At 64.6% G+C, this 55,353-nt stretch carries 54 protein-coding genes and 2 pseudogenes (2 of these 56 cut by a window edge); 24 read left to right on the top strand and 32 right to left on the bottom strand.

Features of this window, described 5'->3' with window-relative positions:
* Positions 1 to 344: the 3' portion of a gamma-glutamylcyclotransferase gene (locus AC0L2O_RS14675; protein ID WP_473370215.1), read on the top strand. The gene continues 268 nt to the left of window position 1, outside the view; 344 of the gene's 612 nt are visible here — the last part of the coding sequence; its start codon lies beyond the left edge, outside the window; it ends in the stop codon at positions 342 to 344.
* Here the strand turns inward: AC0L2O_RS14675 and AC0L2O_RS14670 are convergent.
* The 4 genes from AC0L2O_RS14670 to ftsE form a co-directional block, all read right to left on the bottom strand.
* Entirely contained in the window at positions 341 to 1,114 is a 774-nt protein-coding gene (locus tag AC0L2O_RS14670) for a lysophospholipid acyltransferase family protein (protein WP_473370214.1), read from the bottom strand. The two genes, AC0L2O_RS14675 and AC0L2O_RS14670, sit on opposite strands and share 4 nt — an antisense overlap.
* An 11-nt stretch (positions 1,115 to 1,125) precedes the next feature.
* The gene (locus tag AC0L2O_RS14665) at positions 1,126 to 1,830 is read right to left on the bottom strand and encodes a YdcF family protein (RefSeq protein WP_369720780.1); all 705 of its coding nucleotides are present in this window, start codon (positions 1,828 to 1,830) and stop codon (positions 1,126 to 1,128) included.
* Between the two features lie 72 nt (positions 1,831 to 1,902).
* Complete coding sequence (locus AC0L2O_RS14660; protein WP_473370213.1) at positions 1,903 to 2,871, bottom strand: cell division protein FtsX; 969 nt, start codon at positions 2,869 to 2,871, stop codon at positions 1,903 to 1,905.
* Positions 2,864 to 3,523 carry a cell division ATP-binding protein FtsE gene (gene ftsE / locus AC0L2O_RS14655; RefSeq protein ID WP_200513240.1) on the bottom strand — a complete coding sequence of 220 codons (660 nt, stop codon included), beginning with the start codon at positions 3,521 to 3,523 and terminating at the stop codon, positions 2,864 to 2,866. The genes AC0L2O_RS14660 and ftsE overlap by 8 nt, the downstream gene beginning before the upstream one ends.
* Positions 3,524 to 3,701: 178 nt before the next feature.
* Between ftsE and AC0L2O_RS14650 the strand changes: the two genes are divergently transcribed.
* Together AC0L2O_RS14650 and AC0L2O_RS14645 are read left to right on the top strand one after the other, a co-directional pair.
* A complete protein-coding gene (locus tag AC0L2O_RS14650; RefSeq protein ID WP_473370212.1) occupies positions 3,702 to 4,580 on the top strand; it encodes an MJ0042-type zinc finger domain-containing protein in 879 nt (292 codons plus the stop codon).
* Between the two features lie 46 nt (positions 4,581 to 4,626).
* On the top strand, positions 4,627 to 5,001 hold the full coding sequence (locus tag AC0L2O_RS14645) for a response regulator (RefSeq protein ID WP_473370211.1): 375 nt from the start codon (positions 4,627 to 4,629) through the stop codon (positions 4,999 to 5,001).
* 189 nt (positions 5,002 to 5,190) lie between these two features.
* Here AC0L2O_RS14645 and AC0L2O_RS14640 read toward each other — a convergent pair whose 3' ends face one another.
* A complete protein-coding gene (locus AC0L2O_RS14640; protein WP_473370210.1) occupies positions 5,191 to 7,818 on the bottom strand; it encodes a TIGR02302 family protein in 2,628 nt (875 codons plus the stop codon).
* Positions 7,819 to 7,996: 178 nt separating this feature from the next.
* Between AC0L2O_RS14640 and AC0L2O_RS14635 the strand changes: the two genes are divergently transcribed.
* Both AC0L2O_RS14635 and AC0L2O_RS14630 read left to right on the top strand, forming a co-directional pair.
* Positions 7,997 to 8,377 carry a carboxymuconolactone decarboxylase family protein gene (locus AC0L2O_RS14635; protein WP_473370209.1) on the top strand — a complete coding sequence of 127 codons (381 nt, stop codon included), beginning with the start codon at positions 7,997 to 7,999 and terminating at the stop codon, positions 8,375 to 8,377.
* A gap of 132 nt (positions 8,378 to 8,509) precedes the next feature.
* A complete protein-coding gene (locus tag AC0L2O_RS14630) occupies positions 8,510 to 9,418 on the top strand; it encodes an NAD(P)-dependent oxidoreductase (RefSeq protein WP_473370208.1) in 909 nt (302 codons plus the stop codon).
* Between the two features lie 168 nt (positions 9,419 to 9,586).
* On the opposite strand, the gene lysA is transcribed toward AC0L2O_RS14630, so the two are convergent.
* The 3 genes from lysA to argH all read right to left on the bottom strand — a co-directional run bounded on the left by lysA (position 9,587) and on the right by argH (position 12,655).
* Positions 9,587 to 10,852, bottom strand: a complete 1,266-nt coding sequence (lysA, locus tag AC0L2O_RS14625) for a diaminopimelate decarboxylase (RefSeq protein WP_473370207.1) — start codon at positions 10,850 to 10,852, stop codon at positions 9,587 to 9,589.
* 23 nt (positions 10,853 to 10,875) lie between these two features.
* Positions 10,876 to 11,166, bottom strand: a complete 291-nt coding sequence (gene lptM, locus AC0L2O_RS14620) for an LPS translocon maturation chaperone LptM (RefSeq protein WP_473370206.1) — start codon at positions 11,164 to 11,166, stop codon at positions 10,876 to 10,878.
* Positions 11,167 to 11,257: 91 nt separating this feature from the next.
* Positions 11,258 to 12,655: an argininosuccinate lyase gene (gene argH, locus AC0L2O_RS14615; protein WP_473370205.1), complete on the bottom strand. Its 1,398-nt coding sequence runs from the start codon at positions 12,653 to 12,655 to the stop codon at positions 11,258 to 11,260.
* 103 nt (positions 12,656 to 12,758) lie between these two features.
* On the opposite strand from argH, the gene tlpA reads away from it, so the two are divergent.
* Positions 12,759 to 13,448: a thiol:disulfide interchange protein TlpA gene (tlpA, locus tag AC0L2O_RS14610; RefSeq protein WP_473370204.1), complete on the top strand. Its 690-nt coding sequence runs from the start codon at positions 12,759 to 12,761 to the stop codon at positions 13,446 to 13,448.
* Here tlpA and AC0L2O_RS14605 read toward each other — a convergent pair.
* The 6 genes from AC0L2O_RS14605 to AC0L2O_RS14580 all read right to left on the bottom strand — a co-directional run bounded on the left by AC0L2O_RS14605 (position 13,445) and on the right by AC0L2O_RS14580 (position 17,489).
* Positions 13,445 to 13,639: a hypothetical protein gene (locus AC0L2O_RS14605; protein WP_409191699.1), complete on the bottom strand. Its 195-nt coding sequence runs from the start codon at positions 13,637 to 13,639 to the stop codon at positions 13,445 to 13,447. The two genes, tlpA and AC0L2O_RS14605, sit on opposite strands and share 4 nt — an antisense overlap.
* 172 nt (positions 13,640 to 13,811) lie before the next feature.
* On the bottom strand, positions 13,812 to 14,693 hold the full coding sequence (locus AC0L2O_RS14600; protein WP_409191698.1) for a 3-hydroxybutyryl-CoA dehydrogenase: 882 nt from the start codon (positions 14,691 to 14,693) through the stop codon (positions 13,812 to 13,814).
* Between the two features lie 209 nt (positions 14,694 to 14,902).
* The gene (locus AC0L2O_RS14595) at positions 14,903 to 15,847 is read right to left on the bottom strand and encodes an electron transfer flavoprotein subunit alpha/FixB family protein (protein WP_369720772.1); all 945 of its coding nucleotides are present in this window, start codon (positions 15,845 to 15,847) and stop codon (positions 14,903 to 14,905) included.
* Positions 15,847 to 16,596: an electron transfer flavoprotein subunit beta/FixA family protein gene (locus AC0L2O_RS14590; RefSeq protein ID WP_409191696.1), complete on the bottom strand. Its 750-nt coding sequence runs from the start codon at positions 16,594 to 16,596 to the stop codon at positions 15,847 to 15,849. Before AC0L2O_RS14590 ends, AC0L2O_RS14595 begins: the two co-directional genes overlap by 1 nt.
* A gap of 125 nt (positions 16,597 to 16,721) precedes the next feature.
* Positions 16,722 to 17,294 (bottom strand): cob(I)yrinic acid a,c-diamide adenosyltransferase, encoded by a 573-nt coding sequence (locus AC0L2O_RS14585; protein WP_473370203.1) that lies wholly within the window; start codon positions 17,292 to 17,294, stop codon positions 16,722 to 16,724.
* On the bottom strand, positions 17,295 to 17,489 hold the full coding sequence (locus AC0L2O_RS14580) for a twin transmembrane helix small protein (RefSeq protein WP_369720769.1): 195 nt from the start codon (positions 17,487 to 17,489) through the stop codon (positions 17,295 to 17,297). It abuts the gene before it with no gap.
* A gap of 291 nt (positions 17,490 to 17,780) precedes the next feature.
* Here AC0L2O_RS14580 and AC0L2O_RS14575 point away from each other — a divergent pair, with 291 nt between their 5' ends.
* A complete protein-coding gene (locus tag AC0L2O_RS14575) occupies positions 17,781 to 18,674 on the top strand; it encodes a YihY/virulence factor BrkB family protein (protein ID WP_369720768.1) in 894 nt (297 codons plus the stop codon).
* Here the strand turns inward: AC0L2O_RS14575 and AC0L2O_RS14570 are convergent.
* Together AC0L2O_RS14570 and gluQRS are read right to left on the bottom strand one after the other, a co-directional pair.
* The gene (locus AC0L2O_RS14570) at positions 18,601 to 19,905 is read right to left on the bottom strand and encodes an ATP-binding protein (protein ID WP_473370202.1); all 1,305 of its coding nucleotides are present in this window, start codon (positions 19,903 to 19,905) and stop codon (positions 18,601 to 18,603) included. The genes AC0L2O_RS14575 and AC0L2O_RS14570 overlap by 74 nt on opposite strands.
* Before the next feature lie 104 nt (positions 19,906 to 20,009).
* Positions 20,010 to 20,879, bottom strand: coding sequence for a tRNA glutamyl-Q(34) synthetase GluQRS (gene gluQRS, locus AC0L2O_RS14565; RefSeq protein ID WP_473370225.1), 870 nt, complete (start codon positions 20,877 to 20,879; stop codon positions 20,010 to 20,012).
* Between the two features lie 177 nt (positions 20,880 to 21,056).
* Here gluQRS and AC0L2O_RS14560 point away from each other — a divergent pair, with 177 nt between their 5' ends.
* Entirely contained in the window at positions 21,057 to 21,710 is a 654-nt protein-coding gene (locus AC0L2O_RS14560) for a DNA-3-methyladenine glycosylase family protein (RefSeq protein ID WP_409191694.1), read from the top strand.
* Here AC0L2O_RS14560 and AC0L2O_RS14555 read toward each other — a convergent pair.
* Positions 21,707 to 22,593: pseudogene (locus AC0L2O_RS14555) on the bottom strand (LysR family transcriptional regulator). The gene AC0L2O_RS14560 and the pseudogene AC0L2O_RS14555 sit on opposite strands and share 4 nt — an antisense overlap.
* A gap of 179 nt (positions 22,594 to 22,772) precedes the next feature.
* On the opposite strand from AC0L2O_RS14555, the gene AC0L2O_RS14550 reads away from it, so the two are divergent.
* From AC0L2O_RS14550 to AC0L2O_RS14525, 6 genes are all read left to right on the top strand, one after another.
* Positions 22,773 to 23,747 (top strand): NAD(P)H-dependent flavin oxidoreductase, encoded by a 975-nt coding sequence (locus tag AC0L2O_RS14550; protein WP_473370201.1) that lies wholly within the window; start codon positions 22,773 to 22,775, stop codon positions 23,745 to 23,747.
* Between the two features lie 33 nt (positions 23,748 to 23,780).
* Entirely contained in the window at positions 23,781 to 24,965 is a 1,185-nt protein-coding gene (locus AC0L2O_RS14545) for an ABC transporter substrate-binding protein (RefSeq protein WP_473370200.1), read from the top strand.
* A 22-nt stretch (positions 24,966 to 24,987) separates the two neighbouring features.
* Positions 24,988 to 26,511, top strand: coding sequence for an acyl-CoA synthetase (locus tag AC0L2O_RS14540; protein ID WP_473370199.1), 1,524 nt, complete (start codon positions 24,988 to 24,990; stop codon positions 26,509 to 26,511).
* 168 nt (positions 26,512 to 26,679) lie between these two features.
* Positions 26,680 to 28,443: a flavin-containing monooxygenase gene (locus AC0L2O_RS14535; protein WP_473370198.1), complete on the top strand. Its 1,764-nt coding sequence runs from the start codon at positions 26,680 to 26,682 to the stop codon at positions 28,441 to 28,443.
* A gap of 126 nt (positions 28,444 to 28,569) precedes the next feature.
* Complete coding sequence (locus AC0L2O_RS14530) at positions 28,570 to 29,544, top strand: peptidyl-alpha-hydroxyglycine alpha-amidating lyase family protein (protein WP_473370197.1); 975 nt, start codon at positions 28,570 to 28,572, stop codon at positions 29,542 to 29,544.
* 215 nt (positions 29,545 to 29,759) lie between these two features.
* Complete coding sequence (locus AC0L2O_RS14525; protein WP_369720761.1) at positions 29,760 to 30,317, top strand: HNH endonuclease; 558 nt, start codon at positions 29,760 to 29,762, stop codon at positions 30,315 to 30,317.
* Between the two features lie 45 nt (positions 30,318 to 30,362).
* Here the strand turns inward: AC0L2O_RS14525 and AC0L2O_RS14520 are convergent, their stop codons facing one another.
* Complete coding sequence (locus tag AC0L2O_RS14520) at positions 30,363 to 31,988, bottom strand: hypothetical protein (RefSeq protein WP_473370196.1); 1,626 nt, start codon at positions 31,986 to 31,988, stop codon at positions 30,363 to 30,365.
* A 315-nt stretch (positions 31,989 to 32,303) separates the two neighbouring features.
* On the opposite strand from AC0L2O_RS14520, the gene AC0L2O_RS14515 reads away from it, so the two are divergent.
* From AC0L2O_RS14515 to AC0L2O_RS14500, 4 genes are all read left to right on the top strand, one after another.
* Entirely contained in the window at positions 32,304 to 33,554 is a 1,251-nt protein-coding gene (locus tag AC0L2O_RS14515) for a glycosyltransferase family 87 protein (RefSeq protein WP_473370195.1), read from the top strand.
* Between the two features lie 144 nt (positions 33,555 to 33,698).
* On the top strand, positions 33,699 to 33,920 hold the full coding sequence (locus AC0L2O_RS14510; protein ID WP_473370194.1) for a dodecin: 222 nt from the start codon (positions 33,699 to 33,701) through the stop codon (positions 33,918 to 33,920).
* Positions 33,921 to 34,097: 177 nt separating this feature from the next.
* On the top strand, positions 34,098 to 36,002 hold the full coding sequence (locus tag AC0L2O_RS14505) for a sensor domain-containing diguanylate cyclase (RefSeq protein ID WP_473370193.1): 1,905 nt from the start codon (positions 34,098 to 34,100) through the stop codon (positions 36,000 to 36,002).
* Positions 36,003 to 36,095: 93 nt separating this feature from the next.
* Positions 36,096 to 36,767, top strand: a complete 672-nt coding sequence (locus AC0L2O_RS14500) for an HAD family hydrolase (protein WP_473370192.1) — start codon at positions 36,096 to 36,098, stop codon at positions 36,765 to 36,767.
* Positions 36,768 to 36,791: 24 nt separating this feature from the next.
* On the opposite strand, the gene AC0L2O_RS14495 is transcribed toward AC0L2O_RS14500, so the two are convergent.
* From AC0L2O_RS14495 to AC0L2O_RS14460, 8 genes are all read right to left on the bottom strand, one after another.
* Positions 36,792 to 37,760, bottom strand: coding sequence for an ABC transporter ATP-binding protein (locus tag AC0L2O_RS14495; RefSeq protein ID WP_409191684.1), 969 nt, complete (start codon positions 37,758 to 37,760; stop codon positions 36,792 to 36,794).
* Positions 37,757 to 38,737 (bottom strand): ABC transporter ATP-binding protein, encoded by a 981-nt coding sequence (locus tag AC0L2O_RS14490; RefSeq protein WP_369720754.1) that lies wholly within the window; start codon positions 38,735 to 38,737, stop codon positions 37,757 to 37,759. The genes AC0L2O_RS14495 and AC0L2O_RS14490 overlap by 4 nt, the downstream gene beginning before the upstream one ends.
* Positions 38,737 to 39,654 carry an ABC transporter permease gene (locus tag AC0L2O_RS14485; protein ID WP_409191683.1) on the bottom strand — a complete coding sequence of 306 codons (918 nt, stop codon included), beginning with the start codon at positions 39,652 to 39,654 and terminating at the stop codon, positions 38,737 to 38,739. Before AC0L2O_RS14485 ends, AC0L2O_RS14490 begins: the two co-directional genes overlap by 1 nt.
* Positions 39,620 to 40,579: an ABC transporter permease gene (locus AC0L2O_RS14480; RefSeq protein WP_409191682.1), complete on the bottom strand. Its 960-nt coding sequence runs from the start codon at positions 40,577 to 40,579 to the stop codon at positions 39,620 to 39,622. The genes AC0L2O_RS14485 and AC0L2O_RS14480 overlap by 35 nt, the downstream gene beginning before the upstream one ends.
* 28 nt (positions 40,580 to 40,607) lie before the next feature.
* Entirely contained in the window at positions 40,608 to 42,398 is a 1,791-nt protein-coding gene (locus AC0L2O_RS14475) for a peptide ABC transporter substrate-binding protein (RefSeq protein WP_473370191.1), read from the bottom strand.
* A 262-nt stretch (positions 42,399 to 42,660) separates the two neighbouring features.
* Positions 42,661 to 44,079 (bottom strand): M20 family metallopeptidase, encoded by a 1,419-nt coding sequence (locus AC0L2O_RS14470; protein WP_473370190.1) that lies wholly within the window; start codon positions 44,077 to 44,079, stop codon positions 42,661 to 42,663.
* Positions 44,080 to 44,197: 118 nt separating this feature from the next.
* A complete protein-coding gene (locus AC0L2O_RS14465; RefSeq protein ID WP_473370189.1) occupies positions 44,198 to 45,961 on the bottom strand; it encodes an ABC transporter ATP-binding protein/permease in 1,764 nt (587 codons plus the stop codon).
* 116 nt (positions 45,962 to 46,077) lie between these two features.
* A complete protein-coding gene (locus AC0L2O_RS14460) occupies positions 46,078 to 47,940 on the bottom strand; it encodes an ABC transporter ATP-binding protein (RefSeq protein ID WP_473370188.1) in 1,863 nt (620 codons plus the stop codon).
* A gap of 233 nt (positions 47,941 to 48,173) precedes the next feature.
* On the opposite strand from AC0L2O_RS14460, the gene AC0L2O_RS14455 reads away from it, so the two are divergent.
* Positions 48,174 to 49,145, top strand: a complete 972-nt coding sequence (locus tag AC0L2O_RS14455; RefSeq protein ID WP_369720748.1) for a S1C family serine protease — start codon at positions 48,174 to 48,176, stop codon at positions 49,143 to 49,145.
* 21 nt (positions 49,146 to 49,166) lie between these two features.
* Positions 49,167 to 50,240, top strand: a complete 1,074-nt coding sequence (locus AC0L2O_RS14450) for a carboxylesterase family protein (RefSeq protein WP_473370187.1) — start codon at positions 49,167 to 49,169, stop codon at positions 50,238 to 50,240.
* Here AC0L2O_RS14450 and AC0L2O_RS14445 read toward each other — a convergent pair.
* Together AC0L2O_RS14445 and AC0L2O_RS14440 are read right to left on the bottom strand one after the other, a co-directional pair.
* On the bottom strand, positions 50,235 to 50,891 hold the full coding sequence (locus AC0L2O_RS14445; protein ID WP_369720746.1) for a nucleotidyl transferase AbiEii/AbiGii toxin family protein: 657 nt from the start codon (positions 50,889 to 50,891) through the stop codon (positions 50,235 to 50,237). The genes AC0L2O_RS14450 and AC0L2O_RS14445 overlap by 6 nt on opposite strands.
* Positions 50,875 to 51,189, bottom strand: coding sequence for a hypothetical protein (locus tag AC0L2O_RS14440; protein ID WP_369720745.1), 315 nt, complete (start codon positions 51,187 to 51,189; stop codon positions 50,875 to 50,877). Before AC0L2O_RS14440 ends, AC0L2O_RS14445 begins: the two co-directional genes overlap by 17 nt.
* 162 nt (positions 51,190 to 51,351) lie before the next feature.
* Between AC0L2O_RS14440 and AC0L2O_RS14435 the strand changes: the two genes are divergently transcribed.
* Positions 51,352 to 51,558, top strand: a complete 207-nt coding sequence (locus AC0L2O_RS14435; protein WP_148751656.1) for a hypothetical protein — start codon at positions 51,352 to 51,354, stop codon at positions 51,556 to 51,558.
* Positions 51,559 to 51,642: 84 nt separating this feature from the next.
* Here the strand turns inward: AC0L2O_RS14435 and AC0L2O_RS14430 are convergent, their stop codons facing one another.
* From AC0L2O_RS14430 to AC0L2O_RS14420, 3 genes are all read right to left on the bottom strand, one after another.
* Positions 51,643 to 52,299: a DsbA family protein gene (locus tag AC0L2O_RS14430; protein ID WP_473370186.1), complete on the bottom strand. Its 657-nt coding sequence runs from the start codon at positions 52,297 to 52,299 to the stop codon at positions 51,643 to 51,645.
* 86 nt (positions 52,300 to 52,385) lie between these two features.
* The gene (locus AC0L2O_RS14425; protein ID WP_473370185.1) at positions 52,386 to 53,108 is read right to left on the bottom strand and encodes an LrgB family protein; all 723 of its coding nucleotides are present in this window, start codon (positions 53,106 to 53,108) and stop codon (positions 52,386 to 52,388) included.
* A complete protein-coding gene (locus tag AC0L2O_RS14420) occupies positions 53,105 to 53,488 on the bottom strand; it encodes a CidA/LrgA family protein (RefSeq protein WP_473370184.1) in 384 nt (127 codons plus the stop codon). Before AC0L2O_RS14420 ends, AC0L2O_RS14425 begins: the two co-directional genes overlap by 4 nt.
* 46 nt (positions 53,489 to 53,534) lie before the next feature.
* Here AC0L2O_RS14420 and AC0L2O_RS14415 point away from each other — a divergent pair.
* A pseudogene (locus AC0L2O_RS14415) lies at positions 53,535 to 53,739 on the top strand (TetR/AcrR family transcriptional regulator); the annotation flags it as partial.
* 47 nt (positions 53,740 to 53,786) lie between these two features.
* Here AC0L2O_RS14415 and AC0L2O_RS14410 read toward each other — a convergent pair.
* Positions 53,787 to 54,287 carry a hypothetical protein gene (locus AC0L2O_RS14410; protein ID WP_473370183.1) on the bottom strand — a complete coding sequence of 167 codons (501 nt, stop codon included), beginning with the start codon at positions 54,285 to 54,287 and terminating at the stop codon, positions 53,787 to 53,789.
* Positions 54,288 to 54,474: 187 nt separating this feature from the next.
* On the opposite strand from AC0L2O_RS14410, the gene AC0L2O_RS14405 reads away from it, so the two are divergent.
* The gene (locus tag AC0L2O_RS14405) at positions 54,475 to 54,762 is read left to right on the top strand and encodes a PsiF family protein (protein WP_369720741.1); all 288 of its coding nucleotides are present in this window, start codon (positions 54,475 to 54,477) and stop codon (positions 54,760 to 54,762) included.
* Positions 54,763 to 54,861: 99 nt separating this feature from the next.
* Positions 54,862 to 55,353, top strand: the 5' portion of a protein-coding gene (locus AC0L2O_RS14400; RefSeq protein ID WP_473370182.1) for an AbrB family transcriptional regulator. It continues 594 nt past the right edge of the window; 492 of the gene's 1,086 nt are visible here — the first part of the coding sequence; the start codon lies at positions 54,862 to 54,864; the stop codon falls past the right edge of the window.

Here is a 55,353-nt window from a genome sequence, read left to right as displayed (position 1 = left end):
CCTATTTGCGGGCGCGCGAGCAGGTGACGTCGGTCTATCGCGAGGTGATGCGCTCGGTGTGGCTGGAGAACGACGCGCGTGAACGCATCTCCGCCCTCGCCTATGTCGTCGACCGCGGCCATGTCCAATATGCCGGCCGGCTGTCGCTCACCGAACAGCACCGCCACGTGCTCCAGGGCCACGGCCAGTCCGGCGCCAACCGCGACTATGTCACAGCGACGGTAAAGGCGATCGAGGCCGAAGGCTTTCGCGACACGCAATTGCATCGGCTCGCGGCGATGCTGCATGGCGACGCGCATTCGCTCCACGCAGCGGCGCCGACTGACAATCGGGAAAATCGCTAGCCCCCAGAGCCCGCATAGCTCGGGGCGGAGCCGATCAATCGCTCCTGCTCCTTCCGCCCTGCTTCGACGATGCGCTCACTCGCGCCCTCGATCTCGTCGCGCACGCGCGTGATGTACTCGTCCTTCGCAAGGCCCGGCGGCAGTGGATCGAGAAATTCCACGACCAACGTTCCGGGATAGCGCATGAAGGTGCGGCGCGGCCAGAACAGGCCGGAGTTGAGTGCGACCGGAAGGCATTGCACGCCGCAAGCCGAATAGATCTGGGCAAAGCCGGTCTTGTAGTCCGGCGCCGCACCAGCCGGACGGCGTGTGCCCTCCGGGAAGATCACGAGTTGGCGGCCGCCGCGCACCGCGGCGCGCGCCCGCCGCGTCATGTCCAGCAGCGCCTTGACGCCGGCGCCGCGATCGATCGAGATCATGCCGATTTTTGCCAGGAACTGACCGAACACCGGGATGTGCATGAGCTGGCGCTTGAGGATGAAGATCGGGTGATCGAAAAACGGCATCAGCGCGAACGTTTCCCAGAACGACTGGTGCTTGGCGACCACCACCAGCGGACCCGACGGAATCTTCTCGACGCCGCGGAATTCCACCTTGATGTCGCAGATCACGCGCATCAGAAACTGCGTCGCCTTCGCCCACCATCCCGCGACCGTCAGCAGGGCGCGCGGCGGCATCGCGAAGGTCGGCAGCGCCACGATCGCGAGGCAAACCAGCACGGCGTAGAACAGCACGTTGAACACGAGCGAGCGCAGGAAAATCAGCAACATCCACAATCCGATCAATTGGCCTGTGCGGTGGCGGGCCGCTTTGGTTGCAGGCCCGCTGGCTGCTCCGACATCTCGGGCGAAAGGTCAATCCCGAAATCCTCCAGCCGGATCCTGAGCTCGGCGGCGATGTACTTGACATATTCCGACAGCAACAGCCGCAGCGTGGAGGACGAGGTCCACCACGGCTCATCGCGCCATTTGTCGCCGACCACCGCGAACGGGACCAGAACCGTCCCCGGCATCGCATGCGAGAACTCCACCAGCGCGCGCGGCATGTGATAGTTCGAGGTGACCACGATCAGCGATTTGAAGCCGCGCCCCTCGGCCCAGCGCCGCGCCTCAGCCGCGTTGCCGCGGGTCGTGAGCGCGGTGCGATCGAGATCGACGCAGCAGGTCATGAAGGACTGGTTCTCCGGCAGGGTCCGGGAGATGTCGCCTGCGGTCGAGGCCGGATGCACGCCCGAGATCAGGAGCCTCTTGCCATAGCCGGCCGCCAAGAGCTCCATCGCATCCGATACGCGCGAGGAGCCGCCGGTCAGCACCACGATGCCATCCGCCTTGCGGCCCGGCGCGATCTCGGCACCGCGCAATTGCGACAGGAACGCGAAGAAGCCCGCCGCCGCGCCGACGAAAACCAACGCGACCACCGACACGACGGCCGCGCGCAGCCAGCCGCGCGGCAGGTTCGGCGATTGATCGTCGGTCGGCGAGGTCATGCGATGTCGGTGATCCCTTCCCCGGGTGATTTTAAGATGTTTTAAGGCGAAGTGGAGTCTGGTTTTTTTGGCTCAATCGACGTCATTCAGTGTCGCGAACAGCGTCTGGCGCGAGGCGACCGCGGTGATCGCGCCGATCAGCACCGCCTGCACCGCGAGCACGACATAGCCCGACGGCCGTAGCGAAAAGGTGCCGAGCAGGGCCGCGAACTGGTCGCCGACAGGGGTACCGGAAAACCAGCCGGCGATCGACTCGGAGAAGCCGAACACCAGCATGGCGACGCCGCCGCCGATCACGCCGCCTTCGAGACCCAGCCTGAGGAAATGCCGCAGGAAACGGTTTGCGATGTAGCGGTCGCCAGCGCCGACGAAATGCAAGACCTCGACGATCGGACGGTTCGCCGCCATGGCGCCACGGGTTGCGAACGAGACCGAGATGATGGTCGCGACGATGACGAGGGCGAGGATGCCGATGCCCGCGAGCACGGTGGCGTTGGTCATCGAGCGCATCCGTTCGATCCAGGCGCGGTGATCGTCGACGCTGGCGCTTGGCGCCACCTGCGTCACATGCGCGCGCAAGGCGCCGAGATCGAGCGCCGTGCCCGGCTGCACGCGGGCAATGATCATCCGCGGGATCGGCAGGTCGTCCATCGACAGCCCGGTGCCGAGCCAGGGCTCGAGCAGCTTGCCGCTCTCCTCCTTGGTGAACGGCTTGACCTCGACGATGCCCGTTTGCGCCCGCATCGCTTCGGTGACGGCGGCGGTGTCGCGCTCGATGTCGCGTCCCGGTTGCGGGCGGATCTGGATAGTGATCTCGCTCGCGACATCCGACTGCCATTCCGCGGCAGAGGCGCTGACCAGCAGCACCGTGCCGGTCGTCATCGAGGCGAGGAAGGTCATGATGGCGACGACGGCGACCAGCGCGCGGCCGTGGATCGAGGCGCGCGGCACGATCGGCGACATGTTGCGCGCCCGCGGCGGAAGCTGCGGACGTTCCTGTCCGAGATCGACCAGCACGCCGCGCTCGTCGGTCCTATTCATAAACGTGCAACCGTCCCTGGTGCAGCACGAAGCGGCGCGCCTCGTACTGGTCCATCAGCGCGATGTCGTGGGTCGCGATGATGACGGCGGTGCCGGACTTGTTGAGTTCGATGAACAGCCGCAGCAAGCGTCGCCCGAGCGTCGGATCGACGCTGCCGGTCGGCTCGTCCGCGAGCAGCAGCTGCGGCCGCGAGATTACCGCGCGCGCGATCGCGGCGCGCTGCTTTTCGCCGCCGGACAGGATCGGCGGCAGCGCGTCCATGCGCTCGCCCAGCCCGACCCACCGCAGCAAGTCGATCACCTCCTTGCGATAGCTGGATTCGCTGCGGCCCATGACGCGGAACGGCAGCGCCACGTTCTCGTAGGTCGTCATGTGGTCGAGCAGGCGGAAATCCTGGAGCACGATGCCGATGCGCTTGCGCAAATCGGCGATCTCGTCCTTGCCAAGCTGGGAGATGTCGTGGCCGAACAGATTGACGAGGCCGCGCGTCGGCCGATGCGACAGGAACAGCAGGCGCAGCAACGAGGTCTTGCCGGCGCCGGACGGGCCAGTGAGGAACTGGAAGGAATGCGCCGGGATCTGGAAATTGAGGTCGCGCAGGATCTCCGGCCCCAGGCCGTAACGCAATCCGACATTTTCGAACCGAACCAAGCTCAGCTCCGTTCGAGGGTGGAGACGGCGCCCGCCGCGAAGTTTCGCCGCATGCGATCAACGGGTTGTGCGACCGTTATGGTTTCCGGTTCGTTAACGGTCGCCTTGTAGCATCCAGGACGCCCGGTCTTGCGCGATTGGGTCATTGCCAAGATTCTCCATGCATCAAGGCTCGTCCATGCATATCGTCTGCCCTCATTGTACGACATCCTACGCCATCAAGCTTGCGAGCCTTGGGGCCAACGGGAGGACGGTCCGTTGCTCCCGCTGCAAAGAGACCTGGATGGCGCATCCCGAGGATGCGATCGAGGAGGCGGCGGTGCCGGCCCTGGCGGCCGCGAGCCAGGCCGACGACCAGTCCGACCTCGCCGATCAGTGGAACTCCTACGCCCAGGACGACGGCGCGGCCGAGACCCCGATGGTCGAGAGCCCCTCGATCGCCAGCGACTGGCCTGCCGAGGACGCTCAGGAGACCGACGACGATTGGTCGGCAGCGCCCTCCTCCGATGAGGACGACAACATCGGCGAGCAGCACCAGTCCTGGTTCCGCAGCCTGTTCCCCCGCCGCGGCGCACGGATCAGCCGCCCGGCCGCGACCCCGGCGAGGCGCAAATCCCATGTCGGCCTGCCGACCGCCTGCGCCGCCATGGGTGCGCTGGTGCTGGCACTGGTCATATGGCGTGTCGACATGGTGCGGCTGCTGCCGCAGACGGCGGCGTTCTACAAGATGGTCGGGTTTGATGTGAACCTGCGCGGGCTGGCCTTCAAGGACGTCAAGCTTTCGAGCGAGACGGTGGATGGCAAGCAGGTGCTGGTGATCGAGGGTGTGATCGTCGGCCAGGGCAAGAAGGCGCTCGATATCCCGCGCCTGCGTTTCGCCGTACGCGATGCGCAGGGCGCCGAAATCTACGCATGGAATACGGTGCTGGAACAGACCGTGTTGCAGCCCGGCGAGCGCGCCTTCTTCAGGTCGCGCCTGGCTTCGCCGCCGCCGGAAGGCCGCAATATCGACGTTCGTTTCTTCAACCGCCGCGACATTGCCGGCGGTAGCGTATGATCCGTGCCGAGGGTGTCGCACGAGAGTTGGTTCCAAGGTTGATCTCATGCCGAAAATCTTGATCGCCGACGACGAGGATTCGATGCGCCAGCTCGTGGCGCGCGCCATCGCCATGGACGGCCACGAGATCGTCACCGCGCAGGACGGCGCCGAGGCGCTGGAGATCCTGACCCGCGAGGACGGTGCGTTCGATCTGTTGCTCACCGACATCCAGATGCCGGTGATGGACGGCATCGCGTTGGCGCTCTCGGCCGCGCGCGATTTTCCCGAGCTGACGATTTTGCTCATGACCGGATATGCCGACCAGCGCGAACGCGCTTCGAACCTCAATGCGCTGGTGCATGACGTCGTGACAAAGCCATTCTCGGTCGCCGACATCCGCACGGCGGTCGCGGACGCGCTGGCGGTGAAAAAGGGGTAGCGGGCGGCACACCCTCGGTGTCGTCCCGGCGAAGGCCGGGACCCATACCGCGTGGTCTATCTATTAGCGATCGGTCGCAGTACCGGACGACGAGTCGTCGCCAAACTGCTCCCTGGGGTTATGGGTCCCGGCCTTCGCCGGGACGACATCGGGGAGGCAGTGTGCGCAATCTCTGCGAAAATGCGCGGCTCAAAAATCCTTCAGCAGCCGCTCGATATAGTCGAGCTCGATCTGCGGGCGCGAGGGATCGCCGAGGCGGCGACGGAGTTCCTCGAGGATGCGGCGGACGCGCTGGACGTCGATCTCGCCGGGGATCTTGACCGTGTAATCATCGCCGAATTCGCGGCCGTGCAGCGGACGGCCGAGCGGGTCGGTCTGGTTGCCGCCGCTCTGCTGCCGGCCGGCGCGATTGCCGGGGCCATCGCCCTGGCCGTCGCCGTCGCCCTGCTGCATCCCCTCGGCCATCTTCTGCGCGCCTTTGCGCATCGCCTCGAGCGCCTTGCCCTGAGAGTCCACGGCGCCGTCGGCATTGCCCTCGCCGAGCTTGCTGCCGGCGTCTCCCATGGCGCCATCGGCGGCGTCGAGCCCGCCGTCGTCATCGCCCTGGTCGGCGTCCTGATCGCCGTTCTGGCCGGGCTGGCCCTGGTCGCCTTGTTGACCCTGTTGCCCCTTCTGTCCCTGCTGACCTTTCTGGCCCTTCTGGGCGAGGCCGCGCTTGGCCATTTCGTCCTGGAGCTTCTTCAGGCGGTCGCGCAGGCCCTGCTGGTCTTGCTGCAGATCCGACATCGACTGGTCGCCCGGCTGCTGCTTGCCGCGCATGCGGTCGCGCCGGGAGTCCTGGCCCTGCTTGTAGGTCTTGTCGCGCAACTGCTGCTGCTTGCGGATCATGTCGCCGAGCTCGTTGAGCGCCTGCTCCATGTCGCTCTCGCCGGACTGTCCGGGCTGCGCCATCTGAAGGCCCTCCAGCATCTGCTGGAGCTGGTCGAGCAGCTGCTTGGCCGCATCCTTGTCGCCGGAGCGCGACAGGCGCTCCATGCGGTCGATCATGTTCTGGAGATCCTGCTGGCGCAGGATCTTCGTGTTCGGATCAAGCGGCCGCGCGAGATTTTGCGCATCCTTGTTGTTGCGGAACTGCTCGGCGAGCTGGCGCATGAAATTGTCCAGCGCCGCGCGCAAATCCTGCGTGAGCTTCTTGATCTCCTCGTCGCTGGCGCCGCGCTCCAACGCCTGCTTCAGTGCGTCCTGCGCCGCGCGGAGCGCCTTCTCGACGTCGGAGATATTGCCGTCCTCGATGGTCACCGCGAGCGCCCACAGGCTCGCCACGACTTCGCGCATGGCGTCGTCGGTGCGCGCCGCCTCGAGCTGGCGCGCGACGTTGTAGAGGCCGAGATATTGGCCGGTTTCCTGGGTGAACAATTCAGGCGCGATCATCAGCGCGTCGAGCGCGGTGTAGACGTCCGAATTCCTGTTGGCGTCGAGCGCGAGGATGCGGCGCTGCTCGATCAGCGCGCGCGCCAGCGGCTTGGTGAACAGCCGCTCGGGCAGGCGCATGTTGAACGGCTCGCTCTTGGCCTCGTTGCCGGCCTCGTCCTTGGCCGTGAGCGTCAGCGTGACATCGGCGCCGGCATAGGGATCCTCGCTGAGATCCTTGACGGTCTGACCGACGCCGTTGCGGGTGCGCGCATTCGGCAGCACCAGCGGAAACTGCGGCGGCTGGAACAGTGGCCGCGCGGCGGTCTTGCTGTCGCCGTCCTTGCCGGCGTCTTTTGCGTCGCTGGAACGCGGAGCAATTTGCGCTTCGGCGCCGGTGACGCCGTAATCGTCCTCGATCTTGTAGACGAGCTGGAGCGCGCCGCGCGCCTGGCGCTCCGGATCCTTGGCGAGCGCGATCGTCGGCGGTCGGTCCAGTGTCGCCGCGAACGCCCATTGCGGCTGGCCGGAGGGCGCGCGGACACGGGCGGTGCCGTCACCGGTGATGGTAAAATGCTTCTCGTTGGTGCCCTTGGGCGTGGCTTCAGCGGGGGCAACCTCCTTGAGGCCGCCGGAGACGGCGACATCCAGGCTGCCGCCGGAGGAGCGCACGATCAGGATCGAGCCGGCGGGCACGGCGAGCGGGCCCGACGCCGGCAATGCCGCGGCTTCCTTGTTGGCCGCCGACAGGATCACCGGCGGCTTTCCGGTGTAGACCGGCGGGGTGACCCAGGCGTCGACGCGAATATTCGTGGGCGCCAGCACCCCGTTCCAGTCGAAAGCAGCGCCCAGCCGCATCGCGCGCTCGTCGCCGGCGGCGAAGAAGGTCGCGACCAGCATCACCATGACCAGCGCACGCAGCGCCCAGGGGTCGTAGATCGCGAGCCGCGGCTTGGGCAAACCGGCGCGGATACGCCTGAGCGAGGCCAAGGTGCGCTCGCGCTGGGCCTGCCACAGCGCCCGCGCAACCGGATCCTGCGAGCTCAGCGTGTCCGTCAGCGTGGTGGCGGGGCGGTGGCGGATGCCCGAGCCACGGTCGAGCCGAGCCAGCGCCTCCTCGCGGCGCGGCCAGCGAAAGCGAATCAGCGGGAAAAGGGCGGCCGCAGCGATGCCGGCGAAAACGACGAGGCCGATCGCGCGAGCAATGGAAGGGAGCGCCAGCCAGAGACCAGCCCAGGACACCACCAGAAACAGGCCGGCGACGGTCAGAACGCGCGCCAGATTCGGCCAGGCACGCTCCCATGCGATGGCATAAGTGGCCCGGTCGAGGGCCTGCGCCAGCTTCAGCCGCGACACAGCGTCGTCGTCACGGATCGGGTCTGACGGGTCGGGGATGACGCCGTTCAATCAACTCTCCAGGTTGCCCGGTGAGTGGAGCGTATCACAACGGCAGCACTGAGGCATCCGTTCCTGTACGGGACATCCCCCTTTTCCCGCATAACACGAGGACGTGACTGCTCCGGCCCAACCCCGTAGTTTCCGCGGCGCCATTCAAGGAAAACGCAACGGAAATAGAGGGAACACCATGGACAAGAAGATGCATGACAAGGGCCTGCAAGTCCGTAAAGCGGTGCTGGGAGAAGCCTATGTCAACAATGCCCTGAAGAACGTCGACGACTTCAACCGTCCGTTCCAGGAGATGCTCAACGAATATTGCTGGGGCACGGTGTGGGGCCGTGACGAGCTGCCGCGCAAGACCCGCAGCATGCTCAATATCGCGATGATCGCGATCCTGAATCGCCAGCACGAGTTTCGCGCGCATCTCAAGGGTGCGCTGACCAATGGCGTGACGCGCGACGAAATCCGCGAGATCCTGATGCAGGTCGCGATCTACGGCGGCATGCCGGCGGCGGTCGACAGCTTTCGCATCGCGCGCGAGGTGTTCGCCGAGTTCGACAAGGACTAAAGCACGGTTAGCTTCAACGCATTGCTCCGTCATTGCGAGCGAAGCGAAGCAATCCAGAATCCCTCCGCGGAAACATTCCTGGATTGCTTCGTCGCTTCGCTCCTCGCAATGACGGCGGGAGGAAAAACCACCATGGACATCGGATTCATCGGCCTCGGAAACATGGGATTCCCGATGGCGCGGCGGCTGATCGAGGCGGGCCACCGGCTCGTCGTATTCGACACGCGCAAGGAGGTCGTCGGGAAGCTGGTGGCGCGCGGCGCAAAAAGTGCAACGTCGCCGAAGGACGTCGCCGACCAGGTCGAGACGGTGATGGCGAGCCTGCCGTCGCTGCAAGCGTCGCTCGAGGTCGCAACCGGGTCGAACGGCGTGATCGAGGGGAGCCGCGCAAAACGCTTCGTCGATCTGTCAACCGTCGGCTCGCAGATGGCGTCGAAGATTCACGGCCTCCTGGCGAAGCACAACATCGTGCAGATCGACTGCCCGGTCTCCGGCGGCGTCGGCGGCGCCGAGAAGGGCACGCTGGCGGTGATGGTGTCCGGGCCGAAGGCGGAGTTCGAGCTTCTCAAGCCGGCGCTCGAAATCATCGGAAAAGTGTTCTTCATCGGCGAGAAGCCGGGCGCGGCGCAGACCATGAAGCTCGCCAACAATTTCCTGTCCGCGACCGCGATCGTGGCGACATCGGAGGCCGTGGTGATGGGCGTCAAGGCCGGACTCGATCCGGCCGTGATGATCGACGTCATCAATTCCGGCTCCGGCATGAACACCGCGAGCCGCGACAAGTTTCCGCGCTCGGTGCTGCCGCGGACCTTCGACTTCGGTTTTGCCACCGGATTGATGGTGAAGGACGTGCGGCTGGCGCTCGCGGAGATGAAGCAGCTCGGGCTGTCGATGGAGGTTGCCGACGCGGTCGGGCGTCTGTGGGAGACCGTGATCAGCGCGGAAGGCGCCGAGTCCGATTTCACCGCGGCGATCAAGCCGATCGAGAAGAAGGCGGGCGTTGTGGTTGGCGGGAAGAGCGGTGGATTGGCCGGAAAGTAGCGCGCCACACTCTCCTGGTGGTCCCGGCGAAGGCCGGGACCCATAGCCACAGGGAGGAGATTGACGAAGACTCGCGCTTGCCAGCATCGCGCCACAACCTCTGCCCGGGGTTATGGGTCCCGGCCTTCGCCGGGACGACACCGAATTAGTTGAAGCGCGGTATCGCCTTCACAGCCACGGCGCCGGCTTGTCCATCGCGATCAGCTGCTCGACCTCGACACGCGGACGCACCACCGCATACTGGTCGCCCTTCACCAGCACCTCGGATACCAGCGCCCGCGTATTGTAGGTGCCGGCCTGCACCGCGCCGTAGGCACCGGCCGTCATGATGGCGATGAGATCGCCCGGCTTCGGCGTCGGCAAAGTGCGATCGAGTGCGAGATAGTCGCCGGTCTCGCAGACCGGACCGACGACATCGGCCGTGATCGTGGCGGCGCCGTTCGCCGGCTGCGTCACCGGCAGGATGTCGTGATGCGCCTCGTACAGCGTCGGCCGGATCAAATCGTTCATGGCGGCGTCGATGATGACGAAATTCTTGCCGTCGCCATGCTTCACATAGATCACCTTGGCGACCAGAATTCCGGCATTGCCGACGATCATGCGGCCCGGCTCGAACATCAACGTGCAGCCAAGATTGTGGCTGACGCGCTTGACCATGGCGGCATAGACGTCCGGCGCCGGCGGCGCCTCGCGGTCCATGTAGTAGGGAATGCCGAGGCCGCCGCCAAAATCGACATGCGATATGTCGTGACCGTCGGCACGCAGCGTCTGCACGAACTCGGCGAGGATGCGGAACGCGGTCTCCATGCCGGAGAGATCAGTGATCTGGCTGCCGATATGCACGTCGGTGCCGGTCACCTGGATGCCCGGCAGCTTGGCGGCGCGCGCATAGACCTCGCGGGCATGCGCGATCGGGATGCCGAACTTGTTCTCGGACTTTCCGGTCGAGATCTTTGCGTGCGTGCCGGCATCGACGTCCGGGTTGACGCGGATGGAGATGCGCGCGGTCTTGCCCATCTCGGTCGCAATGCGCGACAGCAGCTCGAGCTCAGGCTCGGATTCGACGTTGAGACAGAGGATGTCGGCAGCAAGCGCGGCGCGCAGCTCGTCTTCCGTCTTGCCGACCCCGGAGAACAGGATCTTGCTTGCGGGGATGCCGGCGGCCAGCGCGCGCTTCAGTTCACCGCCCGAGACCACGTCGGCGCCGGCGCCGAGCTTGGCCAGCGTGCGCAGCACCGACTGGTTGGAGTTCGCCTTCATGGCGTAGCAAACCAGCACCTTCTCGCCGGCGAAGGCGTCGGTGAAGACACGATAGTGCCGCTCGAGCGTCGCGGTCGAATAGCAATAAAAGGGCGTGCCGACGGCTGCGGCGAGCTCGGACAGGTTCACCGCCTCGGCGTGCAGCACGCCGTTGCGGTAGTCGAAATGGTTCATGGCATTGGCTCAGTTGCCCCAGCTCATCTGCTGGGCTTGTCGTCCAGGAGCGGGTCGAGGATAAACGATTTCTTCCTGCCCTTGCTTGCCGCCGGCGCCGCGTCCACACCATAGGTGGGATTGAACAGGCTCGGCGTCTTCTGGGCTTCGGTCTCGGTGTCGGTCGGCGCTGCGATGTTGGCCGTGGACGCGTTGGAGGCGGTCGGCGGCAGGTCGAGCGGACCCTTGCGGCCGCAGCCGGCAAGCGCGAGCGCGCTCACGCTCAAGACAATAATGGCCCACCCCGAGCCGGCCGGGCGAAACTTTGACGTCACGACGAAATCCCCATTACGGAGCGCACCATACAGAGATTGGCGCGCGCTGGCGAGAGCCGGAGGACCATGAAACATAAGCGAAATTTTGCCCTCAGCCCAATTTTCGCTCTTTTTCCAGCCGCTTCACCCAAGCCTTGGCTTGGGCCGCCACGTTCTTCGGCGCGGTGCCGCCAAAGCTGGTGCGGCTCTTCACCGAGGATTCGACCGAGAGCACGCCGAGCACGTCTTTGGTGATCCTGGGCTCGATCGCCTGCATCTCTTTGAGGGGGAGCTCATGCAGAGCCACGCCGCCCTCGGCGGCCTTGGCCACGATGCGGCCGGTGACGTGGTGAGCTTCGCGGAACGGCATCTTCAGCGTCCGCACCAGCCAGTCGGCGAGATCGGTCGCGGTGGCATAGCCCTCGCCCGCCGCCGCCTTCATCTTGGCCTCGTCGGGGACGAGATCGCGGACCATCCCGGTCATGGCGCGGATCGCCAGCGACAGCGCGGCAAAGCCCTCCATCGCGCCCTGCTTGTCCTCCTGCATGTCCTTTTGATAGGCGAGCGGCAGGCCCTTCATCACGATCAGCAGGCCATTGAGCGCGCCAATGACGCGGCCGGTCTTGGCGCGCACGAGTTCGGCGGCGTCCGGGTTGCGCTTCTGCGGCATGATCGAGGAGCCGGTGGTGAACTTGTCGCTGAGCCGGATCATGCCGACCAGCGGCGAGGTCCAGATCACGATCTCTTCGGCAAAGCGCGACATGTGCACGGCACAGATCGAGGCTGCCGACAGCGTCTCCAGCACGAAGTCGCGGTCGGAGACCGCGTCAAGCGAGTTCGCCATCGGGCGGTCGAACAGAAGCGCCTTTGCGGTCGCATGGCGGTCGATCGGGAACGAGGTGCCAGCGAGCGCGGCGGCGCCGAGCGGGGATTCGTTGAGCCGCTTGCGCGCGTCCTGGAAACGGCCGCGGTCGCGCGCGGCCATCTCGACATAGGCGAGCAGATGGTGGCCGAAGGTGACGGGCTGCGCGGTCTGGAGATGCGTGAAGCCGGGCATCACGGTCGCGGCATGTTCGAGCGCCCGATTGACCAGCGCCGCCTGGAACGTGGCGAGCGCGGCATCGGTCTCGTCGAGGATGTCGCGGACATAGAGACGGAAATCGGTCGCGACCTGGTCGTTGCGGGAGCGCGCCGTGTGCAGGCGGCCGGCCGCGGGGCCGATCAGGTCCGACAGGCGGCTCTCGACATTCATGTGAATGTCCTCGAGCGCGCGCTTGAACTCGAAGCCGCCCTTGCCGATCTCTGACAAAATCGTGTCTAGACCCTTGCCGATATTTTTCGCATCACTGGCCGTGATGATGCCTTGCGCGGCAAGCATCGCGGCGTGGGCCTTGGACGCGGCAATGTCCTGGGCGTAGAGGTGACGATCGACGTCGATGGAAACGTTGATCTCTTCCATGATCTCATCGGGGCGTTCCGAGAACCGGCCGCCCCACATCTTGTTGCTCATGATCCCCTGCTCACGCCTTGCTGGTCGCCGCACGTTTGCTGGCGGAAGCCAGCCGTATTAAGAGGCCCCTGATAGCCATATCTGCGACCGGATGACAAACGATATGCTCGACCCCAACGATATGCTTGACCAGCGAAGGGCCCGGTCGGCCACGCGCCGCATCCCCCTCGTCGTCGCCACAGTGGTGGTCGGGGGGCTGGCCTCCTTCGCTGCGCTGTATGGGCTGGGCCTGAGCCGGCCCTCTGGAGGCGATCCGATCTGCCGGGCAGCGGTCGCGACAGCCCAGAAGATCGCCCCACTCGCCCGCGGCGAGGTGGCGGCGCTGACAATGGCGAGCACGCCCCTGAAGCTGCCGGACCTCGCTTTCGAGGATGCCGACGGCAAGCCGAAAAAGCTGTCCGACTTCCGCGGCAAGACCCTGCTGGTCAACCTCTGGGCCACCTGGTGCGTGCCCTGCCGCAAGGAAATGCCGGCGCTGGACCAACTCCAGGCCAAGCTGGCGGGGCCGAATTTCGAGGTGGTGGCGATCAATATCGACACCCGCGACCCCGAGAAGCCGAAAAACTTCCTCAAAGAGGCCAGCCTGACCCGGCTCGGCTATTTCAACGACCAAAAAGCCAAGGTTTTCCAAGATCTTAAGGCCATAGGCCGGGCCTTGGGCATGCCGACCTCGGTGCTGGTCGATCCGCAGGGCTGCGAGATCGCGACGATCGCGGGACCGGCGGAATGGGGGAGCGACGACGCACTCAAGCTGATCCGCGCCGCGCTGGGCCCGGCCGCAGCCGCACTTTAGGCAGTGACGTTGAGATTACCGCCGACGCCCGCGCCGACATTGGCAAGCGAGGGCTGGCCGGCGCCGAGCAGCGTCAGAACCGCGGATTTTTCCGCATCCGCATTCTGCTTCATCAGCGTCGCCGCGATATTCGACTGCAGCGCGCCCTGCTGAGAGGCCAGCATGGTGCTGACCATCGCCATCGTATCCATACGCAAACCCTCTTGCGAGCGGTAAGCTACCGGCGTGCGGTTAACGCGGCATGAATTGTCGGGAAGCGCGGTGGGGTGGGCAAAGCAAAGCGCGCTCACCGATCGTCATGGCGATGACGGAGCATGGCGGGCACGGCGCTTTGCGCCTTTGCCCCCCTGCGGCAGCGTTGCCTTACCGGGTCGGAACCGGCTTGGCGCCGCGGTAGTCGTAGAAGCCGCGCTGGGTCTTGCGGCCGAGCCAGCCTGCTTCGACGTATTTCACCAGCAGCGGGCACGGTCGGTACTTGGAGTCGGCCAAGCCCTCATGCAGCACCTGCATGATCGACAGGCAGGTATCCAGGCCGATGAAATCGGCGAGCTCGAGCGGGCCCATCGGATGGTGCGCCCCCAACTTCATCGCGGCGTCGATCGCCTCGACGTTGCCGACGCCTTCATACAGCGTGTAGATCGCCTCGTTGATCATCGGCAGCAGGATGCGGTTGACGATGAAGGCCGGAAAATCCTCGGAGACCGCGACCTGCTTGCCGAGCTTGGCGACGAATTCCTTGGACGCCTCGAAGGTCGAATCGTCGGTGGCGATGCCGCGGATCAGCTCGACCAGTTCCATCAGCGGCACCGGATTCATGAAGTGAATGCCGATGAAGCGCTCGGGCCGGTCGGTCGCGGCGGCAAGCCGCGTGATCGAGATCGAAGACGTATCGGAGGCGACGATCGCCTCCGGCTTCAACACCGCGCAGAGCTCGTGAAAGATCTTGCGCTTGACCTCTTCCTTCTCGACCGCGGTCTCGATCACGAGATCGCAGTCGGCGAGGTCGTCGAGCTTCTCGGCAAGCTTGATACGCCCGACCGCCGTGGCCTTGTCGTCTTCGGTGACCGCCTTCTTCGAGACCTGGCGTGCCAGATTGCCGTTGATGGTGGCCATGCCCGACTTGAGGCGATCGCCCGAGATGTCGTTGAGGACCACGTCGAAGCCGGCCAGCGCCGCGACATGCGCGATGCCACTGCCCATCTGCCCCGCGCCGATCACGCCGACCTTCTTGATCACTGCCGCCATAATGTCATCCACCGGAACGGCGCGCAGATCGCGCCTGCCTAATCCCCTGAGCCGGGAGGCCTGATTTTATCAGAAGCATGATTTAATCAGAATCTCGGCTCGAAACCTAGATTGGATCGCTTCCCCGGCGTGCCCCACGCCAAAGAAAACGCCGCAAAAAGAAACACCGGCCGGAGTATAGCACTCCGGCCGGTGTTTTTACTGCGTTTTTACTTGCCGAGCTTGCCGAGCGCCTCGGTGAGCTCAGGAACCGCTTGATAGAGGTCGGCGACCAGGCCGTAATCGGCGACCTGGAAGATCGGCGCGTCCTCGTCCTTGTTGATCGCGACGATGACCTTGGAATCCTTCATGCCCGCCAGATGCTGGATCGCGCCGGAAATGCCGACCGCGACGTAGAGCTCGGGAGCCACCACCTTGCCGGTCTGGCCGACCTGCCAGTCGTTTGGCGCATAGCCGGCATCGACCGCCGCGCGCGAGGCGCCGACGCCGGCGCCGAGCTTGTCGGCGAGCGGCTCGATGTACTTGGCGAAGTTCTCACGGCTCTGCATGGCGCGGCCGCCGGAGACGATGATCTTGGCCGAGGTCAGCTCGGGGCGGTCGCTCTTGGCAACTTCCTCGCCGACGAAGGACGACAGGCCCGGATCGGCCGCAGCTGCGACGGTCTCGACGGGCGCGCTGCCACCTTCGGCAGCCGCCGCGAAGGTGGAGGTGCGGACCGTGATGACCTTCTTGGCGTCCTTCGACTTCACGGTCTGGATGGCGTTGCCGGCATAGATCGGACGCTCATAGGTGTCGGGGGCGATAACCTTGGTGATCTCCGAAACCTGCATCACGTCGAGCAGGGCTGCGACACGCGGCATCACGTTCTTGAAGCGCGAGGTCGCGGGCGCGACGATCGCATCATAGCCGGGGGCCAGCGCGACGATCAGCGCGGCCAGCGGCTCGGCGAGATCGTGCGCGTAAAGCGCGCCGTCGGCGAGCAGCACCTTCTTGACGCCTGCGAGCTTGGCGGCAGCATCCGCCGCGGCCTTGGCGTTCTCACCGGCGACCAGCACCTCGACATCCGCGCCGAGCGCGGCGGCCGCGGTCAGGGCCTTGTTGGTCGCATCCTTCAGCGACGCATTGTCGTGTTCGGCAATCAGAAGCGTCGTCATCAGAGCACCCCGGCTTCGTTCTTGAGTTTCGAGACCAGCTCGGCGACGTCCTTGACCTTGACGCCGGCCTTGCGGCCCGCGGGCTCCGTGGTCTTGAGAACTTCGAGGCGCGCAGTGAGATCGACGCCGTAATCGGCGGCGGTCCTGTCCGCAATCGGCTTCTTCTTGGCCTTCATGATGTTGGGCAGCGACGCATAGCGCGGCTCGTTGAGACGCAGATCGGTGGTGACGATCGCCGGTCCCTTGAGCTTGACGGTCTGCAAGCCGCCGTCGACTTCGCGGGTGACCTTGAAGTCTGAACCTTCGACCTCGAGCTTCGAGGCAAACGTCGCCTGCGACCAGCCGAGCAGTGCGGCCAGCATTTGGCCGGTCTGGTTGCTGTCGTCGTCGATCGCCTGCTTGCCCAGGATGATCAGGCCAGGCTGCTCTTCTTCGGCGATCTTCTTCAGGATCTTGGCGACCGCGAGCGGCTCGACTGCGCCTTCCGCCTTCACCAGGATGCCGCGATCGGCGCCCATGGCGAGACCGGTGCGGATCGTCTCCGAGGCCTGCGCCGGTCCGATGGAGACCACCACGACTTCGGTGGCCTTGCCGCCTTCCTTCAGGCGCAGCGCTTCCTCGACCGCGATTTCGTCGAACGGGTTCATCGACATCTTGACGTTGGCGAGTTCAACGCCCGATCCATCGCTCTTGACGCGGACCTTGACGTTGTAATCGACCACCCGCTTTACCGGCACTAAGACCTTCATCGATCCTCTTTCACTCAATTTGGGAAGGGGGTTATCAACTGGCGCGGAACCTAAAGGCCTGATCCGGCCCGGTCAACGCGCGAAGGGGCCTAAATTTAGCCCCCTGAAATGCTGATCTCGATGGGTCAGCGATTCTGGCCCGGAACCCAGAGCACGTCGCCGGCGCCATTCTGGTTAGCCGCGCGGCTCGCCACGAACAGGAGATCCGACAGCCGATTCATATATTGGATGCCAGCCGCGCCCACCGGCTCGCCCGGCTGGGCCGCCAGTCCCACCATGACCCGTTCCGCCCTGCGGCAAATTGTACGCGCGACATGGAGGTGGGCCGCCGCCGGTGTCCCGCCCGGCAGCACGAAAGAGGTAAGCGGCGCGAGCTTGTCGTTGAGCGCGTCGATGTCGCGCTCGAGCCGCTCGACCTGGCTTGCCACAACCCGCAGCCGTTCGGCTTTGCCTTCACGCTCGGGCACCGCGAGGTCGGCGCCGAGATCAAACAGATCGTTCTGAATGCGGCCGAGCATTGCATCGAGTTCAGGCGCGTCCTTTGTGTGGAGCCGCACCACGCCGATCGCAGCGTTGGTTTCGTCGACGGTGCCATAGGCCGCGATGCGCAGATCATATTTCGGACGGCGCTCGCCGGAGCCGAGCGCCGTCGTGCCATCGTCACCGGTTTTCGTATAGATGCGGTTCAACGTGACCATCTAGTGCCCCATCGCCCAGACCGCGAGCATGGCGATGACGATCGCCACGAACTGAAGCAGCACGCGCCAACGCATCAACTTCTGCGAGGTGTTGGGCGAGCCGCCGCGCATCATGTTGACCAGACCGAGCAGCAGCACGATCGCCACGGCGCCGGCCGCCACCGGAAGGATGAACGTACTCAAAAGGGATGCCATTTGCCGTAGATAACACCGTGTTTGCGGATGCGCCATCGTCTCAACCCGGTCATTCCGGGGCGAAGCGAGGCATCGAGCCCGGAATCCCTTTCAAGACTTGCGCCGCCGCTGGATGGATTCTGGGTTGGCGCTTCGCGCGGCCCGGAATGACAAAGGGCGCTGCGTGATCTGGCTTTTAGCCCAATAATATCAGATGGTAGGGGATGCTTTCCGATTTGCGCCAATTGCCTCTCTTCTTCGCCTCTCCTCGCACCCGGGGCGAGGGACTGGCACCAGCGGGGTAGGTGGCGCGTGAAAGCAATCCGTTACATCTACGTCGTGGTGATGGATGCGTTCTACACGTTCCTGGCCGATGACGGCTGGGCGATCGCGAGCCATATCGCGCTGTCGACATTGATGGCGCTGTTTCCGTTCCTGATTGTGCTGACCTCGCTCGCCGGCTTCTTCGGTTCCAAGGAGCTCGCCGACCAGGCCGCCAGCCTGATGCTCCAGGTCTGGCCCAAGCAGGTCGCGGATTCGATCTCGGGCGAAGTGCACGATGTGCTGACCACCACGCGTTCCGGGGTGCTCACCGTCGGCGCGGTGCTGTCGGTTTACTTCGCCTCGAACGGCGTCGAGGCGCTGCGGGTTGCGCTCAACCGCGCCTACGCGGTGGTGGAGATGCGGCGCTGGTACTGGCTGCGGCTGGAATCGATCGGCTACACGCTGATCGCGGCCTTCACCGCGCTGGCGATGGCGTTTCTGATCGTGCTCGGCCCGCTGATCATCGAGGCTGCGCGGAGCCATATTCCGCTGTTCGTCGAGTCCAACGAAAGCATCCTCACCTGGCTACGCTACGGCATCACCGTGAGCGCTCTGGTGGTGGCGTTGATCATCCTGCACACCTGGCTGCCGGCGGGCCGGCGCAGCTTCCTCCAGATCCTGCCCGGCATCGTCTTCACCATTGTGGCCTCGCTGATCTCGGGCATCGTGTTCGGACAGTACCTGGCGCGCTTCGCCAACAATTACGTGACGATGTATGCGGGGCTCGCTTCGGTGATCATCGCGCTGGTGTTTCTGTACTTCATCGCCGCGATCTTCGTGTACGGCGGCGAGCTCAACGCCGCGATCATCAAATCGCGGCTTCCTCACGGCGTGTCGCTTCAAGCAGCGCAGTCGCTAATGCCCGCGGAGACACAGGCTTGACCAGGAAGGCGTCGGCGCCGGCTTCGCGCGACGCCGCCTCGTCCTCGCCGCGGCCGGAGACCCCAATGATGGGGATTTGAGCGAGCGGTGTCAGCATGTTGCGGATTTGCCTGATCGCCTCGACGCCGTCGATGCCCGGCAAGACCATGTCCATCAGTACCGCGTCGAATGCTCCCTGCGCGAGCCGGTTGACCGCGTCCTCGCCGCGCCCGATGAACTCCGCATGATGGCCGAGCTCGGTCAGGATGGTGTTGAGCACGACGCGCCCGAACGGATTGTCCTCGACGCTGAGCACGCGCAACGGCACCAGCGCATCCGTTTCGCTGGCGCCCGATTTGCGGGACTTCACCGGTCCCGCCGCATCGAGAGAGACCGTCAGCGTGAACGTGGCACCGCCGCCGCGCCGCGGTGCGACCGTGATGTCGCCGCCCATCGCGCGCGCCAGTTGCTTGACCGAGCACAGCCCCAGGCCGGCGCCGCCGAAGCGCGAGGCAATGGTGACATTGGCCTGCGTGAAGGGACGGAACAGCCGCTTGATCTCGGCCATGGTCAGGCCGATACCGCTGTCGGACACCGCGAAGGCAACGCCGACCCTGCGCTTGGTTTTGTCCTTGATCTTGTCTTTGGCCTTATCGTTGGCCTCGCCACTTCGGCTGCCATTGGCAGGTCGCCAAGGCATGGCCGAGATCGCGACGCCGCCCTGGTCGGTGAACTTCACGGCGTTGTCGATCAGGTTCTCGAGCGCCGCGCGCAGGCGGACGGAATCGCCGACCACGAGACCGGGGAGCTTTTCGGAGATATCGACTTCGGCCTGAAGGCCCTTGGCTGCGGCGCGCCCGGCGAGGGAATCACCGGTGCTGCGGGCAAGCGCCCGCAGGTCGAACAGGTCCTGCCGCAGCGAGCTTCCGCCGTTCCCGCCACCTCTCCCGGTTTTGGCGGCGTCGACAAACAGGGTGGCAAGGTTCGCCAGGTGTTCGGCGCCGGCCTTGATCGTGTCGGCCCAGCGCCGTTCCCGCTCGCCGAGATCGGAGGTCGCAAGGAGATCGCTGATCGCCAGGATCCCGGTCAGAGGGGTGCGAACCTCGTGGGCAAAGGCAGCGAGCGCCGCCTGGACCACGTCCGGTTCGGCCGGGGTGCTGCGCTTGCGCAGCTTAGCGGCCGTCCCGGATCGCTTCCGAGGCGATTGCCTGGGCGTCCGCGTGGTGCGCGCTGAGCGCGTATTCGCCGCCATAAATCCCCTTCGAAGTATCCGCTTCGAACCCCGGGCTGGTTGGCGAGCATGGCACAGCGGAATGCCCGGAGTCACGGCGGCGTTTTGCTAACCCCCAGAGAAACTTAACCTAATCCCACCAGATGGCGGATGCTTGCAGGTGTGGCTTCGGCAGCGCGCAGCTCCCGCAGGCCCGTCGAGCGGCTCGATTTCGACAGCTTCCGCCCCTCGCCGTCGCGAATCAGGGCGTGATGGCGGTAGGCGGGCTCGCCCAGGCCCAACAGGACTTGCAGCAGGCGGTGGACCGAAGTGGCATGAAACAGGTCCTGGCCCCGCACCACCTCACTGATGTCCTGGAGCGCGTCGTCCACGACTACAGATAGATGATAGCTCGTCGGGGTCTCCTTCCGGGCCAGGATCACATCGCCCCAGGCCTCGGCTCGCGCGGGAACGACGCCACGCTCGCCGCCGGGACCTTCGCCGAGTTCGTTCCAGGTCAGGCCGGCAACGCGGGCGCAGGCGGCCGCCATGTCGAGCCGCAGCGCATAAGGCGCGCCGGAGGCGATCAGCCGCGCCCGTTCACCGGGGGGCATTGATCTCGCCTCGCCGGGGTAAAGCGGCGCACCGTCGGGATCGCGCGGCCAAGGCCCCTCGGCCTCGCGCGCGGCCACGAGCCTTGCGATCTCGGCGCGGCTTTCGAAGGCGGGATAGACGAGGTCGAGTGCGGCGAGCTTTTCCAGCGCGGCGCGATAATCCGGGAGATGCTCGGACTGCCGCCGCACCGGTGCGTCCCAGGCAATGCCGAGCCAGGCGAGGTCCTGGTAGATCGCGGTCTCGAACTCGGGCCGACAGCGTGTGGCGTCGATGTCCTCGATGCGCAGCAGCAATCGCCCGCCAGTCTCGCGCGCACGGTCGGAATTCAGCAGCGCAGAATAGGCGTGGCCGAGATGCAAGAGGCCGTTCGGGCTGGGGGCAAATCGGAAAATGGGTGGCATCATGCGAAAGAACTCGTCATGGCCGGGCTTGACCGTCGCGGTTGTCATTCCGGGGCGGTCCGCAGCAACGAGCCCGGAATCTCGAGATTCCGGGCTCGGTGCTTCGCACCGCCCCGCAATGACGGAGTAAGATATTCGGTACGCGGTCAAGCCCGTGCATGATGAGTTTAGGCCACCATGACCATCCACCTCGAAACCCAATCCGACCTCGAAAACGCCATCCACACGCTGATCAAGCGCGACCCGCGCCTCAAGCCCATACTCGAGATCGCGGGCATGCCGGCATTGCGGCGGCGTGAGCCGGGCTTTGCGGGGCTTGCCCATATCGTCTGCGGGCAACAGCTCTCGACCGCGAGCGCCGCGGCGATCTGGGGGCGGCTGTCGACCGCGTTCGATCCGTTCGACCATGATGCGGTGCGCCGCGCGCGCGCCGACCGGTTGGGGCGGCTCGGGCTGTCCGCGGCCAAGATCAAGACGCTGAAGCATCTCGCGCGCGAAATCATGGCGGAGCGGCTGAATCTCGACGTGCTCGCGGAAGAAGACGCCGATGCTGCCCATCACACATTGATCGCGCTGCCTGGCATCGGACCGTGGACCGCGGACGTCTATCTTCTGTTTTGTCTCGGCCATGGCGACGCCTGGCCTGCAGGCGACCTCGCCGTGCAGGAGGGCATCCGCATCGGGCTCGGCTTGCCGGGGCGACCGACGGAAAAGCAGATGGCGCCGCTCGCCGAGCCCTGGCGGCCGCTGCGCGGTGCCGCCGCGCATCTGTGGTGGAGCTATTACCGCGCGGTGAAGAAGCGCGAAGGCGTGATCGCCGGGCAAACCTAGCCGCGCAAGCTCGCGCGATCGGTTCGGGCGCATTCTGCGACGAAATCGACGACGGCGCGCACTGCCGGCAGTTCGACGAGGTCGGGATGGGCCAACAGCCACAGGTCCGCCACGCTCGCGAGCTTCTGCGGCGCAACGCGCACCAGATCTGGATAGCTTTCCGCAACGAAGCACGACAGCGCGGAGATTCCGATCCCGGCGCGGACCGCCGCCAGCATGTCGCCCTGCGACGAGCAACGCATCACGACCGTGGCCTGACCGTGACGACGTCGCTCCAGCGCGCAAGCTGGACATTGGAGGTCTGGTCGGCGAACCCGACAACGCTGTGGCCCTTCCACTCGCCGCGCCGCTCGGGCAATGGCCGTGCGCCGGCATAGTCGCGTGAAGCATAGAATCCAGTGCCGAGACGGCCGATCTTGCGGCCGACCAGATTTTCCTCGCCGCTGTCGAAGGGGCGCAGCACCACGTCCGCCTCGCGCCGGCGTACGCTCGCCGGAAACGGATGGGTGATGATCTCGAGCTGGATGTGATCGTGCGCGCGCAGGAAGGAAGGCAGGCGCGGCATCAGCCAGTGCGAAGCCAGTGTCGCGCCGATCGACAGCTTGACCGTGCCGCGCGCCTTGTGCCCTCCCGCCGCGACTGCCGTCTCGGCCCGCAGCGCTGCCGCCGCCATCGTCTCGGCATGCTCGCGCAGCGTCCGGCCGTCCGCTGTCAGCGCCAGCCCTTCGGCGGCGCGCACCAGCAATCTGGTGCCGAGTTGAGCTTCCAGCGCTGCAATCTTGCGGCTGACGGTCGGATGGCTGGTGTGCAGCCGGCGTGCCGCCGCGGTGAAGCTGCCGGTCTCGGCCACCGCGACGAAGGTCTTGCAAAGGTCCCAATCCACCTTCCGCCTCTGTTCAAACCTGAATGGTCGGCCGTTCAATATTGAACGATCAGGGCCCGCTCGCCAACCCTTATAGTGGCGTCAAATCCGCGAATGCGGCCGGCAAGCCGCCGGCGACGATCAACAGGAAACGCCCTCCCCCACCGCACGCCCGCGGGGCTCGTTTCCGGGAGGACATGATGGCGCTGCCCGCTCTCTTGAAAGATAGCCTCGAACTGCCGGTGGTCGGCTCGCCGCTCTTCATCGTCTCCGGACCGGAGCTGGTGATCGCGCAGTGCAAGGCGGGCGTGGTCGGCTCGTTTCCGGCGCTCAACGCCCGCCCGGTCGAGAAGCTGGACGAATGGCTGAGCCGCATCGAGGATGAGCTCGGCGAATACAAGTCGCGCAATCCCGGCAAAAAGGTCGCGCCCTACGCGGTCAACCAGATCTGCCATGCCTCCAACGACCGGCTGATGAAGGATATGGAAACCTGCGTAAAGCACAGGGCCCCCATCATCATCACCTCGCTGCGGCCGCCGGCCGAGATCGTCGAGGCCGCGCACTCCTATGGCGGGCTGGTGTTCCACGACGTCATCAACGTCAAGCATGCGCGCAAGGCCGCCGAGCAAGGCGTCGACGGGCTGATCCTGGTGTGCGCCGGCGCCGGCGGCCATGCCGGCATGCTGTCGCCGTTCGCGCTGGTGCGCGAGGTCAAGCAATGGTTCAAGGGCACGATCCTGCTGTCAGGCGCGATCAGCGACGGCTTCGGCGTCGCCTCCGCCGTGACGCTCGGGGCCGATCTCGCCTATATGGGCACCCGCTTCATCGCGAGCGCGGAGGCTAACGCAGCCGAAGCGTACAAGACGGCGCTGGTTCAGCATGCCGCCCACGACATCGTCTATACGAATCTGTTCACCGGCGTGCACGGCAACTATCTCGGGCCCTCGATCGCCGCCGCCGGGCTCGATCCAGACAATCTGGCGGTCGCCGACAAGACGAAGATGAATTTCGGTTCCGGCGGCAACACGAAATCCAAGGCATGGCGCGATATCTGGGGCTCAGGCCAGGGCATCGGCCAGATCACCGACGCGCCGCCGGTCGCCGAGCTGGTCGATCGGATGAAAGCGGAATTCGATCAGGCCCGGCAGGATCTGCTGATCCGCGCCAGCGCCTGACGTTTCAGACTGACAAGACACCGGGAGGACACCATGAAGCTTGCAGCTGTACTAATCGGCATTTCCTTGCTGACGCTCGCCGCCGGGGGCGCCTGCGCCGAGGGCAGCGACGAGATCCGGATCGGGCAGACCCTGCCTTACAGCGGTCCGGCCTCAGGCTTCGGCGCGATCGGGCGGACCCAGGAGGCGTTCTTCGACAAGGTCAATGCCGAAGGCGGCATCAACGGACGCAAGATCAAGTTCATCACGCTGGATGACGCCTATTCGCCGCCGAAGACGGTCGAGCAAACCCGCAAGCTGGTGGAGCAGGACGAGGTGCTGATGATGTTCGGCTCGCTCGGCACCGCCACCAACAGCGCCGTGCAGCGCTACCTCAACGCCAAGAAGGTGCCGCAGCTGTTCGTGCTCTCGGGCGCCACCAAATGGGCCGATCCGCAGAAGAATCCGTGGACCATGCCGGGCATGGCGGCCTACGAATCCGAGGGCGTGGTCTATGCCAAATACATTCTGCAGACCAAACCCGACGCCAAGATCGCGATCCTGTCGCAGAATGACGATTTCGGCCGCGACTATGTCGCGGGCTTCAAACGCGCGCTCGGGCCCAAGGCGGCCGGCATGATCATCGCGGAGGCGAGCTACGAGACCAGCGCGCCGACGATCAGCTCGCAGCTGTCGACGCTCAAGGCCTCGGGCGCCAACGTGCTGTTCGGCGTCGTGCTCGGCAAGTTCACCTCGCAGATGGTCAAGGGCGTGGCCGAGATCGGCTGGAAGCCGGACCTGTTCTTCGTGCCCACCTCGGCCTCGTCGATCTCGTTCCTGGAGCCGGCTGGGCTGGACAATGCGGTCGGCCTGATCTCGTCGAGCAACCAGAAGGACACGATGGACCCGCAATGGGCCGACGATCCCGGCGCGAAGGAGTATTTCGCGTTCATGAAGCAGTACATGCCGACCGCGGATCTCTCCAATTCGAACTACGCCGCCGGTTACCACTATGCCACGCTGCTGATGACGGTGCTCAAGGCGTGCAAGGATGACCTCAGCCGCGACAACATCATGCGCCAGGCGGCCTCGCTCAAGGACGTGAAGCTGCCGCTGTTGCTGCCGGGCATGACCGTCACGACCGCCCCGGACGACTATCTGCCGTTCCAGCAGCTTCAGCTGCGACGCTTCAACGGCAAGAGCTGGGTGAGTTTCGGCGACGTGCTGGACGACCGCTAGGCCTGGCGGATAAGGACGCGACATGATCATCAGCGGTGAACGCCGGATCGACTATCCCGACCTCCATGCAGGGATCAGACGCGCGGCGGGCGGCTTCAGCGCGCTCGGCGGACGGGAGGGCACGCCGGTCGCCATGATGCTGCGCAACGATTTCGCACTGTTCGAGGTGGTCGCAGCTTCAGCTGCGCTCGGCAGACCGGTGGTGCCGATCAACTGGCACCTGAAGGCCGCCGAGGTCCGTTACATCCTTGCCGACAGCGGCGCCGACATCCTGATCTGCCATGCCGACCTGCTGCCGCAGATCAGCGGCGGTCTGCCCGACGGCCTGACCCTCATGGTGGTGCCGACGCCGCCGGAGATCGCCACGGCGTTCGACATCCCGCCCGCGCTGACGGAAGTTCCGGACGGACTGACCGATTGGGACAAGTGGCGGGACGACCAGACGGAACTCGCCCAGCCAGCGCAGCGCGGCGCGCCGATGTTTTACACCTCGGGCACCACGGGCATGCCGAAGGGCGTGCGACGGATGCCAATGCGCCCCGATCAGGTCGCGGCCTCCGAACGCGTCGGCGCGATCGCCTATGGCGTCAAGCCGAACGAGAGGCAGATCGTGCTGATCAACGGCCCGATGTACCATTCCGCCCCGCACTCCTACGGCATGCTGGCCTATCGCAGCGGCTGCACCATCGTGCTGGAGGCCCGGTTCGATCCGGAAGAGCTGTTGCAGCTGGTCGAGCACCATCGCGTCACCCACATGCATATGGTGCCGACGATGTTCGTGCGCCTGCTGCGGCTGCCCGACGCCGTGAAGCGGCGTTATGATCTGTCCTCGTTGCGCTTCGTCGTTCATGGCGCTGCGCCCTGCCCGCCCGACGTGAAAAAGGCGATGATCGATTGGTGGGGGCCGGTCATCAACGAATATTTCGGCTCGACCGAGACCGGAATTCCGGTGTGGCATTCCGCTGCCGAAGCCCTGAAGAAGCCCGGCACCGTCGGTCGCGCCATCGAAGGCGGCATCGTCAAGATCTTCCACGGCGACGGCCGGCCGTGCGGCGTGAAGGAGCCCGGTGAGATCTACATGCGGCAGACCTCGGTCCCGGATTTCGACTATCACGGCAAGGCCGAGGCCCGCGCCGAGGCCGGCCGCGACGGCCTGGTCAGCGTCGGCGACGTCGGCTATCTCGACGAGGACGGTTACCTGTTTCTGTGCGACCGCAAGCGCGACATGGTGATCTCCGGCGGGGTCAACATCTACCCCGCCGAGATCGAGAACGCGTTGATTGGAATGCCGGGCGTGCACGACTGCGCCGTGTTCGGCATACCCGACGCCGAATTTGGCGAGCGGCTGTGCGCCTATGTCGAGCCCGAACCGGGTGCCGAACTTTCATCCGCGGCCGTCCAATCGTTCCTGCGCGAGCGGCTCGCCAACTTCAAGGTGCCGAAGGACGTCGAATTCCGCGACGCGCTGCCGCGCGAGGCCACCGGAAAGATCTTCAAGCGCAAGCTGCGGGAGCCGTATTGGGCCAGCCGGAGTCCCGGCGCGTAAGCTGACGCGGCGGAGGCGGAGGCGGAAGCCCGAAACAGCGTCAGGCCGCATGCCGCCAGAGCAAGGTCACATGCCCGCACCGCTTGGATCGGCGGCTTTTTTGCGCATCGCGATACGGTATACGGTCGACCTCAGAGGAAACGCCGCGAAGACGGCACGAGGTCGCGTATGCTGGACAGGACGAAAGACATTTCCGCATCTGCGCAAGCCTGGCTCGATGAATTCGAGCGGGTGCTCGGCCAATCCGATGGCGCTGCGCTGAACCGCCTCTTCGCTGTCGACAGCTACTGGCGCGACGTGCTGGCATTGAGCTGGAACCTGCAGACGATCGCGGGCCGCGCTGCGATCGTGGATGCGTTGCCCGCGCTCGCACCGAAGGCGGCGCCAAGCCATCTCAAGATCGCGACAAACCGCGCGCCGCCGCGCTGGGTCGCCCGCGCCGGCACCAACACGATTGAGGCCATCTTCCAGTTCGAGACTGCGCTTGGCCGTGGCAGCGGCATCCTGCGGCTCGTCCCCGATGCCGCCGACGGCGACCGGTTGAAGGCATGGACGCTGCTCACCGCGCTCGATGAATTGAAGGGCTTTGAGGAGCAGCTCGGCACGTCGCGGCCGCGGGGGCAGGCCTATTCGCGCGATTTCCGCGGGCCGAACTGGCTCGACCTGCGCAATGCCTCGCGCGAGTACTGTGAGCGCGATCCCATCGTGCTGGTGGTCGGCGGCGGCCAGGCCGGGCTTGCGATCGCGGCGCGGTTGAAGCAGCTGAATATCGACACGCTGATCGTGGATCGCGAGGCGCGGATCGGCGACAATTGGCGCAAGCGGTATCGCGCGCTGACCCTGCACAACCAGGTGCAGGTCAACCATCTGCCCTACATGCCGTTTCCGCCGAGCTGGCCGGTCTATATCCCCAAGGACAAGCTCGCGAACTGGTTCGAGTCGTACGTCGACGCCATGGAGCTGAATTTCTGGACCGGCACCGAATTCGAGGCAGGTGCCTACAGCCAGACAGAGGGCCACTGGACAGTCACGCTGCGACGCGCCGACGGCAGCAGGCGCACCATGCATCCGCGCCATGTGGTAATGGCGACCGGCGTCAGCGGTATCGCAAACGTCCCTCACATTCCGAGCCTGGAGAATTTCAACGGCACGCTGCTGCATTCGAGCCGCTACGAGGACGGCGAGGCATGGCGAGGCAAGCGCGCCATCGTCATCGGCACCGGCAACAGCGGCCACGACATCGCGCAGGATCTCTGTTCCAGTGGCGCGGATGTGACGCTGGTGCAGCGTTCGCCGACGCTGGTCACCAATATCGAGCCGTCGGCGCAACTCGCCTACGCGATCTATAATGAGGGCACGCTCGAGGACAACGATCTGATCGCGACCTCGATGCCGACGCCGCTCGCCAGGAAGACCCATGTGATGCTGACGGAGCAATCGAAAGAGCTCGACAAGGAGCTTCTTGACGGCCTCCGCCGCGTCGACTTCAAGCTCGACTTTGGCGAGGCCGGCACCGGCTGGCAGTTCAAATACCTCACCCGCGGCGGCGGCTATTATTTCAACGTCGGCTGCTCCAACCTCATCGTCGAGGGCGCCATCAAGCTCATCCAGTTCGCCGACATCGTCAGCTTCGTCGCCGATGGCGCGCGGATGAACGATGGAGCGATCCTCCCCGCCGATCTCGTCGTGCTCTCGACCGGCTACAAGCCGCAGGAATGTCTGGTGCGAAAGCTGTTCGGGGACGCGGTCGCCGATCGCGTCGGCCCGATCTGGGGCTTTGGCGACGGCCTCGAGCTGCGCAACATGTATGCGCGCACCGGGCAGCCGGGCCTGTGGTTCATCGCCGGCAGCCTCGCACAATGCCGGATCAATTCGAAATATCTCGCGCTGCAGATCAAGGCGATTGAGGAAGGGATTTTGGGGCGAACGTAACCACACCCGTCATTCCGGGGCGCGCATAGCGCGAACCTGGCATCCATTCGTCCCCGAAAATGCCGTACGATGGATTCCGGGTTCACGCTTCGCGTGCCCCGGAATGACAACAAGAGAGGACATTCAATGCCAGCCATTCTCGGCAGCGGCGACCACCGTTACCGCGTCGTCGAAAATTTCGCAAAGCTGCCGGACGGCTGGACGCTGACCGATGTCGCCGCGGTCGCGGTCGACAGCAAGGACCAGGTCTACGTCTTCAACCGCGGTGCCCATCCGATGGTTGTGCTCGACCGCGCAGGTAATTTCCTGCGCAGCTTTGGTGAAGGCCTGTTCTCCCGCGCGCACGGGCTGCATATCGACGCCGACGACAATCTCTACTGCACGGATGACGGCGACCACACCGTGCGCAAATGCACCACCGACGGCAAGGTGCTGCTGACGATCGGGATCCCCGCAAAACCCGCCGCCTTCATGAGCGGCGAGCCTTTCCATCGCTGCACGCACTCCGCGCTGTCGCCGAAGGGCGAGATCTACGTCTCCGATGGCTATGGCAATGCCCGTGTGCACAAGTTCACGCCGGACGGCAAGCTGATGACAAGCTGGGGCGAGCCCGGCACCGATCCCGGCCAGTTCAATATCGTGCACAACATCGCGACCGATGCCGACGGCTGGGTCTATGTCGCCGACCGCGAGAACCATCGCGTGCAAGTGTTCAATGGCGAGGGCAAATACGAGACGCAGTGGAACAATCTACACCGGCCCTGCGCGCTGTGCTGTTGCGGCGGCAAGACACCGACCTTCGTGATCGGTGAACTCGGTCCAGGCCTCGCCATCAACCGCAATGTGGCCAATCTCGGCCCGCGGCTGTCGATCGTGGACGCAAACGGCAAGCGCATCGCGCGGCTCGGCGGCGAAGACGGCCCGGGCATCGCCAGCGGCAAGTTTCTGGCGCCACATGGCATCGCGCTGGATTCCAGGGGCGACATCTATGTCGGAGAGGTCGGCGTCACCAACTGGGACACCAGCTTTCCGGACCAGGAGATGCCGGCGGTGGTGCGCGCGACGCGGTGCTTGCAGAAGCTGGAGCGGGTGCGCGAATAACCCTCAGGCGCAAGGCCGGAGATACGCTGGGGCAACATAGTTCCGCGTCGGCTGGACCCGCGCCGGATCGCGGCTTTTTGAGCCGTTTTGCCACCCCGTCGCCGTATTGCTTGGGCCTGAATAAGTCGCTCAACGGGCTTCACAATCCCGTCACGCTGCATGTAGTATGTCTGTACATGCTGCTTCGCAGCGTACATGGAGGCCGGGAGCGTTACTTGAACGCACATGTCTCGCAAGGCAGTTGGCCGGTGTTGGTGCTGAATGCGGACTTCCGGCCGCTGAGTTACTATCCACTGTCTCTGTGGTCGTGGCAGGACGCGATCAAGGCGGTGTTCCTCGAACGCGTCAATATCGTCGCGCATTACGATCAGGCGGTTCATAGTCCCACCCTGCAAATGCAGCTGCCGAGCGTCGTCTCGCTCAAATCCTTCGTCAAGCCGACCACCCACCCCGCCTTCACCCGGTTCAACGTCTTCCTGCGCGATCGTTTCGCCTGCCAATATTGCGGCTCGCCCGAGGACCTCACCTTCGATCACATCATCCCGCGCAGCAAAGGCGGCCAGACCACCTGGGAAAACGTGGTTGCGGCGTGCTCGCCCTGCAATTTGCGCAAGGGAAATCTGACGCCGGTCCAGGCCAAGATGTTTCCGCGCCAGCACGCCTTCGCCCCGACGGTGCACCAGCTCCACCGCAACGGCCGCCTGTTTCCGCCAAACTATCTGCACGAGAGCTGGCTGGACTATCTGTACTGGGATACGGAGCTGGATCCGTAGCGGTGGCGCACATCGCCTCCTCGTGCTGCTCGGTATTGGAGCCGGTTACGGCGCGATGATGTCCAGCCTGTCCCGCGGCGGAATGGTCGGCTTGAATGCCTCGAGCGCTGCAGTCACCTCCGCCGCGTCGGCCAATGGCGTGCGGTAGAAGGCGACATCTCGTTGCGACAGGGTCACCGTCGTCGTTCGCAGCACGGCGACCTTTGTCCAGGTCGACGGCACACCTTTCGGAAACCAGGCGTCGTAGATCATCACCAGGCCGACACCGTGATCGCTGGCAAGCGCTGCCATTTCCGCAGGTCCATACTGCCCCGCGGTCCTTGCCTTCCGCACCTGTTCCGAACCAAGGCCCCAGAGATCCAGCGCGTAGTGGCGATTGCCGTAGGCGACCAGCCCGAGATCGTTGACCGCAACCGCGCGCCTGTAAAACGATTGGGCGAAACGAGCCATCTGGTATTGCTGCTCGTAGATATCACTCGCAGCGATCGGCGTGACCAGCGCGGTGGTCGCGTAAGGCATCGCAGCAACGCCGAGCCCCACGACCAGCACGACTTTCGTGACGGACCACTGCAAGGCGGACAAGCTCGGCCTGAGCTGCGCGACGGCCCAAAGCAACGCTGCCGCCGCAAGTGCCATGATGTAGACCTCATACCGGTTGAACCAGCCATATTGACCGAACACCAGATGCGCGGCGATGGCTGCAAGAATGGTCAGGCAGACGACCGGCGCCTTGCGTTCGGTGCGCAGCCAGGAGGCGCAACCGGCCAGCGCAAGGCCGAGCAGAATAAGCCGCAGGCCATAGGAACTGGTTATGCTCCGCATCATATTCTTGACAAGCGCGGGCAAATTGCCCGCGGACTCGTCGAGATTGGCGAGATAGCCTTTCAACAGCACAGAACTCGGCAGCAGCGGAAGACCGCGCGACGCCATCAGCGCGAAATAGCCAGCCAAGCTCATGACGATAACGAGCGCGGCGCCGGCGGCAAACCGCCGATGACCGAGCAGCGCGAAGCCGGCAATGGCCGCACAGGCAAACGCGGCCCCCTCGAACCGGATCAGGGGAAGCAGCACCAGAGCAATAAAGTGCAGCGGCGTTGGCGTGCCTCCGCGAGCCGCCGCAATCAAGCCGACGAAGGTTACGACGGACGCCCACACATGAACGCTGTGTTCCATGCCGGTCATGGGCAGCGCCACGGCGCTGACGTTGAATATCAGGATCAGCGCGATCAAATAGCCGAACGGCCGATCGTTGGCGTCATCGAACAACCCGCTCTGTTCCAGAGCACGCAGGAGAGCAAACACTGTCGCACATGCGGCAGCGCCGTTGATCAGCAGCGGGCCGAATGCGCCGAGATGCAGCGCCTCGGTCAGCGCGAGAAGATAAGGCCAGATGATCGAGGAGCTTGGCGATGAATATTCACCGGCATTGACGCCATATCCGCCGGAGAGAATCTGGTCGGCAACGGCGAGATGGATATAGGCGTCATCGAGGGTGAAGACGAGCCTGAAGTCGCACTGCGCCAAGCTGGCGACGAACTCGGCGGCAAACAGCCAGAACCAGATCAGCACGGCAACGGTTGAGGGGCGTGTCCACACGCGAACGCTGGAGCTCGCGGACGACAACCCGCCTGCCTGGTTCAGGCGATCGCAATCGTTCACGGCAACCGTCACAGAGCTCTCCCGGGACCCAAAGCCGAACCCAGCCCTCGTCCACCGCACCCTATACGAGCAAGAGTTTAATCACGGATTTCCGCCAAGCATTCCTGATCGCCAAGCATGCCTGATCACAAGGCATGCCTGATCCTTTGCGTCAGCATTCGTTAACGACGATGAGCTCCTGGCCTCACTGTCCGGGGCATCACGTTTCTGAGCTGCATGAACGACCCGTTACCGTCCGTTAAGCCTGAGGCGGCAAGCTCTGCCCCACGCGCAACGGCGCTTCCCGTTGTTCGATCCTCCGTCAATTGGCCAGGTCGCTTCATTCTCATGCTCACCTCAACGCTGGAGCAGATTCAGGCGTCGCCACGCAAGCGGACGATTTATGTCTGCGTCATTGTCACGCTGCTGGCCACCATACTCGTCATCAAGACCTTCCGGTTCCTTGAGGCAGGATTCTGGTACGGCGGCCAGACCGCCGATTTTGCGGCCTTCCATATTGTCGCGCAACGGAGCTGGCTTGGCGATCTCGACCTGACCTATCAGTTCTCGTCGTTCCTGAAGATGCAGCACGCGGCGGCCGGCGGCCCGGCTGACGTCATGCCGTGGACCTACCCGCCGCAATTCGACCTGCTTCTCGCGCCGCTCGCATTCCTGCCGGGCTGGGCCGCCTATTTTGTCTTCACGGCGGTCACGCTCGCAGCCTATCTGATGGCGCTTCGTGCCGTAGCGGGAAACAATTTTGCGCAGGTGCTCGTCGTCGTCTTCCCGGCGATCGCGATCGCGATAGCCTGCGGCCAGAACGGCCTGTTGACGGGAGCGCTGATCGGACTGATCTGCATCAACGCGGAACGGCGCCCGGTTCTGGCGGGCCTCGCGCTCGGCGTGATGGTCATCAAGCCACATTTGGCCATTGCAGCGGGCGCCTACATGCTGCTGACGCGCCGCTGGCCGACGGTCCTGACGGCCGCGGCCGTGGTGGTCGCGAGCTCGCTCCTCTGCACGCTCGCCTTCGGCCCGCAGATCTGGATCGCCTGGCTCGGCAGCATCCGGGAAGCTGCAGACTATCTGGAGGAGGGCCGGTACCAGCTGTTTCGGATGATCTCGGCCTATGCAGCACTGTACAACGCCGGCGTCCCCGCTGCCGGAGCGTTCTGGGGGCAGATGGCGATGGCGGGTCTCGCGCTCGTCGCTGTCGCACTCGCCGTCGCACGCGGACCGTCGCACCGCTTCGCGCTCGGCGTCGCCGCGGTCGCCTCCGTGATGATCAGCCCCTACGCCTACGACTACGACCTGCCGATCGTGGGGATCGGTCTCGCATTGTTGCTTCCTGATCTTGCCACGCTGGCGAGCCCGCGCGAGCGCGGCGCGATCTATGGGCTCATCCTGCTGGCCAATGCCTACGGGCTGCTGCAATCGGCGCGTCTAGCCGCGGAGAAGGTCGGCTCCAGCGACTTGCAGCGCTACATGACCCCGGCCGTCGGCGGATTCGCGCTCATGGCCGTGCTGGCGATGCTGTTGTGGTTGCTGCTGCGCGACGCCAAACCGGCGGCGGTCCGCCTGCATGGTGAGCCCGCGTAACTTCACGCACGTCGCGCACTTGCCCTGAGTGGTCATGCCGCTGCCGTATGCGGCCCATGCGGATCACGGAACCGGAAAGCCCGGCGCTCGTTCAGTTGGGAGGCCCACGCGGCGTGTGCCGCGGCGCAACCGAGGGAGCTCACCATGCCCACAGCCGAGCGGGATCACGTCTACAAGATTCTGGAACTGGTCGGATCGTCCGAGAACTCGATCGAGGATGCGATCAAGAATGCGGTCAGCCGCGCCGCCAAATCCGTTCGCGAGATGAAATGGTTCGAGGTGGTGCAGACGCGCGGCCACATCGAAAACGGCACCGTGCGCCACTATCAGGTGACGCTGCGCGTCGGGTTCACGCTGGAAGGATGAGGCAGCAGCGGCGAGCGACGCCGGTGCGGACCGGCATGGTTAACATCCTCCGAGCGTAACCCGTCGAAATGTCGACGGGGCTCGTCCGGCCGAATACGGGTTCGCACAATGCGCGCGGATGATGCAATAGCCCGTTAAGGCCAAAGTGAGAGGTTTGCGCCGAACGGAGCAAGCCTGATGATCACGGGCCGCGAATTCGGCAGGACGCGTCTTCCGCTCTGGGCAGCGGGATTCGTGGTGCTGATCTGCGCCGCGATCCTCGGCCTGAGTGGCTGGCGCGAATGGGAAGCGCGCGCTACCGAACTCAAGAACGCCGAGATCGACGTCGCCAATCTGGCGCAATCGCTGGTCCAGCATGCCGACGACACGTTCGAGCTGGTCGATACGCTCCTCATCGGTCTGGTGCATCGGCTTGAGCTCGATGGAACCGGCCCGGACACGATCGTAAAGTTGCAGGCCTATCTGCCGACCCGCAAATCATCGGACCGCGTTCGCGGCATTTTCGTGTACGACGAGACCGGCCGATGGCTTGCAACCACCGAGCATGTCGATTTCTCCAAGCTCAACAACAGCGACCGTGGATATTTCCAGCGTCATCGCGACTCGCCGGATCCGGGCACGCTGATCGGGCGGCCCGTCAAAAGCCGCGCCGGCGGCCAGTGGGTCATCACCGCGTCGCGGCGGATCAACCATCCCGATGGCAGCTTCGCCGGCGTGGCCCTGCTCACGATCGACGTCGACTATTTCGTCAGGTTCTACGAACGGTTCGACGTCGGCTCGAACGGCTCGACGTCGCTGCTGAACAATGACGGCATTATGCTGGCGCGCAGCGGCGACAACAGCGGCGCCTTCGTGGGACGCGACCTGTCGAATGCACCATTGTTCAAGCAATGGGAAAGCCGGCCGGCCGCGTCCGTCTACTACTTCAAATCGCCGCTCGATAACGTCCAGCGGCTGAGCTACTACCAGCGCAGCAGCCGGTATCCCCTGATGGTGCTCGCGAGCAAGTCGCAGGATGAGGTGTTGGCTCCCTGGCTACGCGCGGCGCTCGTACGCATGAGCGTCGTCCTTGGCCTCGTGCTGCTGATCGCGGTGATCGGCTTCTACCTAGTCCGCCAGCTGTTGCAGCGCCAGCGCACGGCACAGGTCCTGGCCGCCAACGAAGCCCATTTCCGCCTGTTGGCCGAGCAATCCAGCGACATGGTGACCCGGATCGACCTGGACGACCGGCTGCTCTACATCTCTCCGTCATGCGCGCGCATCATCGGCTGGTCTCCCGACCATCTCGTCGGCACGTCGTCCGTGGCCGGCATCCACGCGGAGGATATGGAACGGGTCGCGCAGACCATTGCCGCGCTGAAGAAGGGCGAGGCCGAGGAGGCGAGGCTTGTCTATCGTCAGCGCCATCGCGAGAAGGGCGAGATCTGGGTCGAGGCGGCTCTGCACGTGACGCGAGCCTCCGACAGCGGCGAGATCGATGGTGTCGTGGCGGTGGTGCGCGACATGACCGAGCAAAAGGGCTTGCAGGACAAGCTCACCTCGCTCGCGGCGACCGACGGTCTGACCGGGCTCGCCAACCGGCGCGCATTTGACGAGCGCCTCGCGGACGAATGGGCACGCGCCCGGCGCGATGGCACGCAGCTTTCCCTCCTGCTGATCGACGTCGATCATTTCAAGTCGTTCAACGACCACTACGGGCATCTGGCGGGCGACGGTTGCCTGCGCGTGCTGGGTCGGATTCTGTCCGCCCATGCCAAGCGCCCGGCCGATCTCGCGGCGCGCTACGGCGGCGAGGAATTCGCGGTGCTGTTGCCGAACATCGACGCGGGTGGCTGCGCCGGAGTCGGCGAGGAAATTCGCGGCGCATTGCGCGACCTCGCCATGCTGCATGCGCAGAATCTGCCGTCGCGGCTCGTCACGGTAAGCGTCGGCGCCGCGACGGGGTTTCCATCCCAGACCACGACCGACTGTAATGCGCTGGTGGCAGCCGCCGACCGCGCGCTCTACGCCGCCAAGGACAGCGGCCGCGACCGGCTGGTGATGTCGGGTCAGGTCGTGGCCTGGCCGGCAAAAAGCGCCTGACCAAATCGGCTGCAACCCTCCGCGGCGGTCGACATCGGCCATCACACGTTCGCCCCTCGCAGCCAAGGTTTGTCGAATGCGTTCCGACCGGATATGACTGTGCCCACGGCCGGATGTCTCGGCCAGGCCGAGAGTGTGCTGGTGACTGACGGGATCAAGCTTGTCCTCTTCGACATGGACAATGTCCTCTGCGACTACGACAGGGAAAAGCGCGTCGCATTTCTGGCGGAGCTTGCGGGCTGCACCAGCGAGTTCGTCCACAAGGCGATCTGGGAAGCCGGGTTCGAACTTCTCGGCGATTCCGGCGCGCTCGATGCCGCGGACTATTTGCGGGGCTTCGGCGAACGCATCGGTTATCCGCTGTCCCTCGATGAATGGGTGGAGGCGCGGCGCCGTTCGATGACGGCCGATCGCGCCATGCTGGAGATTACCGGCCGCTTGCGCGATACCGTGGATATTGCGGTCTTGACCAACAACACCACGCTCGTGACCGACCATATCGACACGCTGCTGCCGGAATTGCGGCCGCTGTTCGGCTCCAGAATCTACACCTCGGCCCAGTTCAAGACGGCCAAGCCGGATCCACACTGCTATCGCCTCTGCCTGTCGGAGCTACAGGTGGCGCCGCAGACCGTCCTGTTCGTCGACGACCTCGCGGAAAACGTCACCGGCGCACGCGAGGCTGGCCTCTTTGCGTATCATCACACGTCGCTAGAGGCTTTCAGCAAGGCCTTGTCCGAGCACGGCCTGTGCTCAGAGAGATGAACGCGTGTCCCGCCTGGTTCGACATCAGGCGAGATGGCACGCCACGAAGTGCCCGCCAGCACCTTCCCTCAGCTCCGGCGCGCTCTCCGCGCAGCGCGGTTCGGCGATCGGGCAGCGGGTGTGGAAGTGGCAGCCTGATGGCGGCTTCATCGGGCTCGGCACATCGCCCTTGAGCCGGATGCGGGCACGCTTGAGCTTGGGATCCGGCACCGGCACGGCGGAGAGCAGCGCCTTGGTGTAGGGATGCTGCGGATTGCGGTAAAGGTCGCTGGCCTTGGCTAGCTCGACGATGCGACCGAGATACATCACCGCGACGCGGTCCGAGATGTGCTCGACCACCGACAGGTCATGTGCAACGAAGAGATAGGTGAGATTCAACTCGGCCTGGAGATCTTCCAGCAGGTTGATGACCTGCGCCTGGATCGACACGTCGAGCGCCGACACCGGCTCGTCGCAGACGATCAGTTTTGGTTCGACCGCAAGCGCGCGCGCGATCACGATGCGCTGGCGCTGCCCGCCGGAGAATTCATGCGGGTAGCGGCGCATATGCTCTGGCTTGAGGCCCACTTTCACGAGCAGGCTCGCGACCCGCTCTTCGCGCGCTTTGGCGGAGGACGCGAGATTGTGAATGATGAGGGCTTCGCCGAGGATGGAGCCGATCGTCATGCGCGGATTGAGCGAGGCGAACGGATCCTGGAACACCAGTTGCATGTTCCGCCGCATCGCGCGCAGATCGTTGCCGCTGAGCTTGCGCACGTCCTGGCCGTCGAAGGTGACCTCGCCGTCGGTCGGCTCGATCAGGCGCAGCACGCAGCGGCCCGTCGTCGATTTGCCGCAGCCGGATTCGCCGACAAGCCCGAGCGTCTCGCCGCGATTGACCGAGAACGACACGCCGTCGACCGCATAGACGCTGCCGACCTGGCGCGACATCAGGCCGCCGAGCACGGGGAAATGCTTCTTCAGGTTGGAGACGCGCAGCAAAGGTTCGCTCATGCCGCGTCTCCCAGATGACAGGCCATGCGATGGCCTGGCGCGATCTCGCGCAACAGCGGCTCCTTCTCGGTGCAGATGCTCATGGCGTGGCGGCAGCGCGGCGCAAAGCGGCAGCCGACCGGCGGATTGATCAGGATCGGCACCGAGCCGCCGATCGCCTCGAGCCGGATCTTGTGCTCGGCTGCGAGGTCGATGCGCGGAATCGAGCGGATCAGGCCTTGGGTATAGGGGTGGCCGGGATGGGCGAACAGGTCGTCGACATCAGCCTCCTCCACCACCTTGCCGGCATACATCACCACCACGCGCTGCGCGGTCTCGGCGACGACGCCCATGGCATGGGTGATCAGCATCACCGCCATGCCGAAGCGTTCCTTCATGTCCTGCAACAGATCGAGGATCTGCGCCTGGATGGTGACGTCGAGTGCGGTGGTTGGCTCGTCGGCGATGATCAGCTTGGGCTTGCAGGCGAGCGCCATCGCGATCATGACGCGCTGGCGCATGCCGCCGGAGAACTGATGCGGATAGTTGTGCACGCGGCCTTCCGCATTGGGAATCTGCACCAGCTTCAGCATCTCGATGGTGCGCTCGAGCGCCTGCTTTCGGGTGACGTTCTCGTGCCGGCGCAGGCTCTCGGAGATCTGCTCACCGACGGTGAGCACCGGGTTGAGCGAGGTCATCGGCTCCTGGAAGATGAAGCCGATCTCCTTGGCCCGGATGTCATCGAGCTGGTTGCTCGTCAACGGGACCAGATCGCGGCCCTCGAAGATGATCTCGCCCGCCGCGATGCGGCCGGGCGGCATCGCGATCAGCTTCAGGATCGACATTGCGGTGACGGTCTTGCCGCAGCCGGACTCACCGACGACGCAGAGCGTCTCGCCGCGGTTGATGGAGATGTCGACGCCGTCGACTGCCTGGAGGATGCCGTCGTCGGTGGAGAAATGGGTTTTCAGCCCCTTGATCTCGAGCAGCGGCGCCATCAGATCACCCGTCGCGCATCGAGCGCGTCACGCAGACCGTCGCCGATGAAATTGATGGCGACCACCGCGATGAAGATCGCGCCGCCCGGAAACAGCGCCCAGTGCGGACCGATGTCGAGGAAGTCCTTGGCATCGAACAGCAGCCGGCCCCAGGTCGGGGTATCCGGCGGAAACCCGAGGCCCAGAAACGACAGCGTCGATTCCGCGATGATCGCGGCGGCAACATCGATAGTGCCGGCGATGATCACCGGACCGAGCGCGTTGGGCAGGATATGGCGCACCACCTGCCGCACCGGGCTCGCGCCCAGCGCGCGCGCGGCTTCGACGAATTCCTTCTCGCGGATCGACAGGAACTGCGCGCGCACGAGCCGCGCCACCGGCATCCAGCGCAGCCCGCCGATTACCAGCACGATCAGGATGAAGATGCCGCCCTCGGGCCCGAACGCGGCCTTCAGCCCATCGCGAAACAGGTAGATCAGCAGGAGCAAGAGCGGCAGCTGCGGCAGCGACAGGAAGAGGTCGGTGAGCCACATCAATCCGTGCCCGAGCGCGCCGCGCGACATGCCGGCCAGCGCCCCGATCAGCGTGCCGATGAACACCGAGACCAGCATCGCGGCGAGCCCGACCGCAAGCGAGATGCGGCCGCCATAGATCATGCGCGCCAGAATATCCTGACCGAGATCGTCGGTGCCGAAGGGATGCGCCAGCGAGGGCCCCTGCAGGCCCGCCACGACGTCGATGTCGTTGATCGAGACGCGCCAGAGGAAGGGGCCGATCACCACCGCCAAAATCAGAATGAGGAGCAGGAAGGCGCTGACAAGGGCGAGCTTGTGGCGGCTGAAGCGCCGCCACATCTCGCGCCCGGGCGAGTAGACGCCCCGCTCAGCGGAGGGAGATGCGAGGGTCAAGCCAGCCATACAGCACATCCGCAATGAGATTGAAAAGCACCACAAGGCACGCGAAGACGAAGGTGACGGACATCACCACCGGCGTGTCGTTGGACAGGATGGAGGAAATCAGCAGCGAACCGATGCCGGGGATGCGGAAGATCTGCTCGGTGATGATGGCGCCGCCGAACACCGCAGGCATTTGCAGCGCGATGAGGGTGACGACCGGGATCATGGCGTTGCGCATCACGTGCTTGATGATCACGCGGCGCTGGCCGAGGCCCTTGGCGCGCGCCGTGGTGACGTAATCGAGCCGGATCACGTCCAGCATCGCCGAACGCACGAAGCGCGTCATCGATGCGGCCTGGAATAGTCCGAGCACCGCCACCGGCATGATCGCCTGCCGGATCATCTCCAGCACCCAGCGGATGCCGGTGGCCTTGATGTCGGTCGAATAGACGAACGGCAGCCAGTCCAGCGTCACCGAGAAGATCAGGATGAACAGGAGGCCGGTGAAGAAGGTCGGCAGCGAGAAGCCGATGAAGGCGAGCGTGTTTGCGATCTGGTCGAACAGCGAATAGGGCTTCGTCGCAGCATAGACGCCGACGGGAATCGCGATCAGCAGCGCCAGGATTTGCGCGGAGCCGATCACGTAGAGCGTCGCCGGCAGGCGCTGCAGGATCAGCGTGTCGACGTTCATCCGGCTGACAAAGGAGAAACCCCAGTCGCCGTGCAGCATGGCGTTGAGCCAGTGCAGGTACCGAAGGTAGATCGGATCGTCGAGGCCGAACCTGGCCCGAAGCGCCGCCTGCACTTCGGGCGGCACATTCGGATTGGTCGCCAGCTCCGAGAACGGATCGCCGGGGGCAAGCGCCAGCACCACGAACAGCACCAGCGAAATCGCCAGCAGGCTCGGAATGGCGACCAGAAGCCGACGCAGGACATATTGACTCATCAGGGAAGATTCCCGTCTAGGCCTGCGATCACGCCTCCCGGTACCAGTCCTGGATGTTGTCCGTCTCGTTCGCCCAGCCACTGATCGCCGGCCGCAGGGAGTTGGACGCGGCTTCCACCTTCAGGCGATGCATCACCGGAATGAACACCGTGTCCTGCCACAACAGGTCGTTGCACTTGATGTAGAGCGCGGCGCGTTTGACCGGATCGGTTTCGGTTTCGGCCGCAGCAATGGCCTCATCATAATCTTTGCTGACATAGCGCGGGAAATTCTGGCCTTGCCACTTGTTCTCCTTGGTGGCCACGTTGGCGGAGATGTAGCGGCGCATGTGCAGAGCCGGGTCCGGCTGGGTCATCGGGATCTGGAATTCCTCGATGTCCGCGTAGAACTTGGGGTAGGTGTCGGGGTTGGCAACGTCGGAAGAGAAGAACACCGAGGCGACAACCGATTTCAGCTCCACCTCGATGCCGGCCTTCTGGCAGGCCTGCTTGACGATCGCCTGGGTCTTCTGGCGCGGACCGTTGGTCGAGGTCTGGTATAGGAGCTTCAGCTTCTTTCCGTCCTTCTCGCGGACGCCGTCCGCGCCGACTTTCCACCCGGCCTCGTCGAGCATCTTCGACGCCTTCTCGACGCTAAACTCCCATGAGGTGTTCTTGGACACGAACTTCTCGGGACCGTTGAGGTAGTTGGCCGTCGCGCGACCGGCGCGACCGTAAATCGCCTTCTTGACGGACTCGCGGTCGACCAGCAGGGACAGCGCCTTGCGAACGTTCGGATCCGAGAGGATCGGATGCTTGGTCTTCATCGAGGACCGCTCGCCATCGACCTCGGTGTTCGGGTCCGTAAAGTTGATAGCGATAAACTCGATGTCGCCGCCCACGGCGTAAACGGTCTTGCCTTTGCCGCCCTTCTCGAGACGCAACAGCACATCGTCTTCGACCTGCATGTTCCAGGCAAAATCAAACTCACCGGTCTGGATCACCGCCCGTGCCGCAGAGACGGCATCGCCGCCGCCCTTCATATCGATGGTGTCGAAATACGGGCGGTTGGGCATGTGGTAGTCGGGATTGAGCGCGCCGCGAACGAGATCGCCCGGCTTGAACTCGACGAATTTGTAGGGGCCGGTGCCCACGGGGGCGAGATTGGTCGCAGCTTCGCGGGATTTCGATCCCTTGAACTCGGCAAACAGATGCTTGGGAATAACACATCCGTAGGCGCCGACGAACGCATTGGCCCAGAATGGCGTCGGGCTCTTGAACAGGATACGGATGGTGAGGTCGTCCACCTTCTCGACCGTCATGTCGGCGTAGGTGCTGATGGAGACGGCCGCCGTTGCGGGATCGCTGGCGTAGGCCCAGGTAAACACGAAATCGTCGGCCGTCAGGGGTTTGCCGTCATGCCATTTGACGCCAGGCTTGATTTTCCATGTCACAGATTTGGCGTCGGCCGCCAGGCCGCCATTCGCAAGCGAGGGAATTTCCGCCGCAAGGATCGGATTGAGATTGCCGTCTGCATCCCAGCTCGCCAGCGGCTCATAGAACAGGCGCGAGCCGTCCTGATCCTTGGTGCCGGTGGCGAAATGCGGATTGAGCAAGGTCGGCCCTTGCCACCACAACAGCTTCAGCGGGCCGCCGCCGCCGCGCTTGGTCGGAGGATAGGGGACGGGGCTCTGCGCCATCGCAACACCGCCAAGCGCCAGGATCTGGTTCGCCAATGGCGCGGTGAGACCCACGGCGGCAAGGCGTTGGATGAAGGCGCGGCGATCCATCCGCCCGTCCTTCACGTCACCGATCATCGAACGCAGTTCTTTATCCAGCATGGTTGTCCCCGTCTGGTTCCCGGATGGATACGAGCGGCCGCAAGATGGGGCCGCCGAATTTAGCTGGCGGTAGATGGCACACTGAATAGGGCAGACGTCAACTGCGACCGTATGTATGCAAACGGTCTTCTGGCTGTCGGTTGGGCAAAAACTGCGTTCCGCAGCCCAAGCCTTCGGCATTCCGGCGTCAAAACGCGCCGGATTCCGCATTGCAATGCGGAAAATTTGTTCGCCGGATCAGACGAAGTATCGAGACGAAACTCTACACCAAGGACATGTCGAGCGGCGGGGCGACATGATCCGGCAGCGGGCAGACGTAAGGCGTCCTGGCCGTCCGCTTCGTCAGATCCGCCTTCGCAGCCTTGATCAGCTCCGGCTCCGTCAACGCCTTGATGCCGAGGCCGGCCATGGCCTTGGCTGCCTGCACCATCGCCTTATGAGCATGTGCGCTCTTGCCCTGCGCCACCACCTGCCAGGTGTGGAAAGGCGTGCCGATTGCAACCGTCGGTGCGTGGACCTGGACGGTCGGCACCACCCAGCTCACGTCCCCCACATCCGTCGAGCCGACCAGCGGGTTGCGCTTGGCATCCAGCGGCACCAGGAAGTCGGCGAGCGGTCGATCGGTCGGTTCCATGCCGATGGCGTAGTAGATGGACGAGATGTCCTTGTCGCTCAGCGTGGCCCGGATCTGGCTCGCGAAGCTGTTGTCCGCATCGTCGAAATGCGGCGGTCCGAGTTCTTCCATGACCCGGTGCAGCGCCTGCTCGAGCGGCGTGTTGGGCAGGATGTTGGAGACCGCGGAGATGATCTTCATCTCGACCTTGGTCTCGGTCATCAGCGCCGCGCCCTCTGCGATCTTGCTCACGCGCCCGACCAGCTCGTTCATGCCGGGCAGATCACGGGCGCGAATGGAGTAGCGCACCCGCGCATGGGCCTGCACCACGTTGGGGGCGATGCCGCCGGTGTCGAGCAACGCATAATGCACGCGTGCGTCGCTCGGCATGTGCTCGCGCATGTAGTTGACGCCGACATTCATCAATTCCACCGCGTCGAGGGCGGAGCGGCCGAGATGCGGCGATGCCGCCGCGTGCGACGTGCGGCCGGTGAAGATGAAGTCGGCCCGGGTATTGGCGAGCGACGGCGTTACCGCCACTTCCCAGAAGCTGTGCGGATGCCAGGTGATGGCGATATCGGCGTCTTCGAATGCGCCGGAACGCACCATGAAGGCTTTTGCCGCGCCGCCTTCTTCAGCAGGGCAGCCGTAATAGCGCACCCGGCCCGGCACCTTGTTCTCGGCAAGCCAGTCCTTGACCGCGGTCGCGGCAAGCAGCGCGGCCGAGCCGAGCAGATTGTGACCGCAGCCATGGCCATGCCCGCCGGTCTCGACTGGACGGTGCTCGGCGATGCCAGCCTCCTGGCTCAGCCCCGGCAGCGCATCATATTCACCCATGAAGGCGATCACCGGCCCGCCCTCGCCCCACTCACCCATCACGGCGGTCGGAATACCGGCGAGGTTCTCGGTGATGCGGAAACCCTGGTGACGCAATTCGGCGAGATGCTCGGCCGCGGACCGCGCCTCGGTGTAGCACACTTCGGGCATGCCCCAGACCCTGTCGCTCAGGTCGATGAAACGCGCCTTGATGGTGTCGATACCACGCCAGATGTCGCTGCGGTTATCCATTGCTTCGGTCCGTGATTGGGTCAAACGAAGCGGCAATGGTTAGCAGCTTCATTGCGACCCGACCAGCGTCGGCCGGGAGATCAGCCATGCAATCGCGTTCCGGAGACGACGCCGCGATCTACTCCGCGGCCTCGAGACCACGCCGGATCGGCTGGTCGGCCGAAATCACCGCCCCATCGATCCGCCGTGCGATCGTCAGCTTGCGATCGTGATAGGCCTCGAGCTCGGGACGATGACCGACGCTGATGATGGTGGCTTGCGGCAGCTCGCGCGCGATCACCGCCATCATTTCGGCCTGCCCCTGCACATGAAGCGCCGAGGTAGCCTCATCCAACGCAATGATATCGGGACGATGCAACAACAATCGCGCGATCGAAACGCGCTGCTTCTCGCCTTCGGACAAGGTGCGGTCCCAAGCCGCGGCTTGATCGAGCCGGCTCTCGAACTGCCCCAGCCCCGCCAGGGCGAGCGCCCTCGATACGGCTGCGCGGTCAATGCTTGCTTCCGGCAGCGGATAAGTAACGGCGCCGCGCAGCGTACCGAACGGCACGTAAGGCCGCTGCGGTACCACTTGGACACGCTGACCGCGGGCGAGCGTCACGCTGCCCTTGCCCCAAGGCCAGCAGCCGGCAATCGCGCGAACCAGCGAACTCTTGCCGCTGCCGGATTCTCCTGCGATCAGCACGCGATCGCCAGCATCGATCCTGACGGTGGCGCCGCGCACGATCGGCGCGCCATTGTCGAGCGCCACCACGAGGTCGTTCAGCTCGACGGCCGCCCTGCTGCCCTCGCGGCGCTCGATCTGCGCCACTCGGCCGTTCTCCGCGTCTTCAAGCTCGTCGATCGCAAGCATCAGCGCGCCGACGCGTCGCGCCGAAGCGGTCCAGTCGGCAAGCCGGGTGTAGTTCTCCATGAACCAGCTCAGCGCATGCTGGACGATGGTGAAGGCGGACGCGACCTGCATGATGGCGCCCAGCGACATGCTGCCGTCGAAATAACGCGGCGTGCACAACAGCACCGGTACCACGCCGCAAAGCTGGGCACTGCCCTGCTGCACGATCACGGCGCGCATGTGCTGCACCATCAGATCGCGCCAGCGCGCGACCACAGTGCCAAAGCCCTGGTCGAGCCGCCCGGCCTCGGCCGTGGCGCCGCCTAGAAGTGCGATACTCTCGGCATTCTCGCGCACGCGGGTCAGGGCGTAGCGGTATTCGGCCTCGGCCTGGTTCTTCTGTTCGGTGAGCGGAATGAACCGAAACGCCACCGCCAGCATCGAGCCGTTCACGATGCATGCATACAGCACCGCCGCGATGACGAGAAAACCGGGAATGAAGACAGCATGGCCCTGGACCTCGAGCCGGAGCGCGCCGCCGACATTCCAGAGCACCACGATGAACGTCGCGGCCGACAACACCGAGGTGACAAAGCCGGAGACGAAGTCGACCGGCATCTCGGTGGCAACACGCAGATCATCGTTGATGCGATGCTCCGGGTTCTTGTGATCCCCCCCTGTCAGTTCAAGCTTGTAGAAGCGGCTGTGGGCGAGCCAGCGTTGCACGAGATGCGCATTCAGCCATGCGCGCCAGGTGCGCTGCATGGTCATCCGCACCCACATCGCGAAGACGCAAAGGGCGAGATAGAGTCCGACCAGGAGAGGAAAGATGAACGCCTGGTGCAATGCGACCGCGGCATCCTTTGCACCGAGCGCGTCATAAAAATGCCGGTTCCACAAATTCAGGCTGTAGGTGATGCCGAGGCTGATCAGCACCACGGCCGTCATGCTGACCGTGACGAGCCAGGCAATGCCAGAGCCGCGGCCGACCCAGTATCCCCCCGCACGCCGACAAAACCGTCGCAACCGTGACGGAGCCTTTGCCGTCACCGGCCTTCGCACACTACCGACGTTGACCACGGACCCCCCTTGCCTGAATGGAGCCACGAGCGCTGCAACGTACGATAAGCGTGTAAGTTCCTGGAGGGAAGTGGCGCCCGGCTGGGCTAGTCGCGCGCCGTTACGGCCGAAGGGTCAACATCATTGTCGATAAGCCCGCGGTGCTGCCGGCGGACCAGCGAGGCGTAATAGGCGTTCTGCCGCATCAATTCGCCATGAGTTCCGCTTTCGGCGATGCGGCCCTCCTTCAGCACGATGATGCGGTCGGCGTTGACGACCGTCGACAGCCGGTGAGCAATCACGAAGGTGGTGCGTGCGGCCACGAGTTGCTCGATCGCGGTCTGCACCGCCTCCTCGGATTCTGCGTCGAGCGCCGAGGTTGCCTCATCCAGGATCAGGATCGGAGGATTCTTCAGGAGTGCACGCGCGATCGTGATCCGCTGGCGTTCCCCCACCGAGAGCAGACCGCCGCGCTCGCCGACGCGCGTCTCGTAACCTTCCGGCAGGCGCATGATGAAATCATGCGCGTGAGCGGCCTTTGCCGCGGCTTCGATCTCGGTATCGGTCGCCTCCGGCCGGCCATAGGCGATGTTGGCTTTGAGGCTGTCGTTGAACAGCAGCGGGTCCTGGAGCACGACGCCGATCTGCCGGCGCAGCGAGCTTTGCTTGACCTGGCGCAAGTCTTGGCCATCGATCGTGATCCTGCCCTCCAGCGGATCGTAGAAGCGCATCAACAGGGCCATCAGCGTCGTCTTGCCGGAGCCGCTGGGCCCGACGATGGCGATCGTCTCGCCGGGCGAGGCATGCAGCGTCAGGCCGTCGAGCAGCGGCCGCTGCGGCTGCTCGTAGCGGAAATGCACGTTGTCGAAGCTGACTTCGCCCTTGACCTCGGCAAGGTCGATGGCGCCCGGGCTATCGCCGAGATGCTCTTGGACGTTGAGAATGCCGAATATCTCGTCGAGCGAGACCGAGGCCTTGCGCAAATTCGAATAGACGCCGCTCAAGCCCTGCACAGGGCCGAACAGTCCGCCGACATAGCCGAGGAACGCCACCACGGTGCCGACCGTGATCTCGCCCTGCACGACGAAATAGGCGCCGAGTCCCAAGCCGCCGAGCCGCGCGAGTGCCACCACGAGATTGCTTGCCGAGGCATAGCCGGCGTCGACTGCAACGCCCTGAATCACAACCTTGTTGGCGGCGGCGACGTCACGCAGGAAGCGTGACTTCTCCGCGTCTTCCATGGCAAAACTGCGTACGATGATGATGCCCGAAAGCACTTCGTTGAATCGGGAATAGATCTTGGCCCAGCGATCCAGCAAGGTTCGCTCGCGCTGGACTTGCTCGGCCCCGGCAAAGGCGGCGATGAAGGCCGGCAGCGGCGCGAAGACGAGCACGACCAGCGCGAGGCGCCATTCCAGCCGCAGCATGATAACGATGGCAATCACGAGAAAGATCAGCGCGGGCAGGACGCTGAACAGGATCAGCGTGACGGCCGAAGTAAAGCCCTGAATGCTGCGGTCGAGCCGGGTCATGATCGCGCCGATGCCTTCACTGCGCTGGATCCGGAGTGGCATGCGGTGCAGCTTGCCGATGGTTGCCTCCAGCAGCGCATATTGCAAACCGATCCGCGTGCGCCACGTCAGCCAATTGGCAATGCCATCCATGGCTTCTCGGCCGACGGCGAAGGCAAGCAGGAGCAGGATACCCGTGAGGATCACGCCCGGCATTTGCAGATCAGTGAGCTGGTCGAACACCCATTTGAGCACCAGCGGCTCAAAGGCATTGATGCAGGCGACCGTGAGTACCAGCGCGATGATCAGCATGATCGCATGCCGCTGCGGCAGGGCAAACCGCACGGCCGCATGCAGGCGCCGAAGCTGCCCCAGCGTTCCGGGCACATTCAGTTCTGGATTTGGCTTCGTCATGCTCGCGAGCGGCATGGCCGGCACGTAGAATGATTTTCGATGCAAGGGAAGATGGAACTCACCGCTATCGACGAAAGCCTCCAGCTGGTCGTCCGCGCGTCCCGGATGATGACGCGACGCCTGCCCGTGACCGGCTTGTAGCGGGTGCTGCCGCTCAGAAACTCCGCTGCATGCGGCCACACTGCCATTGATCAAGTCTTTAAAATTGGCCTTTCGCGGCATAGATTGGTGCTGTTTCGCGGCCGCGCCCGAACCAGCGTTATTGTCCAGGAGAACTCATGCCCGCCCTGACCGAATGGAGAGTGCCGCCGGCCAATCAGCCGCGTGCGGGCGACTACGGCTTCGATCTCGACCGTGCGCTCGCCTCCGTGGTCGGCCTGCACGCCATCATCCCGCCGGACGCCTTCAGTGCCGAGACGCTGGGCACCGAACGCGCCGGCAACGGCGTCGTGATCGATGACGGCTTGGTGCTCACCATCGGCTATCTCATCACCGAGGCGGAATCAGTATGGCTGCATCTCGGCGAGGGGCGCGTAGTTGAGGGGCATGTGCTGGGCTTCGATTCCGTCACCGGCTTCGGCCTGGTGCAGGCGCTCGGCCGCCTCGACATCGAGCCGTTGCCGCTCGGCTCGTCGGCGGAGATCCAAATCGGCGATCGCGTCGTGCTCGGCGGGGCCGGCGGGCGGACGCGATCGGTCGCCAGCCAGATCGTAGCCAAGCAGGAGTTCGCCGGCACCTGGGAATATCTGCTCGACGAGGCCTTGTTCACCCACCCAGCCCATCCGAATTGGGGCGGCACCGGATTGATCAACGCGCGCGGCGAGCTGATCGGCATCGGGTCGCTCCAGCTCGAACGTGAGCGCGGCGGCAAGGCCGAGCACGTCAACATGATCGTACCGATCGACCTGTTGAAGCCGATCCTCGAGGATCTGCGCAGGTTCGGCCGCGTCAACAAGCCGGCGCGACCTTGGCTCGGACTGTATTCGACCGAGATCGACAATCGCGTGGTGGTGATCGGGACCTCTGCGAACGGCCCCGCCGCCCGGGCCGAGCTCAAGACCGACGACGTCATCCTGGCGGTGGACGGCGAGAAAGTCACGAGCCAGACGGCTTTTTACAAGAAGATGTGGGGGCTCGGCCCCGCCGGCGTCGACGTGCCGCTCACCGTGTATCATGAGGGCGTCACCTTCAATGTCACTGTGACGTCGACCGACCGCTTCAAGCTGTTGAAGGCGCCGAAGCTGCACTGACTCCAGGCAGAGGAAGCGGCAATGACCGAGGCCGTGGTCGATGACATCGTGGCCGTGCTGCCGCCATTGCTCAATGCGCTGGAAGCGCTCGGCTTCTTCGCCCGCCACCTGCATCCTGCGGCGTTCGCTTCCGCGATCGGCGCGCCGGACGAGGCGCTGCAAGCGGCACGCGGGGCGATCGGGGAGTGGCCGGAGCAGTTTGCCGTGTTGCGCAACCGGCTCGATCGCGCCTGCAACGAAACACTCGCCGCCTTTGCCGGCATCCGCGAGGTCGAGCGTGGCAATGGCGACCTGGTCGCGGTTTTCCGCGCGCTACGCCATGTGCCCCGCGCGCAGGAAGCGCTGTATCCGCTATCGACCCAGTTTCCGCCGGTGAGCAACTTCTTTCTCAACGCCGCCAATCGCGGCAATGAAGGCTTGCTGGCGCGGCTGGAGACGGGTGCAAGCGAACACACGGGCATCTTCCACGATCACAACGAGCCCGGCAGCCGCGGCGGGTTCTCGGTTTACGTGCCCGAATATTACAGGCCCGAACGCGCCTGGCCTTTGGTGATGGCGCTGCATGGCGGCAGTGGCAACGGCCGCGGCTTTCTGTGGAGCTGGCTACGCGACGCTCGCAGTTCAGGCGCGATCCTGGTGACACCCACTGCGACCGGCCAGACCTGGGCGCTGATGGGCGACGATAGCGACACGCCCAATCTCGTGCGTATCCTGGAGATCGTGCGCAGCCGCTGGACCATCGATGCTTCGCGCATGCTGCTGACCGGCATGAGCGACGGCGGCACCTTCAGCTACGTCAGCGGCCTCGACGGCGCGTCGCCATTCACGCATGTTGCGCCGGTGTCGGCGACCTTTCATCCGCTGATGGCGGAAATGGCCGACGCCAGGCGCCTGCAGGGCCTGCCGATCTTCATCACCCACGGCAAGCTCGACTGGATGTTTCCGGTCCAGACCGCGCGCCAGACCCAGGCAACGCTCTCGGCCGCCGGCGCCGAGGTCACCTATCGCGAAATCGACGATCTCAGCCACACCTATCCGCGCGAAATCAACGCGGAGCTGCTGCAATGGCTGAATGGTGGCTTGGCGGCATCATAACAGGCCCTGCTTGAGAGCCACATCAGGCAACGCGCTCACGCGATCTCGGGCCTGCCGCAGGATCTGACGATCGATCGCGCTGAGACTGCGAAGATCGCCATCCTCGAAGAAGCCGAGCGCACGCAGCACCTGCGCAGGCTCCCCACCGAACATTCCTTTAAACGCCGCCAGCCCCCGTGGCAACGAGCCACCGGCGGAGATCATCTCGGCGATATCGCGATAGTCCTTGGCCTCGGCACGGTCGAGCGTTGCCTTGAGCTTGGTTGCCAGCAAATCTTCGAGCGACGCTACGAACATCGTTCCATCGGCAGTCTGCATCGGGTCATCGACACGACCAAACCCAATGCGTCCAAAGAAAGAAACCTTCACCGGGCCTGACGGCATCCTGGCCGAAACGACCAACGTATTCGGTGCATCTTGAAGGATCGCAGCGCCTTTGACGAAGCCGAATTGCGCTCGGACTTCGTCCTTATCCAGCGGAGCGGAGCAAAAGAAGTCGAAATCGAGCGACTCTCGATGTCCAAGTCGAAGCGCGACGGCTGTTCCGCCGTACAGGACAAATTGCAGGTCGGCCGAGGGAGCGAGGCACGGCCAGATTTCGCGCTGAGCGGCAGGCAGGATCGAGAGTTTTGGCTCAAGGCGTCGCTGCATCGAAAGCCCTTCGCGGCGCCGTTTCAGGGATTGCGACACCGATAGCGAATGACAGACGCCCCCGCCAAAACTCCCAGGAGCGATCGCTGAACCAGCCTGGCTCGGCCTGAAGCATGACTTGCGCCAGGCGCACCGCCCCTATCGTTGCTTCCAGTTGGAGGGTGTCGTCATAGGTTGCGAGATTCATGATCTGGGCAATGACGCGATCCTCGGTGAAAGGCTGCCGATCGTTGGGCTGCCACCACAGATATTTCCGGCCGAGTTCGTCGATCAGGCGTTTGGAGGCGTTGACTGTCATCGGTCTGAATATAGCGAATCTGTCCCGCCTAATCCATGATCACAGGACCGATCCGGTCTGAATTTGCCTCGCGCGACTAGGTTACAGCTATCCCTTGCGCCCACGACCAACGGAACTGTCGTCCGCGGCCGACGTTATCCGCCCGTCACCGGGAGGTTCGTCATGCAGACTTTTTTCGGAATGATTTTGGGCGCGCTGCTGCTCGGCTGCGGCGTCTACGTCTATGACTCCATGCAGACGTCCTCGGTTGCCAATGGCGAGGTTGCCACCGCCAATCGCACCATCGTGAACTGGGATGTGGCGAAGGCCGATTGGGACGCATTGCGCGATCGCGCCCACAAGGACTGGGTCCGGATTTCGTCGAAGTAATCTGCCCGGCAATGCAATGAACAAAGCGCCGTCGCGATCCGCGGTGGCGTCTTTGTGTTGGCTGCGCTCAATGCTTCTCGTGCGTCAGTTCATCTTGGCCTTGCGGGCATCGGCGATGACTTGCTCGAATTCGGCCATGCTGAGCACACCGGGCACGCGATATTTGCCTACGATGAAGGACGGAGTGCCGCGGAAGCCGAAGGCTTCGGCCTGCTCGTTGTTGCGCTTGAGGACGGCATCGATATCCCCGGCGCGCGCGTTGAGATCATTCTTGAGACGGTCCATGTCGACGCCCGCGGCCGCAAGCAGCTCGTTGATGCGCGGCTCGGTCAAGCGCGAGCTCACGGCCATCATGGCATCATGGGCCTGATGGTACTTGTCCTGGAATTTTGCCGCGAGCGCGATCCGCGCGGCCGTGACCGACACCGGACCGAGGATCGGCCAGTCCTTCATCACCAGCCGCACCTTGCCGTCGTCCTGGATGACCTGGCGCAGCTCGGGCTCGAGCTTGCGGCAATACGGGCAGTTGTAGTCGGACCATTCGACGATGCTGATATTGCCGGCGGGATTGCCCGCGACGGGAACGTCGGGATCGCGCAGCACCCTGGTTTCGGTCAGCACCTCGTCATCGGTGGCCGCGCGCGCGAAGGACATCCCACCGGCCGCCAGTGCGCCGGCCCCGATCAGGGTCAGCGCCGCGCGCCGCGTCGGGCCAAAACCTCTATTCCTGAATCCAGTCATATCTTGTCCCGTTTCGGTCCCATCGCCACCAATACGGCTCAGGACCGGGAATTGTTACGATCATATAGAGTGTCGCGGCCGCGATGTCATCGCACCAGCAGCGTCACCGCAATCGGCACCAGGAACGAGGTGACCAAGGCGTTCAGGCTCATGGCGATGCCGGAGAACACGCCGGCGATCTCGTCCACCTGGAAGGCGCGGGCCGTGCCTATGCCGTGGGCGGCAAGGCCGGCGGAAAAGCCGCGGGCGCGGAAATCGGTGATGCCGGTGCGGTTCATCAGCGGCGTCACGATGATTGCTCCCATGATGCCGGTGAGGATGACCGAGACCGCAGTCAGCGAGGGATCGGCGTGCCGGGATTCGCTGATGCCCATGGCGACCCCGGCCGTGACCGATTTCGGCGCAAGCGACAGCACCACCTCGCGCGGCAGCCCGGCGAGTTCAGCCAGCAGCACGACCGACACCACCGCCGTGGCGGAGCCCGCGACCAGCGCCACCAGCATCGGCACGATGGAGGAGACGACGCGCCTGCGGTTCTCATAGAGCGGCACGGCAAGCGCCACGGTGGCGGGCCCGAGCAGGAAGTGCACGAACTGCGCGCCGGCGAAATAGGTGGTGTAGGACGTCCCGGTCGCGAGCAGGAACGCGCCGATGATCCACATTGCATGCAGCACCGGATTGGCGAGCGGATGCCGCTGCGTCGCCAGCGACACCGCGTCCGTGGTCGCATAGACCAGGAGCGTCACCGTCAGCCAGAGCAGCGGCGATTGCGAAAGATAGACCCAGAGCGAGAACGGATTGTCCGTCATCGCGCGTCCTGCTGCCGCAGCAGGCGACTGACCAGGCGAAACGTCAGCACCGTCGCAAGCAGCGTGACGACCACCGAGAGCGCGAGCACCAGGATGATCGCGATGCCGTGGGATGCGAGCAGATCGAGCTTCTGCACCACGCCGACCCCGGCGGGCACGAACAGGAGCGACAGGTGGGCCAGCAGGCCCTTGCTAGCGGTCTCCACCGCATCGTTTCGCAGCGGTCCGCGCGCGAGCAGCGAAAACCGGTCGCGGGCGAGCAGCAAGATCAGGAGCAAGAGCAGGCCGAGGACAGGTCCCGGCAGCGGCAGGCCGAGACCGCGGGCGACGGCCTCGCCAATCAATTGGCAGAGCAGGATGAGACTGAGACTCGCAAGCATGACGCATCAAGGGATGCACCGGCAGGCTTGTCAATCGCCGCGCCCTGCGGATGCGGTCGCGGGCGTGGATGCGGCACGGCTGAAGCACGTCGCCGAAGTTTATCGGGCCAACGGGCTGGCAGCGGGAGGCCGACGCACGGGCCTTCCTGTCCTACTGCTTTATCTTCGGCCAGAGCCTGTTGTTCGTCGAGCGCGGCCCGCGCAAGCGCTCTCAGCTCGTGGCGAAATCGGCCGAGAAACTATTGGGCTAAGCGAAATGGCCGGAGCTTTGCTCCGGCCACCGCATCCCATCGAAGCCTCAGGCTGCGCCCTTCAGCTTCTTGTTGCATTCGCTGTAGTAGCCGCCGCCCTTCTCGATCCACTTCAGGCCGGCATTGCCATTGGTCGTCTTGTTGGCATTGTACTGGTCGACGCAGGTGTGCAGGCGCGCCTTGCCGGCGCTTTCCTTGGCATATTTGGGATCAACCGCGTTCGGGAAGATCGCGTTGCCCACCGGCATGGTCGTCGCCGGGGCAGCTGCGGGGGCCGCCTCCTTTTTCGCAGCCGCCTTCGGCTCGGCGGGAGCCGCAGGCGCAGCCGGGGCAGCTGCCGTCGGCGCAGCGGCCGGCGTTGCGTCGGCACCGCACTGGGCCTTGCGGAAGTCATTCCACTTCATGGTGCCGAGCGAGCCGTCCTTCTTGGCGGCCTGATATTTCGCGCTACACTCCTGCGAGGTCAGGGCCTGCGCCGGTGCGGTTGCCACCAACGCCGCAAATCCCGACACCGCAACCGCACACAACAATTTCGTTCGAACCGTCATCCTTGGTCTCCCTCAGGGAAGCAAAACGAGGATTGCTATCCTAGCGTGTCGGGAGCTTCCGACAAGGAAGCGATGACGTTCGGGGCCAAAATATAGTCGTCCTGCCGTTCAGCTCATTCATGTCGCGTTCAGCAACGCGGGCCGACGTTCCCGTCCCTCCGCAATTCTCTCAAGAAGAGTGCATCATATGACCCTCGCCTCCCGCCTCGCTGTCGTCGCGATTGCCTCCCTGTTCGCAACCGGCACCGCTTTTGCCCAGACCGCCGCGCCGGCTGCCAAGGCCGACGCCAAAACCACAACTGCCGCCCCCATGGACAAGAAGGCGCCGAAGGAGCACTCGGCCGAGTCGCTGGAATGCTCCAAGCAGGCCGACGCCAAGGGCCTGCACGGCAAGGAGCGCAAGAAATTCCGCTCCGAATGCATGAAGGAAGCCAAGGCCGGGACCACTGCTGCGCCCGCGGCCGACAAGAAGTAAATCCGTCACAATAGTCCCGCTCTTTTGGCGAGAGGCGCGCGCATTGCGGCATGAGCTGGCCGCAATTGTGCGCCTCTCGCTGATTTGCAATAAGGTGGTGTGAAGCAAATCACCGCCTCCCTGCCATTCGAATTGCCGAGCCGTGCCAAGCTGTTGCGCACCGCGGAGACGCTTGCCATCGGCGCCGCCGGCGGCCTGGCGTTCGTGGCGGCCGGCCTGCCGGGCGGCTTGATCTCTGGATCGATGATCGCGGTCGGCATAGCCGCGATCGCCGGACGCCAGCTCGCGCTGCCGCCGCTCCTGACCCAGACCGTACTGGTGCTGCTCGGCATTTTGCTGGGCTCCGTCGTCTCGCGGCATCTGATCCAGCAGGTCAGCGCCTATCCGCTGACCATCGGACTATTGGCACTCGCGACCTTCTGCTCGACCTTCGGCTCGAGCTATTACCTCCAGCGCGTCCACGGCTGGGACCGCACCTCGGCCTTCCTCGCCGGCAGTCCCGGCGCGCTGTCCCAGATCACGATCTTGGCGGTCGAGCGCGGCGCCGACCTGCCGGGCATCGCGGTGGTGCAGACCATGCGCGTGATCATC

The sequence above is a fragment of the Bradyrhizobium sp. Kon10 genome (genome assembly GCF_055807395.1).
Note: the sequence above shows the minus strand (reverse complement) of the source record. Positions and strands in the feature narration are given on the sequence as shown.

Excerpts from the sequence above, each read along its gene's own strand:
- AC0L2O_RS14670 (WP_473370214.1), bottom strand. The coding sequence starts at position 1,114 with ATGTTGCTGATTTTCCTGCGCTCGCTCGTGTTCAACGTGCTGTTCTAC.
- AC0L2O_RS14665 (WP_369720780.1), bottom strand. The coding sequence starts at position 1,830 with ATGACCTCGCCGACCGACGATCAATCGCCGAACCTGCCGCGCGGCTGG.
- AC0L2O_RS14660 (WP_473370213.1), bottom strand. The coding sequence starts at position 2,871 with ATGAATAGGACCGACGAGCGCGGCGTGCTGGTCGATCTCGGACAGGAA.
- AC0L2O_RS14650 (WP_473370212.1), top strand. The coding sequence starts at position 3,702 with ATGCATATCGTCTGCCCTCATTGTACGACATCCTACGCCATCAAGCTT.
- AC0L2O_RS14645 (WP_473370211.1), top strand. The coding sequence starts at position 4,627 with ATGCCGAAAATCTTGATCGCCGACGACGAGGATTCGATGCGCCAGCTC.
- AC0L2O_RS14635 (WP_473370209.1), top strand. The coding sequence starts at position 7,997 with ATGGACAAGAAGATGCATGACAAGGGCCTGCAAGTCCGTAAAGCGGTG.
- AC0L2O_RS14630 (WP_473370208.1), top strand. The coding sequence starts at position 8,510 with ATGGACATCGGATTCATCGGCCTCGGAAACATGGGATTCCCGATGGCG.
- lysA (WP_473370207.1), bottom strand. The coding sequence starts at position 10,852 with ATGAACCATTTCGACTACCGCAACGGCGTGCTGCACGCCGAGGCGGTG.
- argH (WP_473370205.1), bottom strand. The coding sequence starts at position 12,655 with ATGAGCAACAAGATGTGGGGCGGCCGGTTCTCGGAACGCCCCGATGAG.
- tlpA (WP_473370204.1), top strand. The coding sequence starts at position 12,759 with ATGCTCGACCCCAACGATATGCTTGACCAGCGAAGGGCCCGGTCGGCC.
- AC0L2O_RS14605 (WP_409191699.1), bottom strand. The coding sequence starts at position 13,639 with ATGGATACGATGGCGATGGTCAGCACCATGCTGGCCTCTCAGCAGGGC.
- AC0L2O_RS14600 (WP_409191698.1), bottom strand. The coding sequence starts at position 14,693 with ATGGCGGCAGTGATCAAGAAGGTCGGCGTGATCGGCGCGGGGCAGATG.
- AC0L2O_RS14595 (WP_369720772.1), bottom strand. The coding sequence starts at position 15,847 with ATGACGACGCTTCTGATTGCCGAACACGACAATGCGTCGCTGAAGGAT.
- AC0L2O_RS14590 (WP_409191696.1), bottom strand. The coding sequence starts at position 16,596 with ATGAAGGTCTTAGTGCCGGTAAAGCGGGTGGTCGATTACAACGTCAAG.
- AC0L2O_RS14585 (WP_473370203.1), bottom strand. The coding sequence starts at position 17,294 with ATGGTCACGTTGAACCGCATCTATACGAAAACCGGTGACGATGGCACG.
- AC0L2O_RS14580 (WP_369720769.1), bottom strand. The coding sequence starts at position 17,489 with ATGGCATCCCTTTTGAGTACGTTCATCCTTCCGGTGGCGGCCGGCGCC.
- AC0L2O_RS14570 (WP_473370202.1), bottom strand. The coding sequence starts at position 19,905 with ATGGCGGCGAATACGCGCTCAGCGCGCACCACGCGGACGCCCAGGCAA.
- gluQRS (WP_473370225.1), bottom strand. The coding sequence starts at position 20,879 with ATGCCACCCATTTTCCGATTTGCCCCCAGCCCGAACGGCCTCTTGCAT.
- AC0L2O_RS14560 (WP_409191694.1), top strand. The coding sequence starts at position 21,057 with ATGACCATCCACCTCGAAACCCAATCCGACCTCGAAAACGCCATCCAC.
- AC0L2O_RS14550 (WP_473370201.1), top strand. The coding sequence starts at position 22,773 with ATGGCGCTGCCCGCTCTCTTGAAAGATAGCCTCGAACTGCCGGTGGTC.
- AC0L2O_RS14545 (WP_473370200.1), top strand. The coding sequence starts at position 23,781 with ATGAAGCTTGCAGCTGTACTAATCGGCATTTCCTTGCTGACGCTCGCC.
- AC0L2O_RS14540 (WP_473370199.1), top strand. The coding sequence starts at position 24,988 with ATGATCATCAGCGGTGAACGCCGGATCGACTATCCCGACCTCCATGCA.
- AC0L2O_RS14535 (WP_473370198.1), top strand. The coding sequence starts at position 26,680 with ATGCTGGACAGGACGAAAGACATTTCCGCATCTGCGCAAGCCTGGCTC.
- AC0L2O_RS14530 (WP_473370197.1), top strand. The coding sequence starts at position 28,570 with ATGCCAGCCATTCTCGGCAGCGGCGACCACCGTTACCGCGTCGTCGAA.
- AC0L2O_RS14515 (WP_473370195.1), top strand. The coding sequence starts at position 32,304 with ATGCTCACCTCAACGCTGGAGCAGATTCAGGCGTCGCCACGCAAGCGG.
- AC0L2O_RS14510 (WP_473370194.1), top strand. The coding sequence starts at position 33,699 with ATGCCCACAGCCGAGCGGGATCACGTCTACAAGATTCTGGAACTGGTC.
- AC0L2O_RS14505 (WP_473370193.1), top strand. The coding sequence starts at position 34,098 with ATGATCACGGGCCGCGAATTCGGCAGGACGCGTCTTCCGCTCTGGGCA.
- AC0L2O_RS14500 (WP_473370192.1), top strand. The coding sequence starts at position 36,096 with ATGACTGTGCCCACGGCCGGATGTCTCGGCCAGGCCGAGAGTGTGCTG.
- AC0L2O_RS14495 (WP_409191684.1), bottom strand. The coding sequence starts at position 37,760 with ATGAGCGAACCTTTGCTGCGCGTCTCCAACCTGAAGAAGCATTTCCCC.
- AC0L2O_RS14490 (WP_369720754.1), bottom strand. The coding sequence starts at position 38,737 with ATGGCGCCGCTGCTCGAGATCAAGGGGCTGAAAACCCATTTCTCCACC.
- AC0L2O_RS14485 (WP_409191683.1), bottom strand. The coding sequence starts at position 39,654 with ATGGCTGGCTTGACCCTCGCATCTCCCTCCGCTGAGCGGGGCGTCTAC.
- AC0L2O_RS14480 (WP_409191682.1), bottom strand. The coding sequence starts at position 40,579 with ATGAGTCAATATGTCCTGCGTCGGCTTCTGGTCGCCATTCCGAGCCTG.
- AC0L2O_RS14475 (WP_473370191.1), bottom strand. The coding sequence starts at position 42,398 with ATGCTGGATAAAGAACTGCGTTCGATGATCGGTGACGTGAAGGACGGG.
- AC0L2O_RS14470 (WP_473370190.1), bottom strand. The coding sequence starts at position 44,079 with ATGGATAACCGCAGCGACATCTGGCGTGGTATCGACACCATCAAGGCG.
- AC0L2O_RS14455 (WP_369720748.1), top strand. The coding sequence starts at position 48,174 with ATGCCCGCCCTGACCGAATGGAGAGTGCCGCCGGCCAATCAGCCGCGT.
- AC0L2O_RS14450 (WP_473370187.1), top strand. The coding sequence starts at position 49,167 with ATGACCGAGGCCGTGGTCGATGACATCGTGGCCGTGCTGCCGCCATTG.
- AC0L2O_RS14445 (WP_369720746.1), bottom strand. The coding sequence starts at position 50,891 with ATGCAGCGACGCCTTGAGCCAAAACTCTCGATCCTGCCTGCCGCTCAG.
- AC0L2O_RS14440 (WP_369720745.1), bottom strand. The coding sequence starts at position 51,189 with ATGACAGTCAACGCCTCCAAACGCCTGATCGACGAACTCGGCCGGAAA.
- AC0L2O_RS14435 (WP_148751656.1), top strand. The coding sequence starts at position 51,352 with ATGCAGACTTTTTTCGGAATGATTTTGGGCGCGCTGCTGCTCGGCTGC.
- AC0L2O_RS14430 (WP_473370186.1), bottom strand. The coding sequence starts at position 52,299 with ATGACTGGATTCAGGAATAGAGGTTTTGGCCCGACGCGGCGCGCGGCG.
- AC0L2O_RS14425 (WP_473370185.1), bottom strand. The coding sequence starts at position 53,108 with ATGACGGACAATCCGTTCTCGCTCTGGGTCTATCTTTCGCAATCGCCG.
- AC0L2O_RS14420 (WP_473370184.1), bottom strand. The coding sequence starts at position 53,488 with ATGCTTGCGAGTCTCAGTCTCATCCTGCTCTGCCAATTGATTGGCGAG.
- AC0L2O_RS14410 (WP_473370183.1), bottom strand. The coding sequence starts at position 54,287 with ATGACGGTTCGAACGAAATTGTTGTGTGCGGTTGCGGTGTCGGGATTT.
- AC0L2O_RS14405 (WP_369720741.1), top strand. The coding sequence starts at position 54,475 with ATGACCCTCGCCTCCCGCCTCGCTGTCGTCGCGATTGCCTCCCTGTTC.